This is a genomic window from Corynebacterium sp. ACRPQ, assembly GCF_022347225.1.
Lineage (GTDB): Bacteria > Actinomycetota > Actinomycetes > Mycobacteriales > Mycobacteriaceae > Corynebacterium > Corynebacterium tuberculostearicum_D.
The window spans coordinates 55874-110301 of record NZ_JAKRNF010000006.1 but is presented as its reverse complement, the minus strand read 5'-3'; the positions used below and the strand labels follow the sequence as shown (position 1 = coordinate 110301).

The window sequence follows — 54428 nt, the reverse complement described above, 5'->3', positions numbered from 1 at the left end:
ATCCTCGAGTCCATGGACTTCCCGGATCCGGTTATCAAGGTTTCCATTGAGCCAAAGACCAAGGCTGACCAGGAGAAGCTGGGTAACGCCATTCAGAAGCTTGCTGCTGAGGACCCAACCTTCACCGTTGAACTGGATGAAGAGACCGGCCAGACCGTTATCGGCGGCATGGGTGAGCTCCACCTCGATGTCCTGGTTGACCGCATGAAGCGCGAGTTCAAGGTCGAAGCAAACATCGGTAACCCGCAGGTTGCATACCGTGAGACCATCCGCAAGAAGGTTGAGTCCATGGAATACACCCACAAGAAGCAGACCGGTGGTTCCGGCCAGTTCGCAAAGGTTATCTGCACCATCGAGCCGTACAACCCGGACCCAGAGACCCTGGAAGAGGGCGAGTCCGCAACCTACGCATTCGAGAATGCCGTTACCGGTGGCCGCGTTCCGAAGGAATACATTCCTTCCGTCGACGCTGGTATCCAGGACGCTATGCAGTACGGCTTCCTGGCAGGCTTCCCGATGGTCAACATCAAGGCCACCCTGGAAGACGGCCAGTACCACGACGTCGACTCCTCCGAGATGGCCTTCAAGCTGGCCGGCTCCCAGGTATTCAAGGAAGCTATGGCCAAGGCTAAGCCGGTTCTGCTGGAGCCAATGATGGCCGTTGAGGTCGTTACCCCTGAGGAGTACATGGGTACCGTTAACGGTGACATCTCCTCCCGCCGTGGCCAGGTCTTCGCTATGGAAGACCGCTCCGGTGCGAAGGTCGTTAAGGCTAAGGTGCCGCTGTCCGAGATGTTCGGTTATATCGGTGACCTGCGTTCCTCCACCGCAGGCCGCGCAAACTTCACCATGGTCTTCGATTCCTACGCAGAGGTTCCTTCCTCCGTGGCACAGGAGATCATCGAGGAGCGCACCGGCGGCGCTAACTAAGCGCTAGCCCCGTCTCTTCCGCGGTTTAGTCGGGCTGGTAGTCTTCGCCAGTAGATGCCAGACCCGCCGCGGGGCGGGACAACTGGGCCAGGGTAGCGGCGGGCTGAGTTTGCAGCTTAGGCTCCTAAGTTGTGAATTGAGCCGGCCGTTACCCTCCCAGGATCCTTTTAGAAAGATTCTTGTCGAGGGAAATGGCCGCGATTTTTCGCGGGGTTACCTCCTATAATGGCGGTTTGAAAAAACCGCGACATAAATCTAGGATCGTGTAACTGGCACGTAAAGAAAGCGTCATTAGCGCTTTGCCCCACTGACTGTGGGTCGGGTGCCAATGACAACTGTCAACCACGTGGCTGCGAAGGTCGTAGCCACCATATAGTCCAGGAGGACATACAGTGGCAAAGGAGAAGTTCGAGCGTACGAAGCCGCATGTGAACATCGGCACCATCGGACACGTCGACCACGGCAAGACCACCACCACCGCAGCGATCACCAAGGTTCTGGCTGACCAGTACCCTGAGGAGAACGAGGCATTCGCGTTCGACATGATCGACAAGGCTCCCGAGGAGAAGGAGCGCGGTATTACCATCAACATCTCCCACGTTGAGTACTCCACCCCGAAGCGCCACTACGCACACGTTGACGCTCCGGGCCACGCCGACTACATCAAGAACATGATTACCGGCGCTGCTCAGATGGACGGCGCTATCTTGGTTGTTGCTGCAACCGATGGCCCGATGCCGCAGACCCGCGAGCACGTTCTGCTTGCTCGCCAGGTTGGCGTTCCTTACATCCTCGTTGCGCTGAACAAGTGCGACATGGTTGATGATGAGGAAATCATCGAGCTCGTTGAGATGGAGATCCGTGAGCTGCTCGCAGAGCAGGACTACGATGAGGAAGCTCCTATCACCCACATTTCCGCTTTGAAGGCTCTTGAGGGCGATGAGAAGTGGGTACAGTCCGTTGTTGACCTGATGGAAGCTTGCGACAACTCCATCCCAGATCCGCAGCGCGCTACCGACCAGCCGTTCCTGATGCCTATCGAGGACATCTTCACCATTACCGGCCGCGGTACCGTGGTTACCGGCCGTGTTGAGCGTGGCCGTCTGGAAGTCAACGAGGACGTTGAGATCATCGGTATCCAGGACAAGTCCCAGAACACCACCGTTACCGGTATCGAGATGTTCCGCAAGATGATGGACTACACCGAGGCTGGCGACAACTGTGGTCTGCTTCTGCGTGGTACCAAGCGTGAGGACGTTGAGCGTGGCCAGGTTGTAATCAAGCCGGGCGCTTATACCCCGCACACCAAGTTCGAGGGTTCCGTCTACGTCCTGAAGAAGGACGAGGGCGGCCGCCACACCCCGTTCATGAACAACTACCGTCCGCAGTTCTACTTCCGTACCACTGACGTTACCGGTGTTGTTAACCTGCCAGAGGGCACCGAGATGGTTATGCCTGGCGACAACGTTGAGATGTCCGTTGAGCTCATCCAGCCGGTCGCTATGGACGAGGGCTTGCGCTTCGCTATCCGCGAGGGCTCCCGCACCGTCGGCGCTGGCCGCGTTACCAAGGTTATCGAGTAATCGATAACCCGTAACCGCTCAGTAGAGCTTTAAAGAGTCCGCTCCACCTTCGGGTGGCGCGGATTTTTTGATCTATATTTCACGCTCGCCCCATATGGTGTTGCTGCCGTCCGTACGATTCTTCTGGGCTGCGATGGGCCCGGTAGCTTTGGACCGGTATAGTCTGTAGGGATATGGATGATCCCACCCGCATCGACCCCACCCTCGAGTCCCTCCGCCGCGCCTGGGAGGGCCAACCCGATCTGAGCCTTCCCACTTTCTTTGCCATGCTGGCCAATCAAGGCATTGGCTGGGGCGCCACCGACGCCGAACTCGTTGCGGAATTGGAGCGCCAGGCGGGCGTGCACCCGCCCTTGCTTCCCTTAGAGGGCGGCCGCATTGCGGCGGGGGAATGGCTCGTGCTTGCCGACGCCCCCACCTACCGCATCACCGCCACCCCTACCCGCATCATCGTGCGCCGCCCCGACACCCAGCCCGTGGTGTGGGCCTATGAGTCCATTCGCCCCACGGGCCCTGGCCGCCCATTTACCATTCGGGATACCGAGGGCTTTGAACACCGCTTTGGCGTGGTCTCAAGCCTTATGCGGTTGAGTGCCGAGTGCCCAGACCTTAATGGCCTGAAGCGGCAGGATTTGGGTGATTTCGTCTTTATTCTTCGCTTCGCAGCGGCCATCGGTGTGCTCGATCATGGGCTGCACCTATTTGCTAAGGAAAATCGCCGCGTAACTCGCCAAGACTACTCTTGGCAGCGCATAGAAAAATGCCGCCCCGGCGAGGAACTAGAAATGATCCTCGGGGGCGGCGAGTCGGCCCGCCTTGGGGCCGTTCAGGAGATCTTGGTGGCGGAGACTCCGAACCCGCTATTCGGATAGGTCCTTCATCGGACCTACCTTGCTGAACTGCAGCTTGTAGATGGTGTCCAAATCGGCGTCGGGAAACGCTGCGCGGAAATCGCGCTCATTGGTTTCAACCGCACCGGTAAGGCGCTCCACCGGGGTGTCCGGATTTGCCGTCACCGTGTACTGCAGCGTGGGCCGCGCGCGGTCATAGGCCACGAGGCGCTCTACATGGTCCACGCCTTTGACTCCATCCAAATCTTGGGCCACGGCGCCGGCGATAGCGTTCATCGACGTCGTGATAGAGCCCTTGTCATTGGAAGAAGCGGACTCCACGTTATTGAAGCGGCGGTGGCGCAGATTGGCCACCACAATCCACAGCCCCAGAATAAGTAGCAGTGCGGAGCCGCCGGCTAGCGCCCACACCCACCAATCATTGTCCGCCAGGCTCTTCCACGTATCGTGGTCCACCCACAGGGCTAAGTACTTGGCAAATTCCACATTGAAGTGGATCAAGATAGGCCACACGCCCAAAGCGATGAGGATGATTCCCAGCAGGCCCAGCAGGATACGGTCAAAGGTAGCAAGTTTTCTAGACATTGTTATCCAACTCCGGAATCTTCTCTACAGCTACGGTGACCTGCGGCGGGTTCTTGAGATGAGCCAGGCAGCGCGTTACCGCGGTCTCCACCCGGCCCTGCAACTCTGCATCCTCGGTATCGCCATTGACGGTGACCTTGGCAGCCTTGCTATCCGCGGAGGTCTGTGCGGAGGCCACGCCCGGAACACGGCGAGCAGTGGCCGAAGAGAGGCGAGCGATATCCACCGGCCGCATCCACATGGACGCGGTATCGGAGGCAAGCTGCATGTGCGTGGTGCGGCGCGTCTTCACTGCCGCGAAGAGGAAAATCAGGCCTACGACGATGGAGGCAACGCCGGCCCAGATCATCCAGGTCTGCAGCTCTTCAGTAGCAATGAGATTAAGCACCGGCTGTACCCAGGACTGGGCATCGGAGCCGGAACCCACCAGCCACGTCTCGCGCACGCCGATGACGCCCGCGGCGAGCAGTAGGAGCCCAAGGATTACGGCCCAAGTACGCGCCGCCGGAGACGCCTTCGGCTGCTGCCCAAAGTGTTCAGGCATGTGCTGATCAGCCATTATTGCCTCCTTGTGGGCGATACGGGTTAATGGAAATGGCGCGCAAGGGCTCGGGTCGTGGCGCATCGACGTGCGACGGCCGAGGATTTGCTGGCGTGACCTCAATGCTCTTGAGCGGTTGTGGCCGCGGGGCCTTTACCGTGCGCGCAGGGGCAGACTTGGGGGCCTCGACCCGGCGCGGAGTCCACTCGTGCCGAATTTCAATCTCGCGCAGCGGCTGCGGCCGAGGGACTGCTACCTGAACTTTCCGTGCCAGTGGACGAACCTGCCCACTAGGGATCAACCTGGCTGGGCGAGGCGTAGCCACGCTGTGCACGCGAACCGGCTTGGGTTCCCTAATCGGCCGTACCGTGTGGTCGCTTGGGGACGAAATCTCACGCAGCTGGTGGTCTGGGAGGTCAGTGGAAATGTTGCGTACCTCGGTCTCGCGCGGGGTGTCCACGGACTGCACTGCGACGCCATTAGCCGGCGCAGCGATGGTGCGCACCGGTGCCTCCTGCGGTGTGGCAATGCTGCGTACATTCACCGACTTTGCAGTGACCGGCTGCCATACCGGCGAGGGCGTGATGCGTGGCGCGACGGCAGCAGCGACCTGGCGCTGCTCCACCTCTGCGGAAGTTACTCGATTGCCCGGAACGGAACCGCCGACGGTGACATTGACGCGAGTTGTGGAATAACCGGTGTGTGCCGCGATGGCCTCCGAGATGGCGGCACGAGTATGTTCCGCCACCGTGGTGACCGGCGAAGGCCACACTACGCCAATGGTGGCGTTGACGGCCGCTACCTCGCGCTCCGAGTCCATTTGGACCGAGACCCGTGGAAAACCGCGGCCGCCGATGCCCGCTAGCTTGGCCTCTATAGCCTTGGTGCCGGGCACGCTAGCAATCGCGGCGGTAACGATGCGTTCCATGGTCCGCAGCGAGATACGCGTGTGGCCCTGAGTGGAACTATCTGTCATTAACCTTGGCCTTTCTCCTTACCAATGAGGCCATTCCACACAGAAGTGAGATCGATACGGCCATCAAAGTGTGCTCCCACAATGCCGCCGATTGCGGCAAGGAGTACGGCGAGCAAAGTAGGACCCCAGCCTAGGTACAAAAAGAAGGCAAGAATAAGGCCGGAAATGATGCCCAAAGTGGTGTAATTCTTCATATCTATTCCTTCGATGGAGCAGCGGATAAGCCATCTACGGCGTCAGAAAACTCAACGTCGATGCGCTGCAGTTCGGGACAAGCCCCACGGGCGGCGGACCGAATTTCTTCTGCCAAGGCATACAGGTCCGGCGCGGCGCTGATATCAACGCGAATGTTGATCTGCAGGTGGCGATCACCGCGCGGGTCGGGCCGACGCATGCCGACGATGCGTTCGCCCGGTAGGTACAAACTCACCGAACCGAACGAACCGCCGTCGAGCGCGGCGACGCCGCGTACCTTCTGGACTGCCTCTGCAATAGCGCGGGCGTGGCTTACCTCGAGCTCGAAACGTGCTCGGGGCTCAGGCATTGGGCTTAAGCCTGACCCTGGTTCAAAGCAGCCTGGTCCTCAGCCTCGGACTCTTCCTTCGGCAGCTTAACGTCGTGAACAACAACGTTGACGCGCTCGACGCTCAGGCCGGTCATGCGCTCTACCGCATTCATGATGTTGCGGCGGATGGCCTCGGCAAGCTCGTGGATAGCTACGCCGTACTCAGCGGTGATGGCAATCTCGATGCGAGCGGTGCCGTCCGCTACCTCTACGTCCACACCCTGGCGGACGTCCTCAGAAGCACCGAAGGACTCGCGGATATTGCCGATCATGCGGGCTCCGCCGCCACCCAGGGAATCCACGCCGGAGACCTCGCGGGCAGCGATGCCGGCAATCTTGGAGACCACGACATCATCGATGGTGGTGGTGCCGTACTGGGTTTCCAGGTTGTTATTGACCTCGCGCTCCTCGGAGGCAGGAACCTGATTTTCGGTGTTTTGTGCAGGAGTCTTGTTCTCAGACATGGGCGATTGCGCCTTTCTTTGTAGGATGGTGCATGAACGCGATATTTAGATATCTAGGCAGGACAAATTGTCCGAGGCCATTGCCTCCGAGCTTAGATACTTCTCCGGCAATCGTGGGGTGCGGGACAACAAAATTTTCCAAAACGTGATTTTTGGCACGGTTTCATGTGCGGTTTGAAAAACTGCAGCCCAACGTGCTTAAATACATAGGTTGCTTTAACAGGGCAGCGAGAACCGAGGTTCGGTGATGGCGGCGGACGTCGCCAAGCGTGAGTCTCGGGGAGACGCTGAGCTGGTAAAGCGAACATGACACCTTCGTTGTCGCCATGGTTCAGGGAAACCTGAAGCATTGACTGGAAGGTCATCCAATCGGGCTAGGTCCGCGTTAGAGCAGTGACACCCCGAGAAGATGGACCGGAGAAGGGGCATGGCAAATAAACAGCGGCAGTAGACGAATTGGACACTCTCCACGTGTAATGCGTGAAAACCGTCCTCTTCACAATACTTTGACTACGGGTCTTGTACCCCGTCGAGAGCACTGCGTTCTGGCACTTGCCATGTACCGCAACTCTTGGTCGTCATGACAGTCAGACCACTGGCGTTGTGTCAGGCCCCAAGCCCGGACAACGTTATAGAGAAATCGAGAAGCAATTTCCCACCGCTTCACGCCCCGGAAACGCCGGGAATGTGAAAGTGGGGAAGCGAGGAAGAGGATAAGCGTGGCGGGACAAAAAATCCGCATTCGGCTGAAGGCCTATGACCACGAGGCTATCGACGCTTCTGCAAAGAAGATCGTCGAGACCGTTACCCGTACCGGTGCTCGTGTAGTTGGCCCAGTGCCGCTCCCAACCGAGAAGAACGTATACGCAGTTATTCGTTCTCCGCACAAGTACAAGGACTCTCGCGAGCACTTCGAGATGCGCACTCACAAGCGCCTGATCGACATTCTCGACCCAACCCCGAAGACCGTTGATGCTCTTATGCGCATCGATCTTCCGGCAAGCGTCGACGTGAACATCCAGTAAGCGACTTTGGTGGAGAACAAATAATGAGTGAAAACGAGATCAAGGGCATTCTGGGCAAGAAGCTCGGCATGACCCAGGTCTTCGACGAGGACAACCGCGTTGTGCCGGTTACCGTCGTCGAGGCAGGGCCATGCGTTGTCACCCAGATTCGCACCCCCGAAACCGATGGCTACAGCGCCATCCAGATCGCCTTTGGCGAAATCGACCCACGCAAGGCAAACAAGCCGGTTGGTGGTCACTTCAAGAAGGCTGGCGTAACCCCGCGCCGTCACGTTGCGGAAATCCGCATGGACGACACCTCTGCCTACGAGGTTGGCCAAGAGGTCAAGGTTGACATCTTCGAGGGTATCTCCTTCGTTGACGTCACCGGCAAGACCAAGGGCCACGGTTACGCTGGTGGCATGAAGCGCCACGGCTTTGCAGGCCAGGGCGCAGCTCACGGTAACCAGGCCGCTCACCGCCGCGTTGGCGGCATCGGCGGAGCTGCTACTCCGGGCCGCGTCTTCAAGGGCAAGCGCATGGCTGGCCGTATGGGCCACGACCGCGTGACCACCCAGAACCTGAAGATTCAGAAGATCGATGCCGAGTCCAACCTGCTGCTCATCAAGGGTGCTATCCCTGGTGCGCGCGGCGGCCTCGTCACCGTTAAGACCGCAGTGAAGGGCGGTGCACACGCATGAGCAACCTCAAGCTAGACGTCCACACTTCCGAGGGTAAGACCAACGGCTCTGTAGACCTGCCAGCTGAAATCTTTGACACCGAGGCATCCATTGCTTTGATGCACCAGGTTGTTAACGCTCAGCTTGCTGCTGCACGCCAGGGCACCCACGCAACCAAGACCCGCGGCGACGTCCGCGGTGGTGGTCGCAAGCCTTTCCGTCAGAAGGGCACCGGCCGTGCACGCCAGGGCTCTATCCGCGCACCGCACTACACCGGTGGCGGCACCGTCCATGGCCCACAGCCCCGCGACTACGCACAGCGCACCCCTAAGAAGATGATCAAGGCTGCTCTCTTCGGTGCACTGTCTGACCGTGCTCGCAACGAGCGCATCCACGTCATCGAAGAGCTCGTACCGGGCCAGAAGCCGTCCACCAAGTCGGCCAAGGCCTTCCTCGAGTCCCTGACCGAGCGCAAGAACGTGCTGCTGGTCATCGGCCGCGAGGACATCAATGCTCGTCGTAGCGCTAATAACCTGCCTAACGTCCAGATCCTGGACGCTGGCCAGCTCAACACCTACGACGTTCTCTACTCCGATGACGTTGTGTTCTCCGTTGAGGCGCTACACACCTTCATCAACCGCGCAACCGGCGCGGATAAGGAGGAGAACTAATGGCTAAGATTTCTAACCCACGCGATATCATCATCGCCCCGGTTGTATCCGAGAAGTCCTACGGTCTGATGGAGCAGAACGTCTACACGTTCTACGTCTCCACGGACTCCAACAAGTCCCAGATTAAAGATGCCGTAGAGCAGATCTTTGACGTTAAGGTCGACTCCGTGAACACCGTGAACCGTGCAGGTAAGCGTAAGCGCACCCGCACCGGTTACGGCCAGCGTAAGTCCACCAAGCGTGCATACGTGACGCTCCGTGAAGGCAGCGACTCCATCGACGTCTTCGGCGGCGGCGCTTAAGCGCCACCGGAGAGCCGAAAGGAAAAGGAAGAATTATGGCTATTCGTAAGTACAAGCCGACAACTCCGGGTCGCCGCGCATCCTCCGTTTCTGAGTTTGACGAGATCACTCGTTCTACTCCGGAGAAGTCCCTGCTGCGCCCGCTGAGCAAGACTGGTGGCCGTAACAACTACGGCCGCATCACCACCCGCCACATCGGCGGTGGCCACAAGCGCCGTTACCGTCTGATCGACTTCCGTCGTAACGACAAGGACGGCATTCCGGCAAAGGTCGCTCACATCGAGTACGACCCGAACCGCACCGCAAACATTGCACTGCTTCACTACGTTGATGGCGAGAAGCGCTACATCATCGCCCCGAAGGGCCTGAAGCAGGGCACCATCGTAGAGTCCGGCCCCAACGCAGATATCAAGGTTGGCAACAACCTGCCTCTGCGTAACATCCCGACCGGTTCCATCATCCACGCTGTTGAGCTTAAGCCGGGCGCTGGCGCTAAGCTGGCCCGCTCCGCTGGTGCTTCCATCCAGCTGCTGGGTAAGGAAGGCAAGTACGCAGTTCTGCGTATGCCGTCTTCCGAAATCCGCCGTGTGGACATCCGCTGCCGCGCCACCGTTGGTGAGGTTGGCAACGCCGAGCAGATGAACATCCGCTGGGGCAAGGCCGGCCGTATGCGCTGGAAGGGCGTACGCCCGACCGTCCGCGGTGTCGTTATGAACCCGGTTGACCACCCACACGGTGGTGGTGAGGGTAAGACCTCGGGTGGTCGCCACCCTGTGTCCCCATGGGGCCACAAGGAGGGTCGCACCCGCAACCCGAACCGTTACTCCAACAACATGATCGTGCGCCGTCGTCGCCCGAACAAGAAGCGCTAAGAGGAGGTAAACAATGCCACGCAGCCTTAAGAAGGGCCCGTTCGTCGATGAGCACCTCCTCAACAAGGTGGATGCTCAGAACGATGCAGGCACCAAGCAGGTCATCAAGACCTGGTCTCGCCGCTCGACCATTCTCCCCGATTTCATCGGTCACACCTTCGCCGTCCATGACGGCCGCAAGCACGTGCCGGTTTTCATCGAGGATTCCATGGTCGGCCACAAGCTGGGCGAGTTTGCACCAACCAAGACCTTTAAGGGTCACGTCAAGGATGACAAGAAGGGACGTCGATAAGCGATGAGTGAGACCATCACCTCCGCATCCGCCACGGCCCGCTACGTCCGCGTCACCCCGATGAAGGCACGTCGCGTGCTCGATCTGGTCCGCGGCAAGTCCGTAAGCGAAGCCCTGGCTATCCTGAAGTACGCACCGCAGGGTGCTTCCAAGCCAGTTGCCAAGGTCGTTGCTTCTGCAGCCGCTAACGCTGAGAACAACTTCGGCCTCGACCCACGCACCCTGGTCATCTCCGAGGCTTATGCCAACGAGGGTCCGACCATGCGTCGTTTCCAGCCACGTGCACAGGGTCGTGCATTCATGATTCGTAAGCGCACCAGCCACATCACCGTGGTGGTCGAAAGCCAGCAGGAAGGGGCCAAGTAATGGGCCAGAAGATCCATCCTCACGGCCTACGTTTGGGCATCACTTCCGACTGGAAGACCCACTGGTTCGCCGATAAGGACTACGCGAACTACGTAGCCGAAGACATCAAGATTCGTAACTACCTCAACAAGGGCCTCGAACGCGCCGGCATTGCCGACGTCGTCATCGAGCGCACCCGCGACCGCGTCCGCGTCGACATTCACACCGCCCGCCCGGGCATCGTGATTGGCCGCCGCGGTACTGAGGCTGACCGCATCCGCCGCGAGCTGGAAAAGCTCACCGGCAAGATGGTTGCCCTCAACATCCTCGAGGTCAAGCAGGTAGACGCAAACGCAACCCTGGTTGCTCACTCCATCGCGGAGCAGCTGGTTAACCGTGTCGCATTCCGTCGTGCAATGCGCAAGGCTATCCAGTCCGCTATGCGCCAGCCACAGGTTAAGGGCATCAAGATCCTGCTGTCCGGCCGCCTGGGCGGTGCAGAAATGTCCCGCGTTGAGCGCTACCACGAGGGTCGCGTTCCGCTGCACACTCTTCGCGCCGAAATCGATTACGGCACCGCAGAGGCCCACACCACCTTCGGCCGCATTGGCATCAAGGTGTGGATCTACAAGGGTGACGTCGTCGGTGGCGTACGCGAGTCCGAACTGAACGCTCCGGCACAGGGCCGTGGCCGTGACCGCAATGGTCGCTCCCGCCGCGGTGGCCAGCGCCGCCAGCGTGCACAGCAGAAGCAGGAGGGCTAATCCATGCTGATTCCTAAGCGTGTTAAGTACCGCCGTCAGCACCGCCCGAACCGTCGCGGCGTGTCCAAGGGCGGTAACCGCATCAACTTCGGCGATTACGCAATCCAGGCTCTCGAGCCGGCGTACATCACCAACCGTCAGATTGAGGCCGCACGTATTGCCATCAACCGCCACGTCAAGCGTGGTGGCAAGGTGTGGATCAACATCTTCCCGGACCGTCCGTTGACCCAGAAGCCGCTTGGCGTTCGTATGGGTTCCGGTAAGGGCCCGGTCGAGAAGTGGGTGGCTAACGTTAAGCCAGGCCGCGTACTTTTCGAGATGAGCTACCCAACCGAGGCCGTTGCTATTGAGGCTCTGCGCCGTGCAGGCCAGAAGCTTCCTTGCAAGGTCCGCATCATCAAGAAGGAGGACCAGTTCTAATGGCAACCGGTACCCCCGCCCACGAGTTCCGTGAGCTCGACAACGCTGAGCTGCAGTCCCGCCTGAAGGATGCGAAGGAAGAGCTGTTCAACCTCCGCTTCCAGAAGGCCACTGGCCAGCTGACCAACAACCGCCGCATCGGCACGGTTAAGCGCGACATTGCCCGCATCTACACCGTTCTGCGCGAGCGCGAGCTGGGCCTGTCCGTTGCTCCGGGAGCTGAGGCTTAATCATGAGTGAGGCTAACGTGACTGATTCCAAGAAGGCACCTACTCCGAAGAAGGAGAAGGTCAAGGGCGCTCCTAAGGTTCGCACCGGCTACGTAGTATCCGACAAGATGACCAAGACCATCGTTGTCGAGCTGGAAGACCGCAAGCAGCACGCCCTGTACGGCAAGATCATGCGCTCTAACAAGAAGGTTAAGGCGCACGACGAGGAAGAAACCGCAGGCATCGGCGATCTCGTACGCATCGCTGAGACCCGCCCGCTGTCCAAGGACAAGCACTTCCGTCTCGTTGAGATCATCGAGAAGGCTAAGTAAAACCTAGCCAACACAAAGCCCCCGCTACCGAACCTAGAGTTCGGAGCGGGGGCTTTCGCCGTTTTAGGACTTGGCGGATTCTAGTGGTCGTGGAAACACTTTTATGTTTCGGTTGAGTTTATCAGTGCGGCCATTTTCTCGGCTGGTGTTTGGAAGCCCAGGGTTTTGCGGGGTCGGCGGTTGAGTTGCATGGCGACGAATTCTAGGTCCGCTGCACTGTGAACGCTTAGGTCTGTTCCTTTAGGGAAGTACTGCCTTAGTAGTCCATTGGTGTTTTCATTGGTGCCTCGCTGCCACGGCGAACCAGGATCGCAGAAGAACACGGGACAATTTGTAGCTACAGAAAAGGCCTTATGGAAGGCCATTTCACTTCCCTGATCCCAGGTAAGTGATCCTTTGAGATGATCTGGCAAGGTAGCAATCGCTTTTGTAAGTGCTTCATTTACTTCGGTAGCACTATGCCCATTCGGTAAATGCAGCAAGATGACATAGCGCGTGGTTCGCTCTACTAGCGTTCCAATTGCGGACTTATTACCCGCGCCTAGAATGAGGTCGCCTTCCCAATGACCTGGTACTGCTCGGTCGTCTACTTCTGCTGGCCGGTCGGAAATCATCACCATAGGGTCAACAAACCGCTTGCGGGCACTGCGCGTGCCACGAGGTCGACGTTGGGCGTGACCGCGACGCAGTGCAGCAGCGACTTCCTTTTTCAACTCGCCTTTAGCCTGGAAATACAAAGACTGATAAATCGTTTCAGGACACACGTACATAGTCTCATCACCGGGGTAGCAACTGCGCAACCTCCCAGAAATCTGCTCCGGCGAGTACCTATCTTTCACCATTTCCCAAACCACCGTGCGCAAACGTGGATTGGCATCAATCTTGCGCTTTTTCGGTCTAAACCTACGCAACACCGATTTACGGTGCGCATACGTGGGAAGATACACCCCAAATTCATCCCGGTTGCGTTTAAGCTCCTTGCTGATAGTGCCAGCAGAGCGGGCAAGACGCCGAGCAATCTCACGTACGCCTTTGCCTTGCCGGTCAAGATCAAAGATGAGCTCGCGCTCTTCTACCGATAAGTAGCGCGAAGAAATACGCCTATCGATACGCTGTTGCGGAATAACCTGGACTGGGACTGCTTGGCGACCATCAACGTACTCAATTACCTGCATAAGCCTGTTATACAGCGCCACATCTGGGCCAGCCGGGACAAAAGGCACACGTCCAGTGGAAAGCTTAATGACACCTTTTTCTATATCAGCAGCATTACGCGGATGAATGCCACAGGCTAAAGCGGCATCTTTGCGGCCTAAAGCATTCGCGCGCAATTGCAGATAACTACACCGGCCAGTTGTGGCCGCAGCTTTGCGGCCATGTGGATTGCGCTTCCACAAACCAAGCTCAATACCGATGCGGTACACCGGAGAAGAGCCTATAGAAAGCTGGCGCGCAATATCCATCGGTGCCACACCTTCCAGCCACAGGCGAGCTATTTCCTGACTATCAGCCGAGCTAGTAGTCCTGCGGCGCTTGCGCGGCAAGTCCAACTCACCAGCAAGCCGATACGCCACCGACCGTGCTAAACCAACCACCCCAGCAGCCGTCCGTATTGAACTACCAGCCCGAACCAACGACGCAAACCGCGCCACAACAGCAGGATCCGGAACCCATTTCGACTTCACACAATCACCTAACCCATGTCAGGTGTTTCCACGACCACTAGAAATCAGGCTTCTTTACGGCCGGGCCCTTCCATAAAACCAGTAGGGTACCCACGTGACGTCGGTGGTATCTAGGCCCCATTCATTCACCGCGAGGCCTCGCACGCTTTTTGCTAGCTTCCCCTCGCCGGAAGCCCATACGTACCCTGGCCCCAGCGCACCGGCATATTCCGCTCTCAGGGCGGCAACGACAGCCTCCGCCTCCTCGTGCGCTTGGGTATGAATAATTCGCAGGCTGCGTACGCTCGCCTCCCATCTAGCTGCGAGGCCTGGTTCTACCTCGTCGTTGCTGGTAACCACGGCTATAACGTCGGTGGCCCGAAGCATTTCCGGGTTATGGTCTTCTTGGTAGGCCAAAATGTGCCGCAGCGCGGGCAAGGAGGATGCGTCGGCGACTAGAAGTTGTGGCTTCTCGGTTGGCCGCCACAGGGCGTTGCAGGTGAAGAATCCCGCTGTATCTCCGGCTTGTGCGCGGCGAATCCACCGCGAGCCAGGTCCTGAATCACCGTGTGTCACCACGTCGACATCGACTGTGGCCTCCTCCGAGTGGAGCGCGCGGATGGTGTACCAACGCAGGTCAGGCCGCCTCTCCTCGTCGATCGCGCTCACAGCCGAGCGGAGGTTTATGCCGTCGACGGGGAAGGGTGTAAATTCCTGTTCATCTCGGGGCATGACGAGTCCAAAGAATTCATCGGGACCGGAGAGGGTGTATGTCCGGAAAGCCTCGGCGTAGAACGTGAGCCGGTGCAAGCGCGGACTGATCCGTTTATTGGCGGTCAAAGTAACGGGGATGAGTTCGTGCGCAGACATTGGGGCCGATCGTAAGGAAGGGTTCATGTGTCTAAAAAATTACTAGTTTAGTTTAGCCTTGCCTAATCGAGGCTATGCGTTATAGGGTAAGCAAGGTTATTTTCCTCCTTTATTGAAAGGCTTAACCTCATGAAGATTTTCGGCCGTCGCACCATGGGCGCAGTCGCAATGCTTTCCGCCGGAGCCGTAGCTTTAGGCGGTTGCTCGCGTGGTGATGGTGATGAAACAGCTCAGGCGACCGACGCTGCCAGCGAGCAGCGCGTGGCTAGCCTGGGTCTAGGTGATGCCGACACGCTGCTTGCCCTGGGGATCACTCCCGTAACGGTGGCGCCGTGGGGTGCTGAGGGCGATGGCGACCCTTCTGGCGTCGGCCCCTGGGCAGAGGAAGTTTTGGGTGAGGCAAAGCCTGAGGTGATTTATAATACCGCAACCGGATTTACCGCGGATACCTTTGAGCAGGTCACCGCGGCCGACCCCACCCAGATCATTGCGGTGAACCAGGCAGTGGATGCACGCACGAAGGGACCCCTGGAAGAAATCGCGCCTACCACCGTCAAGCCGAACGGCTATGAAGACTGGCAGGTACCCTGGGAAAAGCAGGTAGAGACCATCGCGGATGCGGTGGGCAAAGAAAACGAAGGCGATAAGCTTATCGATGACACCGAAAAGGCCTTCGAGGAATTCCGCCACAAGCACGCGGAATTGCAGGATAAATCTGCGGCCATCGTCATGCCTTATGACGGCAAAATTGGCCTATACACCGAGGAGGATGGGCGTGGACAATTTATCGAGGACCTTGGCATGGAGATCCCCGATGCATTGCAGGGCGACGGCGGCAGCTTCTTCGTCGACATTGCCCCAGAAAACTACGCGAAGCTTAACCAGGTTGATTACCTCTTTGTCCTGGACTACAACGGCTCCTCAGATGCCTTGAAGAAGGATAAGACCTTCCAAGGCCTCGACATTGTCAAGGAGGGTCGCGTGCGCTACTTGGATACCGATACCGGCAATGCCATGAGTATGCCCAATCCGGTGACCATCCCCTGGGCAGTAGATAAATTTGAAGAGAAGCTGTAATTGTCAGCAACCACGATGGACGGCCAACAAATCCAGGCGGATTCCGCAGCAGATAGTCCTACGACCACCGGCACCCCCGCAACGGTAGTGGCGCGGGCACAGAGTCATAAAGTGCTCCTTGTCGCCTTCATTCTCGCCAGCCTGGTGTTGGCGGTGGCGTCTTTGGCGGTGGGATCCCGCTCGATTCCGCCCGGGGAGGTTATCGCTGCCCTGCACGGGGCAGGGGAGCAGGATATCCGCGATATCGTGTGGAACCTGCGCATGCCGCGCACCTTCTTGGCTTATTTCGCCGGCGCGGCCCTTGCTGTGGCAGGTGTGCTGGCGCAATCGTGGACCAGAAACCCGCTAGCGGATCCAGGATTTATTGGTGTTACCGCGGGCGCGTCCTTCTTCGTTGCCTTAGGCACGGCCATTGGTATTGCTACCTCCACCAGTATGCGGACCGCCCTCGCGCTCGTTGGCGCGGGTATTACTACGCTTTTGGTCTTAGCCGTATCGCGGCGGTTTGAGGATCCCCTGACGCTCATTCTGGTGGGCGCCGGCGTCTCCGCAGCTTTGGGATCGGGCGCGACGATCATCGGTCTATATTCCACGGACGTCCTCGATAGCATGCGGCGGTGGACTATCGGCTCGACCTTTGGCCGCGGCCCAGAAGATGTCGCGATCGCGGGCATAGGGCTAGTTGTTGGCGTAGCGTGCGCGGCGATGGTGGCTAGACCCCTCGACCTTCTGGCAATGGGGGAGGAGTCCTCCCTCACCTTGGGTGGGTCCCCCACTACCGCGCGGGTGGGCGCGGCGCTCAGCGTCGTGGTGTTGGCTGGCAGCGCAACGGCAGCAACGGGTCCTATTGCCTTCGTCGGTTTTGCCATTCCCCACATCGTGCGGCGGGTGGTGGGCCCTAGCGTTGCCACCTTGCTTTTGCCCTCCGCGCTCTTGGGCGGTTGTGCCGTGCTTGCCGCTGATATCACCGGCCGCCTCATTGCGGGTAACTCGGAGCTGGAGATGTCGATCGTCCTCGCGATAGTGGGCGCACCTTTCCTCATTTGGGGTGCTCACCGCGGCGTGGGCAGAGCTTGGGGGCAATAAAGCATGACCGCAATCAGCAATATTTTAAAAGCTCAACAACGCCGCCGGCACGTGCGCGTGCTCGCTTCCACGCTGGCTTTCATCCTCATCGCCCTCAGTGCGTACCTAGTGTTACTGGGGCAAGGTCCCATGGCATTGAGTCCGCGGCAGGTTATCGATGTCCTCACCGGAGGCGGCAGCAAGAACCACATCAGGGTGGTGTGGGACTTGCGCCTGCCGGTTGCCATCGCCACCGTTATCGTGGGGGCAGCCCTCGGCCTGGCCGGTTCTTGGACGCAAACCATGGCTCGTAACCCGCTGGCCTCCCCGGATATTTTAGGCGTTACCGGCGGGGCGTCGGTGCTGGTGGTCTTGGGCACCGTGCATTCGCGCCCCAGTTTCGCCGAGGGTATCCCGGAGTTTTGGTGGCGGGCATGCTTGGCGATGATCGGCGCCCTCCTCGTTGTCATCCTCCTCGCTGTTCTGGGTGGCATCGGTACGAGCAACCGCATCGTCATCATCGGTATTGCGTTATCGCTGATGTTTAACGCCCTCGTCGCGTATTTAATGCGCAGCGCCCAGATCCTGCGCGCTGCGGAGGCGCAGACTTGGCTCGCGGGATCGACTGGATTTGTGCACATGGAGGTCATCCTCCCCCTCCTGGTGGCATTAGCGCCGTTTCTCGCCATAGGCATCTGGTGCGCGCGGGAGCTGCCGCTGCTTGCCCATGATGATTCCTCCGCAACCACCCTGGGCGTGAACATCGTCCGCCAGCGAGCCCTCCTGCTTATTGCGGCAACCGGTATCAGCGCCGTGGTGGTCTCGGTGGTGGGGCCCATTGGGTTTATCGCGCTGTTGGCGCCGCACCTGGCGCGGATGGTGGCGCGCACCCCCACGCCATCGCCGCTGGCATCGGCAGCCGCGGGTGCCGCATTGCTGACCGTGTGTGCTGTGATCGCTGGTGCTGTCCCGGTAAATGCACCGGTGGGTGCGGTTTCCTCGGTCATTGGTGGCTGCGCCTTGGTGATAGTGGTGTGGAATGCGGCCGGGCGCAGCTAAACGTTGTGCCGCGGCACAGCAGGGGAACGGATAAGCACGGCGCCAGATGGTGCTAGACAGTCAGACGTGGATGAAGGAAAAGAAATGAAGGATAATCGGCCTAATCAGCCTAAACAGATCACGAGCCCAAAGCCTCGGTGCAGCCTCCACGCCACCGGCATTCATGCGGGATATAAGGATGGCGAGGATATCCTTGCCGGCGTTGATCTGTACGCCCGCGCCGGCGAAGTCACCACGCTCATTGGGCCGAATGGCTGCGGCAAGTCCACTCTGCTGAAAACTCTCTCGAAAATCCTGGCCCCGCGGCAGGGCAGCGTCATGGTCGGGGAAGTTGACCTACACGCCATGTCCGTGAAAGATGCCGCGCAGCAGGTGGCGCTGTTGCCACAGCACCCCGTGGCTCCCGATGGGCTGCGGGTGGGTGAGTTGGTCTCGCGCGGGCGTCATCCCTATCAGGGGAGGATGCGCGGCCTTTCCGCGACGGACCGGGAGATTATTGCGCAGGCTTGCGAGGCTACCGACATTGTGGACTTCCTCGATCGTGATATCGCTTCGCTATCGGGCGGGCAGCGCCAGCGCGTTTGGCTGGCGTTGGCCCTGGCACAAGATACGCCCGTGCTGCTTCTCGATGAACCCACGACCTTCCTCGACCCTGCCCATGCCATGCGCATGCTGGAGTTGGCCCGCGCACAGGCGCAGGCGGGAAAGACAGTGGTTGTAGTCCTACACGATCTCATGCTGGCGGGCCACTATTCTGATTCCATGGTGGTGATGAAATCCGGCGATATCATCGCTCGTGGGGCACCGAAACAAGCGCTGTCGCCGAAGGTATTGGCGCAGGCCTACGGTATCGAGGCTGAGGCCTGGGAGGATCCGCTTGGCGATGCCCCCATCATCGTTCCCCGCCGCGTCGTAGCGGCGCATTAGTGGAGAGCTGCCAATAGTGGCTGTGTGCTAGACGCTTTACTTGACCTTTCGTTGTACATCTAGAAAAGAAATTGCCACTACAAAAAGATTGAGCACGCTTCCCGCGCCGAGTAAAAAGGTGCCAATGCGGTAGGAACCCGTGCCAACGGCGGCCATATTGCCGTAGATGTAGACCCAGATGCCCCAGCCGATGAGCAGAACGAGGCCGGCAAGGCCAGAGAGCAGGCGGAGGCTACGAGGGGAGGTAGGGGCGAAGAATTTATAGGCGGCGTCGACAAGCGCGCAGGCAGCAATGCCCAAGCTCAAGCCGCCAGTGAGCCATACAGGTAGCAGTGCGGCGGTGCCAAAAACTACAGGCAGGATGAAGGCGAGAAATGCGAGGAGAAAGAGCGCGGCGTGCAGCCACAGCGTGCGCTTGGTATAGGTCATAGCGAAGACTCTACTTCCTCGCGGCGCGGGGGATTGGCACCCTTGCGGGAGACGGTGATGCCAGCGGCGGCCACGGCGAAGGACAAAATGTCTTTCCACTGCGCCGGATCCAGCGCAGCAAGAGCGGCGGCGCCGAGCCCGCGTTCATCAATCTGGGTCAGCAGGGCCGCCATAATGGTGTCGCCGGCGCCGATGGTATCGGTGACCGTGACCCGCGCGGCCGGCACCGTAAGGGACGTATCGCCCGCGCGAACGCTCAGGCCCTCGCCGCCCCGGGTGACCACTACGATGGGAACCTGCGAAATGAGGTCGTCGCCCAAGAACTCCACCTCTTCATCAGAAAGCTTCAACAAAGTCACGTAGGGGAGAAGCTCAGCCAAGAATTCGCGGTGCTCCGCAGTGGCATATAAGGGGCGGATGTTCGGGTCGAGGGCGACCAGGGTTCCCTGCGCGGCAAAGTCCTTGAGCAGCTGCGCATAGCGGGAGGCTCCCGGCTCAAGGGCGAGGGAGACCGTGCCGAAGCATGCGATATCGGCCGGCACCAGCTGTGGCTCGACCAGGCGGTCGGCCGTGCCTTCGATATAGAAGTTATAGGAGGCCGAGCCGTCCTCATGGATAGTGGTAACAGCCAAGGTTGTGGGCTCGTCACCGCGCTGGAGGTGAGTGGTGGTTACCCCCTCTGCCTCAAGGCGACCAACGAGTTCCTGCCCGAAACCATCGGTAGAAAGGCGCGACTGGAACTCTACGTCTGCTCCCAGTCTGGCGGCCGCGATGGCCACGTTAAACGGCCCGCCGCCCAGCGCCGGCGTGTGGTCGTTCAAGCTGCCAGGGGCCACCGGAACGAGGTCCACGAGGCCTTCACCGCACACATGAATAGTCATGTTTCCATAGTATCGGTGATATGAACTACCGTCCCAATTTTCACCTCGCCCCGCCGCAAGGCCGCCTCAATGATCCCAATGGCGTCTTTGTGGATGGCGATACCCTGCACGTGTACTACCAGCACGACCCGGCCTTTCCCCGCAAGCCCAAGCGCACGGGCTGGGGGCATGCGACGGCGAGCGTATCGGCCCCCACGCCGTGGCAGCACCACCCCGATGCCTTGTATCCGGACCTGCCCTATGACAAGGATGGTTGCTACTCGGGCGGTGCGGTGGTCGATGGCACCGACGTCTGGCTGTTCTACACAGGCAACCTGAAAGAGGATGGCCGCCGCATCCCGTCCCAGAATCGCGTGCGCGCCATAGACCCTTCGGGCCCGGAGGGTGGCATCTACCTCCGCGACGAGAATAATCCCCTCATTCCGGACTCCCCGGAGGGCTATACGGGGCACTTCCGGGATCCACAGATCACCCGCGATGGCGATGGCTGGCGGATGGTCATCGGTGCCCAGACCGAAGACGAGCGCGGCACCATTGTGCTGTACCGCTCGCAGGACCTGGCCCGATGGGAATTCCAGGGCGAGATTTCTTTCGACGATCCCTCGCAGCTGCCCGGCGGTTATATGTGGGAGTGCCCCAACCTGCTTACCTTGGGCGATAAGCAGGTCCTCATCTTCTGCCCCCAGGCAGAAACAGACCGCTGCGGCTATATCGTGGGCACGCTCGATGGCCTGGATTTCCATATTGAGCGCGGCTTTACCCTCCTGGATCATGGCACCCAGTTCTATGCGCCCCAGGCCACCGAGGACGGCATCCTCCTGGGATGGATGGGCATGCCCGCCCAGGATGACACCCCAACGGAAGGCTGGGTCCATACCTTGACGCTGCCCCGCCGCATCTGGCTGGAGGACAACTACCTGCACCAAGAGCCGCTGTGGTCCGCCTTGCCGGAGACCCAAGGGCGCGAAGGCTTTGGCTCCACCATCGATATCAAGGGCGAAGGCTCCTTTGCTCTTATCGACGCCGCCGGGGACGAAGCCTTCCGCGTCACCCAGCACGACGGCACCATCGCCTTTAACGGCGGCGATTCCATCGACTGCCCGGATGGCGAGATGCGCTTGATTGCTGATGGCTGCGCCGTCGAGGTATACGCCGGTGGCGGTCGCATCGCCGCGTCCTTCGCTGTGTTTGGCGAGTCCCCCTGGCAGGGGTGGGAGCCGCGCGGGTAGGTGTACCCGAAGCCGGTGAAGTTGCCAACACTCCGCCCGAATGTGTGGACTTAGGCCCGAATTCCGGCTGTAATGGAAATAAGCAGTCACGTCCGGTATTCGGATGTGAGCCATTACACTGAAGGGCTCTTCTATGGACCACAAGGAAGTAGCCGCCCGCACGCTAAAAGCACTGGGCGGCGAAGACAACATCATCGCACTCGCGCACTGCGCCACGCGCCTGCGCATGGTGCTGCAAGATTCTGACAAGGTAGACACTGCCGCGCTGGATAATGACCCCGACCTCAAGGGCACCTTTGAGGCCGGCGGCATGTTCCAGGTCATCGTCGGTCCCGGCGACGTCAATATCGTCTTCCAGGAAATGACCAACCTCATTTCTAAGGACGTGGCAGTATCCACCGACCGCTTGAAAGACATCGCCGCTGAATCCGGCAATTGGTTCAGCCGTGCGGTCAAGGTGCTTGCGGATATCTTCGTTCCGCTCATTCCAATTCTGCTTGGCGGCGGTCTGCTCATGGCGCTCAACAACGTCTTGACGGCCGAGGGGCTCTTTGGTGACCAATCCGTCATCCAGATGTTCCCCGCCTGGGAAGGCTTTGCCGGCCTGGTGAATCTGCTCGCCTCTGCGCCGTTTGCCTTCCTGCCTATCCTCGTCGGCTTTACCGCGACGAAGCGCTTCGGCGGCAACGAGTTCCTCGGTGCCGGTATGGCCATGGCGATGGTCATGCCCGATTTGGTCAGCGGCTACAGCGTGGCCGAGGCGATTGAAAACGGTGAGATGTCCTACTGGAACATCTTCGGCTTCGACGTCGCCCAGGCCGGCTACCAGGGCTCCATCCTGCCCATCCTGGTGATTTCGTGGATTCTCGCCACCTTAGAGAAATTCCTGCACAAGCATCTCAAGGGCACGGTGGACTTCATGCTCACCCCACTGCTCACCTTGCTGATTACTGGCTTCCTGACCTTCATGGGTTTGGGACCCATCCTGCGCACGGCCGGCGAGTGGCTGGGCATGGGCCTGGCCAACCTCTATGACTTTGCCGGTCCCGTCGCCGGCTTCCTCTTCGGCCTCGTCTACTCGCCGATTGTGATTACCGGCCTGCACCAATCCTTCCCGCCGATTGAGACGATGCTGTGGAACGAGGGCGGCTCCTTCGTCTTCCCGATTGCCTCCATGGCCAATATCGCCCAGGGCGGCGTCGCACTCGCCGTGTACTTCCTGGCCCGCTCCGAAAAGCTCAAGGGCCTGGCCGGTGCGTCCGGTATTTCTGCTCTCTTTGGCATTACCGAGCCCGCCATCTTCGGCGTGAACCTCCGCCTGCGCTGGCCGTTCTATATCGGTATGGCAGCATCTGCTATTTCTTCTGCCTTCATCGCCATCTTTGGCGTGCTTGCCGACGCCCTCGGTGCCGCCGGCTTCATCGGCTTCGTCTCCGTCCCCCGCTTCGTCCCGACTTTCCTGTTGTGCGGCGTTATCTCCTTCGTAGTCGCCTTTGTGGGCGCTTACCTCTACGGACGGGTGCTCATTCGCAAGAATGGCTCCATCGACCCGGATGAGGTCAACCCTCCCGCAGCCGAGGCGCAGGCCGCCGCAGGCACCCCGGCTGCGGTAGCTGCCGACGATGCGTGCACCATCTTCTCCCCGCTGGAGGGCACCGCCGTACCACTGTCTCAGGTCAGTGACCCCATGTTTGCTGGCGGCAAGCTGGGCCAAGGTGTAGCAATCGAGCCGACCGTGGGCAAGCTGGTTGCGCCTGCCGACGGCAAAATCACCGTCACCTTCCCCTCCCACCACGCCTACGCCATCCGCGCCAAGGACCCAGCGGTGGGAAATATCGATATCCTCATGCACATTGGTTTCGATACGGTAAACCTCAAGGGCGAACACTTCACCTCCCACGTCACCAAGGGCGATGAAGTCAAGCGAGGCGATGTCCTTGCCGAATTCGATATCGACGCCATCAAGGCCGCCGGCCTTCCGGTAACCACCCCGGTGGTGGTCTCCAACTCTAAGAAGACCGGCCCCGTAATTCCTACCGAGGCCTTCCGCCCCGGCGAGCTCATTGGCTCCGGCACCGATATCTTTACCGTGGACCCCAAGCCCGCCGCAGTACCTGCGCAGACAGCCTCGCCGGCTTCCGAATCCGCGTCTTAATGCGCATCCTTTAAAAGCCAACGGTGGGCTCCCGGGCCCATCGCATTAGGTCCATCCAATCTCATTAGGTCCATAGTGATCAGGCCGATCTGAGGAAAACCACTCCTCAGATCGGCCTTTTCCACCTCAATTCAGCCCGATCAGATCGGCCTTAACTCGGATGGGCCCTTGACTCTGAGTGACCGCATTTTTAGTCAGGCATACAAAAAGCTGTGCCGGCCGGACCGAAGTCCGACCGGCACAGCCAGTCTCAGTTTCAGACCCTACTCAGTAGGGGAGTTCTTCCTTAAGCGAAGAACTTGCGGCGTGCAGCGAAGGCGCCAGCAGCAACCATTGCAGCTACGGCCAGAGCAGCCAGAGCCTGTGCAACGGAGTTGGAGCCGGTCTCAGCGGCCATGCCGCGAACGGAGTCGGTGCCCTCGCCAGCAGCCGGTGCAGCCGGTGCGCCAGCCTGAGCAGCGTCGCCCTCAGCCAGCTTGCCGCCCTGAGCCACAACCTCATCCTTGTTGGCGTTCAGCATCTGCTCGGAAGCAGCCTTCTCCTCAGCGGTCGGCTCCTGGCCCTTGCGTGCCTCGTCCTTGACGTAGGTCTTGCCGTCCTGGGACAGGTACCAGGTGATGCCGCCGATAACCAGCGCTGCCGGAAGTGCCAACCAAGCCAGCTTCTTCTTGTCGAAGCCAGGCTTCGGATCCTCAGATGGGAATGCCTTGGCGTAAGCGTCGCGCATCTCGTCGGTGATCTCTTCGTTTACCTTAGCCGGGTCGTTAACGTAGACAGCCGGATCCTTCAGGCTCTGGTACCACTCATTGCCCTCAGCGTCCTTCTTGGTGGCCGGAGCTGGGATGTCGGTGGTATCTGGGGCGGCGGTTTCGGTTTCTTCCTCGCCCTCAGTTGCAGGGGTGGTGCCCTCTTCGTCCTCGGAACCAGCTGGGTCTTCAGAAGCCGGTGCTTCCTCAGTTTCGGTGGTGTAGTTGTCGGTGCGAGGTGCCAGGTTCTCGTAGAACTTATCCTCGTTCTGGAACTGCTCGGATTCCGTTTCCTGAGCCTGGGCAACAGCTGCGCCGCCGAAGGCGAGAGCGCCGGTCAGTGCTGCAGCGGTCAGAGTCTGTGGCAAACGCTTCATGTGGTTCTCCTTAAGGGAATGTGTTGTTACGCGCATCCGGTGGAGGTACGCGCCAAAAGATATGAGTCGTTCTCGACGCCAATCACGATAGTCACAGAATTCACAGTTGTCACGCCAAAAACATTAGTTAACTGTAATTTTCATGCGTTACAGGTGTAGGAAACCTGGCAAAATGGAACGGGTGTGCGGCTAAAATTGCACTAAGAACCTTTAGGGTGTTGGGCAAATGTGCAGATAATACGGTCAACTTCACCATGTATGCGTGTCATTGCATTCGAAATCAGGGGCCAAGGGGGTAGGCGGGGGTGTTGGCGAAAAAAATTTGGGAAGAGAGGGGGCGTCGGTAAGTGCTAAGCGGTGTTTTGGTATGGGCGCTGGCGTGTGGTTGAATGTATAGGTTGCAAAAGCTGGTCGGCCCGTAGCGGTGCGTTTCCGAACCGCCGGTCCGAGACCCTTCGGCATAGTCCGTTGTCAAGGCTTGAGCATCGCAAGTTTGTAGACCGCGTGCGGCAAGGACGGAAATCTTACCGCACATCAATCCAGGTCAGGAGACCATAGTGATTCAGCAAGAATCGCGTCTGCGCGTCGCCGACAACTCTGGTGCACGTGAACTGCTGTGCATCCGCGTTCTCGGCGGCTCTGTCCGACGCTCCGCTGGCATCGGCGACGTCATCGTCGCGACTGTCAAGGACGCCGTTCCAGGCGGCAACGTCAAGGAAGGCGACGTAGTAAAGGCCGTTATCGTCCGCGCTAAGAAGGAGACCCGTCGTCCGGACGGCTCCTACATTCGCTTCGACGAGAACGCTGCAGTTGTTCTCAAGGGCGATAGCGAGCCCCGTGGTACCCGTATCTTCGGACCGGTTGCTCGCGAACTTCGTGACAAGCGTTTCATGAAGATCGTTTCTCTCGCACCGGAGGTGATCTAGTCTTATGAAGATCCATAAGGGAGATATGGTGATCGTCATTTCGGGCCCAGATAAGGGCGCGAAGGGCAAGGTCATCGAGGCATACCCAAAGCGAGACAAGGTCCTCGTTGAGGGCGTTAACCGCATCAAGAAGCACGTCGCAAACTCTGCTGCCGAGCGTGGCGCCGAGTCCGGCGGAATCGTTACCCAGGAAGCTCCGATCCACGTGTCCAACGTTGCGATCGTTGATTCCGAAGGCAACCCGACCCGCGTGGGCTACCGTTTCGACGAGAACGGCAAGAAGGTCCGTATCGCGCGTAGCAACGGGAAGGACATCTAAAAATGAGCGAGAACTACACCCCGCGTCTGAAGACTCGCTACCGCGAGGAAATCCGCAAGTCCCTGAATGACGAGTTCAAGTACGACAACGTCATGCAGATCCCTGGTGTTACCAAGGTCGTCGTCAACATGGGTGTTGGCGAAGCCGCACGTGACTCCAAGGTCATCAACGGCGCACTCGAGGACCTGACCGCTATTACCGGTCAGAAGCCGCAGCTGCGTCGCGCTAAGAAGTCCATCGCGAACTTCAAGCTTCGTGAGGGCATGCCCATCGGCGCACGCGTTACCCTGCGCGGCGACCGTATGTGGGAGTTCCTGGACCGCCTGCTGACCATCGCGCTGCCACGTATTCGTGACTTCCGCGGTCTGTCTGATCAGCAGTTCGACGGCCACGGCAACTACACCTTCGGCCTGTCCGAGCAGTCCATGTTCTACGAGATCGACATCGACAAGATCGATCGCCCTCGTGGTATGGACATCACCGTCGTTACCACCGCTACTAACGACGACGAGGGCCGCAAGCTCCTGCGCGAGCTCGGCTTCCCGTTCAAGTAAATAGAGCGCTAAAAATCCCAACTCCCCGGAAGGGGCGTTGGGATTTTCTAGTTTTACCGAGCACCTTGAATTCAAAGGTGCGTAGGCGCTGGCGTGCGCGGGCCTGGCTTAAGCGCTTTCGGCCTCTGTGTGAGTGGTGCCCTCATACTGCCAGCCGACGACCGCGTTGCGTACCGCTGGCTCCAACGGATTCGCAGGTTGGATACAACTAATGGTGAGCAGGCGGCCGGGCATGGGCCCATCGCCCCAGATAGAGGTGTCATCAGAAAGGCCTTGCTTATCAGGGTCGTGCAGATCGGTTGCAGTATAGATGAGCCAGTTCTGCCCGGAGTCTTGGGTGCGCACGTAGAGCTTGTCTCCCAGATGGACCTTGTGCTCGTTGGCGGAGCCATCGTAGAGATTGTTGAATACGGCCGGCACGCCCGCCCCGGTATGTCCCGCGATGACGACGATGTCTTGTGCCGTGGTGCCTGGCAGCGAGTAAGGGCGATCATCGGCGGTATAGGTGCAGGCCTTATTCATGGTGTCTGGATTGATAGCGCCATTGACCACGCGGCAGGAACCATCCTCGAACTCCGCGTGTACCTCGATGGCGGGGATGAAGAGCTCTACCGCGGGGGAAGGTTCAATAGCAGGCGCCTCTTGGGCGGTGACCTCGTTGGTCTCCAAACCTTCGGGCGGATTGACCACGCGATTAATGGTGCTGGCGATCGCTACCGTGGCGATGATGCCCACGACGACGCGCAGGATGCCGGAGGACTTCCATACCTTTTTGATCCGCTCCCACATGGTGGGTTTGCGGCGGTGCCGGGGAAGTGAGGTGTCCTCAATGCGGCGCGGCGGGTGGCGGCGCTGTTGTTGGCGGGTGCGCGTTTCGGCCTGGCGCCACTGGCGATCAGCATCTGTGCGGTCGGATCGCGATGGAACGCTGCGGCGCCCATTAGCGGGAAGCCGATTCGGTTCCCGCCGCGGCCGGTAGTGGGAATCCATGCGACCTCCGAAGAGAAAATAAGGGTTATAGGAAAGCTCTAGCTTACAACGCAGGGGTATGCATACCCGGAATTGACGCGGAATCAGGTGGTCACGATAAGATTACAGGGATTTAATTCGCTCTAATTAATGAGGTAGAAGATGTCTCTCAATGATGCCGCTAAGGCGGCGGCCGTCAAGAAGGTCACCTTATTAGATGAATCCTTCTCTCGCTTCGCGGTGCGCTCCACTTTGGCCGGCGTGTACCTGTGCATCGGTACCGCATTTGCTGGTGTGGTTGGCCAAGCCGTCAATGGTGTAGCACCAGGCTTGGGTGCGGTGACCTTTGCTCTATTCTTTGGCCTCGGGCTCTTCGCCATTTTGATTCTGGGCGCGGATCTGGCCACGGGAAACATGATGTATATGGTCTATGCCGCAAGCAATAAGCAGGTTTCGTGGGGCAAAGCCTTCTACCTTTTGCTCATCACGACTCTCTTCAATCTGGTGGGCGCAGTCATCTTTGCGGCCATCATGGGTATGTCCGCAAAATTCGCTGAAATGGATCCTTCGCATCTGTTGGTCACCCTTTCTGAGGGGAAGCTGACCAAGTCCCCGCAGGGAATGCTGGTAGAGGGAATCGCGGCGAACTTTGTGGTCAATATGGGCATCGTCGGCGCCATCTTTGCTAAGGACATTGTCTCTAAGTTCTTCGTCATCATTCCGATTATTGGCGCCTTTGTTGGCCTGGGCCTGGAGCACGTAATTGCGAACTTCTGCCTGTTTAGTCTCACCCTCTTTGGATCCGATCCGTTGCCTGCAACCCTGACTGTGGGCAATGTGGCGCTCAATTGGATCCTGGTGTGGATCGGCAATTTGATTGGCGGCGGTCTGCTGATTGGCGGCGTATACGCTTGGCTCAACCGTGGGCCGGAGGCTTATCGCGATTAGGCGAGCTCGCCGGAATACAGATTAAAGCGGTCGCCGCGGGCGAAGCCGACGAGCGCCATGCCGGTTTCGCGGGCCGTCTCTACGGCCAGGGAGGAGGCGGTGCTGACGGCAACGAGCATGCCGAAGCCGGCCATCGCGGCCTTTTGAACGAGCTCGAAGCTGGCGCGCGAGCTCATCACCAAAATGAGGTCATCTGCGGGGAGTTTGTCCTCTAATAGAAGGTGGCCGATGACCTTATCCGCAGCATTGTGGCGGCCGATATCCTCGCGAATGACTACCGGTTCACCGTCCAAGGTGAAGGCACCGGCGGCGTGAATGCCGCCGGTCTTTTTAAATTGTTTCTGCTCGGCTCGGAGCTTATCTGGCAGCTTGGCGACGACATAGGGGTCCACTGGTATATGCGGAATCGGGTAGCGGGCCTGCTTAGTCAAAGCCTCGATAGAAGAGGTGCCGCATACGCCGCAGGCGGAAGTGGTGGTGGTCAACCGAAGATCGCTCAGATCCAGTACATTCTTCTTCGCCAGATCGATGTCCAGCAGGTTGTAGGTATTCATGCCGTTGACGGTGGCGCCGGCGCAGTAGCGGGCCTCGGTGACGTCGCTAAGCGAAGCAATATGGCCCTCTGAATGCAAGAATCCATGCGCCAGCTCAATGTCATGGCCAGGGGTGCGCATGGTGGTGGTGATGGTCTGGCCACCTGCGCGGATTTCCAAGGGTTCTTCGCCGGCGACGGTATCGGCGCGGGTATCGACCTGCAGGCTATCTCCCAGGCGGACCTTGGTGACGGCAAAGGTGGAGTTCTTGCGGCCGGCCATTACTGCAGCACCTGCTTCAGGACATCGATATTGCTGCGGGCTTCCTCTACGTTGCTGGAGGCTAGACCCACGAGGAAGGCGGTAAGTGGGGCCGCGGGGCGGGAGCGATTGTGCGCGACGTCCTTGGTGAGGTCCAGGATTTCGCGGGTGAGTGCGGTTGCCTCCTGAGGATCGAGGCCGAGATGACGGGCGGCTTCTTCGAGCCACTCGTGTGCGGATTGGATGGGGTCCTCGTGTGTTTGGCTCATCACCATCTCCTTATATACGTTCGTGCTGGTCTCGACTCTAATGAAGGCGCTAGATTATTTGGAAAACCGCAGGTTATGGCGTATCATAGTACCTCGTGCTTGCGCTGAGGCGTTGGCGTGCCTAAGTCATTGCGAATTTTGGTGCGCTGAGCTGCAGAAAGCGCCGAGCCGATGCAAGAACTGAACATCAACTTTGTTGTAGGCCCCTCGCCGTAGATAGCGGACCGTTGTCTGAATCAAAGGGTGGCGAGCGCCTTACGGTATTGACCGTAGGGAGCGTGAGTAGCCCGAAATCACACGGAGAACGCTTTGGTGAGCACGGGAACCGCAACGAGAAAGGTACACGGTCACTCATATGACTATGACTGATCCTATTGCCGACATGCTGTCGCGCGTGCGCAACGCAAGTAATGCGCACCATGACACCGTGTCGATGCCTACCTCCAAGCTGAAGGCAAACATTGCCGACATCTTGAAGCAGGAAGGCTACATCGCTGACTACACCGTCGAGGGCCACACCCTGTCCCTCGAGCTGAAGTACAACAACCGCGAGCGCTCCCTGTCTGGCCTGCGTCGCGTGTCTAAGCCGGGTCTGCGTGTGTACGCAAAGTCCACCGAACTGCCACAGGTCTTGGGCGGCCTGGGCGTGGCTATCATCTCCACGTCCCACGGCGTGCTGACTGACCGTCAGGCTGAGGAGAAGGGCGTAGGCGGAGAAGTTCTCGCCTACGTCTGGTAAAGGGAGGTTTGACACATGTCTCGAGTCGGTCTAGCACCAATCGCCGTACCAAACGGCGTCGAAATCAAGATCAACGGCCAAGACGTTGAGGTTAAGGGCCCTAAGGGCACCCAGAGCGTTAACGTTCCAGAGCCTATCGCCATCAACCTGGAAGACGGCGTCCTGTCCGTCTCCCGCCCTGATGACCACCGCAAGCACCGTGCGCTGCACGGTCTGTCCCGCTCCCTGCTGAACAACGCCGTTGTTGGCGTGACCGAGGGCTACACCATCAAGATGGAAATCTTCGGTGTCGGCTACCGTGTCCAGCAGAAGGGTAAGGACCTGGAATTCAGCCTGGGCTACTCCCACCCGATCCTCATCGAGGCTCCGGAGGGAATTACCTTCGCAGTGGACGGCGCAACCAAGCTGTCCATTACCGGTATTGACAAGCAACTAGTCGGACAGATCGCCGCTAATATCCGTCGTCTGCGTAAGGACGATCCTTACAAGGGCAAGGGTATTCGCTACGAGGGCGAGCAGATCCGTCGCAAGGTCGGAAAGACGGGTAAGTAAGCAATGGCAAACACTGAAAACACCAAGCGCACTCCAGTCGGCAAGGACATTTCCTCTCGTCGTCGCGAAGCACGCGCACGCCGTCACTTCCGTATCCGTAAGACCCTGCGTGGCACCCCTGAGGCACCACGTCTGGTTCTTCACCGCTCCTCCCGTCACATGCACGTGCAGGTCATCGATGACCTGGCAGGCCACACCCTGGTCTCCGCATCCTCCATGGAGGCGGACGTTCGTGCACTCGAGGGCGATAAGAAGGCCAAGGCTGCCAAGGTAGGCGAGCTGGTTGCCGAGCGCGCTAAGGCCGCTGGCATCGAGCACGTCGTATTTGACCGCGCAGGCTACAAGTACCACGGCCGCGTCGCTGCGCTGGCTGACGCCGCACGTGAAGGTGGTCTGAAGTTCTAATGATCATCGTCAACGGAAACATCAACGGAAGGAACGCCTAATGTCGGACCGTGAACAGCGTGACGGCGGACGCTCCGCCGAGAACAACAAGAACAACCGCGGTGGCAACGGCCGCCGCAACGATCGTCGTAACCAGCAGGACAACGAGCGCGATAAGTACATCGAGCGCGTTGTGACCATCAACCGCGTCTCCAAGACCGTTAAGGGTGGCCGCAACATGTCCTTCACCGCCCTCGTCGTTGTCGGTGACGGCCAGGGTCAGGTTGGCGTTGGCTACGGCAAGGCCAAGGAAGTCCCGGCCGCAATCCAGAAGGGCGCTGAAGAGGCTCGCAAGAACTTCTTCCGCGTTCCGATGATTGCCGGCACCATCACCCACCCGGTTGAGGGTCGCGACGCAGCTGGCATCGTCATGATGAAGCCTGCCGCACCTGGTACCGGTGTTATCGCTGGTGGTGCTGCTCGTCCAGTGCTCGAATGCGCTGGCGTGCAGGACATCCTGTCGAAGTCCCTGGGCTCCGACAATGCACTCAACGTCGTCCGCGCTACCGTGGACGGCCTCAAGCAGCTGGTCCGCCCTGAAGAGGTCGCCGCACGTCGTGGCAAGTCCCTCGAAGAGGTCACCCCGGCCCGTATGCTGCGCAAGCGCGCAGGTCAGGAGGCATAAACAATGGCTCTGAAGATTACACAGGTAAAGGGCCTGGTGGGCACCAATCCGAACCACCGCAAGAACATTGAGGCTCTTGGTCTCAAGCGCATCGGTCAGTCCGTAGTTAAGCAGGACACCCCGATCGTTCGCGGTATGGTTCATAAGGTTCGCCACCTGGTCACCGTCGAAGAAGTGGCAGGGGAGTAAACCATGGCTGATATCATCAAGCTGCACGACCTGCGCCCAACCGCAGGAGCAAACAAGCCTAAGACCCGCGTCGGCCGCGGTGAGGCATCCAAGGGTAAGACCGCTGGTCGCGGTACCAAGGGCACCGGTGCTCGTAAGCAGGTTTCCGCTGCTTTCGAGGGTGGCCAGATGCCGATCCACATGCGTCTGCCTAAGTTGAAGGGCTTCAAGAACCCGAACCACGTTGAGTACCAGGTAGTTAACGTTGCTGACCTGGCTGAGAAGTTCGCAGATGGCGGCGACATCACCGTTGCTGACATCGCAGCTGCTGGCCTGGTCCGCGCTAACAAGCCGGTCAAGGTTCTGGGCAACGGCGACATCAACGTTAAGTTGAACGTCACCGCTGACAAGTTCTCCAAGTCTGCTGTAGAGAAGATCGAGGCTGCTGGCGGTTCCGCCAACACCAAGTAATCTCTACTAGGTAGATTTCATCCCCCTCTCCGCACATGCGGGGCAGGGGGATGTTTCCGTTTTGTAGGCATCCTAGTGCCGCTATATAACGTGGCGCCTAGGCTATGCGCGCCATTGGTGCTGAAAATGGTTGACAGGAAACCTTTATTAATAAATAAGGCTCCGGGTATATCGATTTATATTCATGGGTGCTAGAGTCTCCCTTAGTTGAAAATCATCAAAAGTTAAGGAGAATCTTATGTCGTCTGTTTCTTCCCTGCTCGCTACCGCAATTGCTGCCGTCATGCCGTTTGCCGGCTCTACCGGCCCGGTCGATGCTCAAGACCAGCTGTCGCAGCCTGATCCTGCTGAGACCACCCAAACCGCGCCGGCCGAGACTGGCGAGCAGCCCGCTCAGGACCAGCAGCCGGGTACCCACGCTGAAAAGGGCCGCATTACCGGAGATAAGGAAGATGTCATCAACGGTGACGCAGAGGGCACCGAAGAGGTCGATCCAGGGTTCAACGGCGGCAACCTGCAGAGCGGCAAGTTAGCGGTGCAGCGCGAGCTGGCACTTGCTACCCAGGAGGCGGGTCACGAGTTCATGAACATTGAGTTCAAGGACGATCACTCCGCCCACTTGACCTTCCCGGAGACCTATAACCCGGAAAAGGACGAGGCCGCTGTGCAGCGCGTCATGGATGCACTGAAGGTCAACGGCTATGAGAACATCACCGCTGCCTACTAAACGCGAACGTCCTATATTCGGACAAAGGAAGAGGGTGGAACGCCTGGGAAGTGCGTTCCACCCTCTGTGCGTATCAGGCCCTGCGGGGTGGGGGAGGGCTAGGCCTCGTCCACGGTCTTTTCGTATAGGCCGGGGAAGCGGTCATCCGGGTCGGTAACCGCCTTAATAGTCGAAGGAAGGCTGCCACCGTAGAGCTCTTCGAACTTCTCCCGGGAATAGAAGGCCTCGGAGTAGAGGGACTTGTGCCCTCCTAGCTCGTTGACCTTGGATTCGATGACTTTGTTGAACGCGCCATTATTCGGGGCGGACGGGTCGACGTGGTCGCCGTCTACGCCGGACCAGAAGCCGACGTTGACCCAGGTCTGTCCGGGGCGCAGCGGGTAGAGCGGCCATGGGTCGGCGGAGTCAGAGGCGATGTCGCCGGTGCCTACGAGCTCGTCCACGCCATCGCGCAGGCGGATCGGGCACAGCCACACCGGTTGAATATCGGAGGCGTTAAAGAACCAGTGGAGGAATTCCGGCAGGTTCTCCGGTGTGACCTCAATATCCTGCACCACGCGCTCGGCGCGCGGCTTGCCGTGCGGCTTTTTGATGAAGTTATATTCCAGCTCGTACTTGCGGTCGAGGCGGACTAGCTTCCAATAGAAGGAGCTGCGGCGAAGCTCGCGTGGCCACACCTTGCGTACCTTCGGGTTCTGCGCACCAAAAGCGCGCGAGCACCAGAACCAGTCGGTATCCCAGCGCCAGATGTAATCGCGGATGGTGAGACGATCGCGGCGGATGCCAGAGGCGTGCTGAAGGCTGCGGTAGTAAATCTTGTCCCGCGTGTAATCGGAGGTTGGACCCTCCTCATCAGTAAAGCGGGCGAAGACAAGGTAGGCCTCGTCTTCGGAAAAGACCACGCCGTCGAGGCCATGGACGGGCTCGCCGCGGTGGGTGTGGGAAGAGGCGACGTCGGCAAGCACGCGGCTGGCTTCCTCCACGGTGTGGAAACGCTCTTCGCGCAGCTCTACATAGGCGGGCACGGGTTCCAGCTCAATCTTGAGGCGCACCGCGTAGCCCAGCGAGCCATAGGAGTTGGGGAACAGGCGGAAGAGATCAACGTTGGACTCGCGGGAGCAGGTGAGAATTTCGCCGGTGCCGGTAAGGACATCCATCTCCAGCACGGACTCGTGTGGGAGGCCATTGCGGAAGCTGGTGGATTCCACGCCCATGCCAGTAACCGCACCGCCCAAAGTAATGGTCTTAAGCTGCGGGACGACGAAGGGCATCAGGCCATGAGGCAGGGTGGCATCCACGAGGTCTTCGTAGGTGCACATGCCTTGTACATCGGCCGTGCGCGCAACTGGATCGACCTCAATGACGCCGCTAAGGCCGGACACATCGAGGCCCTCCTGCTCCTCGCTGCGGCTACGGAAGAGATTGGAGGTCTTCTTGGCTAGGCGTACGCGCTTTCCGGCCGGGACGGCACGGAAGCTCGCCAGCAGCTTATCGACGCCCTCCTGGTGCGCCTCCCATCCCACCGGCTCAATGGGCATGGCATCCACCGGTCGCGGCTGGGCGGCGGCGAGGCGTTCGCGCAGGTTATCAATGAGAGTCATGGCACCCCTCCTTAAAAGCGGCTATCTTCCCACCAGCGGCGCTCGGGCACGCCGGCGCGGGAGCCGGCCTCGCCCAGCTTGACGCCGAGGAAGTGGTACAGGTTGATGATATTGCGCTCAAAGCCCCATTCGGATCCGGCCATATAAATGCCGTAGAGGCGAGCGGTGGGCAGTCCCACGGTTGCGCAGGCCTCGTCCCAATTGTCCTTCAGGTTCTCGCACCAGTCATGCAGCGTGCGCATGTAGTCAAAGCGAAGGGACTCGGTGTGGATGACTTCGAAGCCATTGTCTTGCATCGCCTTGGTGACATTGCCGGAGCCGGTGAGCTCGCCGTCCGGGAAGATATAGCGGTCAATGAAACCGCCCTTAGGGGTCTTGTGATTATCCGGGTAGGTGATGTTGTGGTTGAGCATCAGGCCGCCGACCTTCAACTTGCCGTGCAGGAACTTGAAGAAGTCGTTGTAGTTCTTAACACCAATGTGCTCGATAATGCCGATGGCGGAGATGGCATCGAAGCCCTCTTCGGTGATATCGCGGTAGTCCATGAAGCGGACCTCCGCCAGATCTTGGAGGCCTTCCTCCTCAATCTTGCGCTGGCCCCACTCGGCCTGTTCCTTGGATAGGGTGACGCCGATGGACTTCACGCCGCGGCGCGCCGCGTAGCGCACCATACCGCCCCAGCCGCAGCCCACATCCAAGTGGCGGTCGCCCTCCTTGAGGCGGAGTTTGTCAAAGATGAGGCGGTACTTATTCTCCTGTGCTTCCTCCAGGGTGGCATCCGGGGAGGGGTAGTAGGCACAGGTATAGGTCATCGAATCGCCCAAGAAGAGCTCGTAGAAATCATTGCCAACGTCATAGTGATCAGAAATGACATCGGCATCGCGCTGCTTCGAGTGCTTGGATAGGCCGTCGTGTAGCTTGCGGCGCAACCAAGAAGCGCGCTCCACCTCAGGGACCGGCTGGATCTGGAAAGCGCCCATGGACGCTAGGGAACGAACAACGCGGGCAAGGGTCTTGGCATCCGGCTTCTGGAATTTGTCATACATGGCATGCAGCGCGTCAAAAATGCCATAGGGGTGGGCCGGGTGATCGCCATGCACCGTGATGCCGTCCGTGACATAAGCTCGCGCAAATCCCACGTCACCGGGATGGGTAGCGATAAAGGAGAGGCCCTCGAGGCTATTAATAGTCACCTTGTACTGGGCGTCTTCTGGTCCGGTCGCGGACCCGTCAAAGGCTTCCCAGCGGAAGGGATTCGGGCTAGGGACAAATACGTCGATGATCTCAGCAACGGTCATCGGCGTGAATTTCTTGCTCATGAGTACTTCTTTCAAAACATTAGGTTCACACCAATAACGGCCTCGAAGCGCATAGTGCTGTGAGGTCGGAGATATTTCAGGAGAATTGCGTGTGTGCAATACCCCTTCATGGTAAACCCCGGATACAAAACGCGCGAGAGGACAAGCAATCATGGTCACACTATTGGGTCTTAATGTGGCTATGCGGGGCGAGGCTGGTAGGGTAATGGGGTCATAAGTGTTCAACCGTCCCTGAAGGAAACCTGAATTTCCCCTAAGCTTTCCGGCTCAGGGGGTGCGGTTTCCTAGGGGTAGATGAGTTTCCACCTCCGTGTATGAACGCGAAACCCTCCCTAGATTTCGCGTTCGGCAGCGGTAGGCCAGGAGGATTTTGTAGTGTCCGCCATTGTCCAGGCTTTTAAGGATGCCGACCTACGTAAGAAGATCATCTTCACCATCGTGATGATCATCGCGTACCGCGTCGGTGCACAGATCCCGTCCCCGGGTGTTGACTATGCGTCTATTGCTGGCCGTTTGCGCCAGTTGACCGAGCAGTCCGGAGACCTTTACTCCGTCATCAACCTCTTCTCGGGTGGTGCGCTGCTGCAGCTGTCGATCTTCGCTATCGGCATCATGCCGTACATTACGGCGTCGATTATCGTGCAGCTGCTGACCGTGGTCATTCCCCGCTTTGAGGAATTGAAGAAGGAAGGCCAGTCCGGTCAGGCCAAGATGACCCAGTACACCCGCTACCTGACCCTCGCGTTGGCGTTGCTGCAATCCTCCGGCATCGTCGCGCTGGCAGACCGCGAGCAGCTGCTGGGCCAGGGCGTACCGGTCTTGGCAGAAGACCGTAACTTCTTCACCCTCATCGTCTTGGTCATCACCATGACCTCCGGCGCTGTGCTGGTGATGTGGATGGGTGAGCTCATCACCGAAAAGGGCATCGGTAACGGCATGTCCCTGCTCATCTTCGCTGGTATCGCAACCCGCCTGCCAACCGATGGTGTAAGCATCCTGCAGAACAATGGTGGACTCGTCTTCGCCATGGTGGTAGCCGGCTTGGTCATCCTAGTTGTTGGCATTACCTTCATCGAACAGGGCCAGCGCCGCATTCCGGTTCAGTACGCAAAGCGCATGGTCGGCCGCCGCCAGTACGGTGGTTCCTCTACCTACCTGCCGCTGAAGGTTAACCAGGCCGGCGTTATCCCGGTCATCTTCGCTTCCTCCCTTATTTACATGCCGGTTCTGATTACCCAGATTGTGAACTCTGGTTCCGCCGGCACCCCGGATAACTGGTGGCAGCGCAATGTCATCGCGCACCTGCAGGCACCTTCTTCCTGGCAGTACATCGTGCTGTACTTCGTCCTGACCATTTTCTTCGCTTACTTCTATGTTTCGGTTCAGTACGATCCGGCAGAGCAGGCGGATAATATGAAGAAGTACGGCGGCTTTATCCCGGGTATTCGCCCGGGCCGTCCGACCGCGGAGTACCTTGGTTATGTGATGAACCGTCTGCTGTGCGTGGGCGCCCTGTACCTGGCACTTATCGCCATCCTGCCGAATATCCTCTTGGACCTCGGCGTAGGCAGCTCCTCCGCCAGCGGCACGTCCGCCTTTGGTGGTACGGCCATCCTGATTATGGTCTCCGTCGCCTTGACCACGGTCAAGCAGATCGAGTCCCAGCTACTGCAATCCAACTACGAAGGACTACTTAAGTAATGCGTCTTGTACTTCTAGGACCTCCCGGTGCCGGCAAGGGCACCCAGGCAGCTATCCTCAGCGAGAAGCTGAACGTTCCGCACATCTCCACCGGCGACCTGTTCCGCGCCAATATCGGCGAGGGCACCCCGCTGGGTGTAGAGGCAAAGTCCTACATCGATGCAGGCAAGCTGGTACCTACCGACGTCACTGCCCGCATGGTCGAGGACCGCCTTAACCAGGATGACGCCAAGAATGGCTTCCTGCTGGACGGCTTCCCACGTACCACCGAGCAAGCAGACATCTTGGAGGAGCTGCTGGCTAAGAAGGGCGAGAAGCTCGACGGAGTTCTCAACTTCGAGGTCTCTGAGGATGTTGTGGTTGAGCGCATGATGGCCCGTGGCCGCGCCGACGATAATGAGGAGACCATCCGCACCCGCCTCAGTGTCTACCGCGAGGAAACCTTCCCGCTTATCGAGCACTACGGCGATGCCATCATCTCCATCAAGGCCGAAGGCACCGTGGAGGAAATCAACGCCCGTGCGATGGAAGCCCTGGGTAAATAAGCATGGCTTTTCGACGCCGCAGTAAGCGCATCCCCGCCCGCACCCCGGGCGAGCTAGACGCCATGCAGGCCGCCGGCGAAATTGTTGGCAAGGCACTGCAGGAAGTCCGCGCTGCTGCGGCGTCTGGTGTATCTACCCTTGAGCTGGATGCGGTGGCTGAGCAGACCATTCGCGATGCCGGAGCTTACCCGACCTTCAAGGGGTACGAGGGTTTCCCGGGCTCCATTTGTGCTTCCGTTAATGACGTCATCGTGCACGGCATTCCGGATAAGGAAACCGTCCTGGCAGAGGGCGACTTGGTGTCCATCGATTGCGGTGCCACGCTGGACGGTTGGGTAGGCGATAGTGCCTGGTCCTTCGCAGTGGGCGAGCTCGATGCTGATGTCGCGGCCCTCAACAAGGCCACCGAGTATGTCCTTATGGAGGGCATGCAGGCTATGGTTCCGGGCAATATGCTTACCGACGTCTCCCATGCCCTAGAGCAAGCCACCCGCCGGGCCGAGCAGAAGTTCGGCGTGGATCTGTTCATCGTGGATGGCTACGGCGGTCACAGCATCGGGCGAACCATGCACGAGGATCCTTACCTGGCCAATGAGGGACGCCCGGGCCGTGGCCCGCTGATCCAAGAAGGCTCTGTGCTGGCCATTGAACCCATGCTAACTTTGGGCACAGAGGATTCCGCCGTGCTAGAGGATGACTGGACGGTCGTTACCCTCGATGGCTCCTTTGCCGCCCACTGGGAGCATACGGTGGCCGCGACCGCCGATGGTCCCCGTATTCTTACCCGCCGCTACTGACATTTATTCCCCAATATTGCCTGTTGCACTAGGCATACGCCCCTGAAAGGTTTATACTCACAGCCATGTCTAAATTTAGCTTCCGCAAAATCCGTGCCACGGTTGCAGCGCCCGCAGTCGCTGGCGTGATGGCCTTGAGCACCACCATTGCGGCTCCTGCCGCTACCGCCCAGGAGATTCCGAACCTGGATCAGCTCAGTTCCAAGGCAAACTCCGACCTCGCTCAGTTCTCTTCCCAGTCCGGACTGGACCAGCTCACCGCTGAGGCAAAGAAGCAGCTGGATAACTTCTACGGCCAGAGCCGCGAGCAGGCCTGGAATACCCGCAACCAGATCTTGGACCAGGCAGAAAAGTTCTCCCCGGAGCTGGCTCCTAGCGTCCAGACCGCTGTGGACGGCGCCGTAGAATTCCTCTTCCCAGGCTTGATTGCACAGAAGAATGAGGAAGCACGCAAGGCCCGCGAGGCCGCTGCTCGCGCCAACGCTGAGCGCGTCGCTGCTGAGAAGGCTCGTTCTGAGGCTGCGGCACGCAAGGCGGAAGCACAGCGCCGCGCCAACCAGTTCGACCGTGGCCCGTGCCCGGCCGATGCGAAGGTTTGTGTCGACCTCAATGGTCGACGCACCTGGCTGCAGGATGGCGGCAAGGTGTCTTACGTGTCCCCGGCAATGTCCGCCGGCATGCGCGGTCAGGAAACCCCACGCGGTACTTTCCATGTGACCCGCAAGGTAGAGCATGAGATTTCCCGCGAGTTCAATAACGCACCGATGCCGTACTCCATCTACTTCACCAATAACGGTCACGCCTTCCACCTGGATGACCCGGCTGTTGATTCCAATGGCTGCGTTCACCTTCCGCCAGACGCTGCCAAGCGCTACTGGGATAATGTACAGGTTGGCGATAAGGTCTTTATCTACTAAGGCCCGCGCTTAAGCGAAAGCCTCATCCCCCGAACCGGCTCCCGAGAAGGAGACCTGGTTCGGGGGATTTTGTTGGCTTAGGGTGAGTTGCGGGCGAGCAAGCGGGGCGTCGCAAAGCGCAGCGGTTTGGAAAACGTGTCGCTGCAGCGTATGCTGTTAAGTCGGTGTATAGCGTCAGCGAGGCTGGCGCGGATACGCCACCGCAGTAGACAACAAACATGCAGGTGACGGCGCACTTGTCCGTCGCCAGAAAAGTAGAGGTTATGGCTAAGGAAGGCGCAATCGAGGTAGAAGGCCGCATTATCGAGCCTTTGCCCAACGCAATGTTCCGTGTCGAGCTCGACAATGGACACAAGGTTCTTGCACACATTTCTGGCAAGATGCGTCAGCACTACATTCGCATCCTCCCAGAGGATCGCGTGGTTGTAGAGCTGTCTCCTTATGACCTGACCCGCGGACGCATCGTCTACCGCTACAAGTAAAGACAGTAAGCCTCCTCACCCAAGGGTGAACCCGTAGGTTCACTCTGTCCACCTCAGGCTACGGTGGCCTGAGCCCGCACTGGTAAGCAACCCAAGGATTCCCGGCACGGTCCGGGCGAAGCGTTGCATGGAGCGGGACGGATGGGGAGAAAACCGCCGTAACAACCCGAAAGGACACGCCATATGGCACGTCTAGCTGGTGTTGACCTTCCCCGCAATAAGCGCATGGAGGTCGCTCTCACCTACATCTACGGCATCGGTCCAACCCGTGCCAAGGAACTGCTAGAAAAGACTGGCATTTCTCCTGACCTGCGCACTGACAACCTGGATGATGACCAGCTGTCGGCGCTCCGTGACGCAATTGAGGCTACCTGGAAGGTTGAGGGTGACCTCCGCCGTCAGGTTCAGGCTGATATCCGCCGCAAGATTGAAATCGGAAGCTACAAGGGTCTGCGCCACCGCCGTGGCCTGCCTGTACGTGGCCAGCGCACCAAGACCAATGCGCGCACTCGTAAGGGTCCGAAGAAGACGATCGCAGGAAAGAAGAAGTAATTCATGCCTCCAAAGACTCGTTCCGGCGCGCGCCGTTCCGGCCGTCGCGTCGTAAAGAAGAATGTGGCCCTCGGCCACGCATACATCAAGTCCACCTTCAATAACACCATCGTCTCGATCACCGATCAGACCGGTGCTGTTATCTCTTGGGCATCCTCCGGCCACGTTGGCTTCAAGGGTTCCCGTAAGTCCACTCCGTTCGCCGCTCAGATGGCAGCCGAGAACGCTGCACGCAAGGCAATGGATCACGGCATGAAGAAGGTTGACGTATTCGTCAAGGGTCCGGGCTCCGGCCGCGAGACCGCCATCCGTTCCCTGCAGGCTGCAGGCCTCGAGGTTTCCTCGATCACGGATGCAACCCCACAGCCGCACAACGGCTGCCGTCCGACCAAGCGCCGCAAGGTTTAAGGGAAAGGAAGAGGTAAGAAAATGGCTCGTTACACTGGCCCCGCTACCCGCGTATCCCGCCGTCTTCGCGTCGACTTGGTCGGCGGCGATATGGCATTCGAGCGCCGCCCGTACCCACCGGGACAGGCTGGCCGCAACCGCATCAAGGAATCTGAGTACCTGCTGCAGCTCCAGGAGAAGCAGAAGGCAAAGTACACCTATGGTGTGCTGGAGCGTCAGTTCCGTCGCTACTACGCAGAGGCTAACCGCCTCCCGGGCAAGACCGGCGATAACTTGGTTATCCTGCTCGAGTCCCGCCTGGACAACGTAGTTTACCGTGCAGGTCTGGCACGCACCCGCCGCCAGGCTCGCCAGCTTGTCTCCCACGGTCACTTCACCGTGAACGGCAAGAACATCAACGTTCCTTCCTACAAGGTCACCCAGTACGACATCATCGATGTCCGTGACCGCTCCAAGAAGATGGAATGGTTCGAAGATGCTCAGGACGCCCTCATCGATGCCAACGTACCGGCATGGCTGCAGGTTGTTCCTGATACCCTGCGCATCCTCGTGCACCAGCTGCCCGAGCGCGCTCAGATCGACATTCCGCTGCAGGAGCAGCTCATCGTCGAGCTTTACTCGAAGTAAACTGTTATACCGCACGGCCTGTAATGGCCTGGCGGATAACCAGGAATCTTCAATCCCGAAGATTTTTACCCCTCTACCGGCGTCAAATAGCGGTCGCCGAAAAGGAGAATTTCAATGCTCATTTCCCAGCGTCCTCAGCTCACCGAGGAATTCATCGACTCGTCTCGTTCCAAGTTCGTCATCGAACCGCTCGAGCCGGGCTTTGGCTACACCCTCGGTAACTCGCTGCGTCGTACCTTGCTGTCCTCCATTCCGGGTGCAGCGGTAACCTCCATCAAGATCGATGGTGTTCTCCACGAGTTCACCACCATCAACGGTGTGAAGGAAGACGTTTCCGAGATCATCTTGAACATCAAGAGCATGGTGCTTTCTTCCGAATCCGATGAGCCGGTTGTTATGTACCTGAGCAAGGAAGGCCCGGGCGATGTCACCGCGGGCGATATCCAGCCGCCGGCTGGTGTGGAGATCCACAACCCGGATCTGCACATCGCTTCCCTGAATGACACCGCCAAGCTGGACATTGAGCTCGTCGTCGAGCGCGGCCGTGGCTATGTCCCAGCCGCTCCTACCTCCGGTGAGATCGGCCGCATCCCGGTCGACCAGATTTACTCCCCGGTTCTCAAGGTCTCCTACAAGGTCGAGGCAACTCGTGTTGAGCAGCGCACCGACTTTGACAAGCTGACCATCGACGTCGAAACCAAGAACTCGATTTCTGCCCGCGATGCCCTGGCTTCCGCCGGCGGCACCCTGGTCGAGCTGTTCGGCCTGGCTCGCGAGCTGAACAATGCTGCCGAAGGCATCGAGATCGGACCCTCCCCGCAGGAGACCGAGTACATCGCTGCTTATGGCATGCCGATCGAGGACCTGAACTTCTCCGTCCGCTCTTATAACTGCCTGAAGCGTCAGGAGATCCACACCGTGGGCGAGCTCGCTGAATGCACCGAGTCCGACCTGCTGGATATCCGCAACTTCGGCCAGAAGTCGATCAATGAGGTAAAGATCAAGCTGGCTAACCTGGGCCTGGCTCTCAAGGACACCCCTGAGGACTTCGACCCGACCCAGCTCGAGGGCTACGACGCAGAAACCGGTGACTTCAAGGATCCGGCTGCCGAGGATTCCGAGTAAAGAACCCCGCTGACTTGCGGCAATAACCTAATTGCCGCGCGCTCAACTTTTACCGCATACGAGGAGTACACAATGCCAACCCCTAAGAAGGGTGCCCGTCTCGGCGGCTCCGCCAAGCAGCAGGCTCACATGCTGAGCAACTTGGCAGCCAGCCTGATCGAGCACGGCGCTATCAAGACCACCGATGCCAAGGCGAAGGTTCTTCGCCCGTACATCGAAAAGATCATCACCAAGGCTAAGTCCGGCACCATTGCTGACCGCCGCGCAGTTCTGAAGCTCATCCCGCGCAAGGATGTTGTTTCTTACCTGTTCGACGAGGTTGCCCCGAAGTTTGAGAACCGTGAGGGTGGCTACACCCGCACCATCAAGCTGGACAACCGCGCCGGTGACAACGCCCCGATGTCCCAGATCTCCCTCGTTCTCGAGGAGACCGTGACCTCTGAGGCTAACCGCGCTACCCGCGCTGCCGCATCCAAGGCCGCTGAGGCTGAGGAAGCTAAGGCAGACGAGGCTGCTGAGACCGAGGCACCTGCCGAGGAGACCGCAGCTGAGGAGTCCGAGGAGAAGTAATTCCCCTTAGGCCCTAGCGCTTCGCCGCCGCCTTTCCCCATTTGTGGGAGGGGCGGCGGCTTTTTCATGTCCGCACCCCAGTAAGGGGGCGTTGCACGGCCGACCCAGCGCCGGTGGGGAGAAGATGCTCCGGTAGCATGAAGCCCACTATGACAGATGCAGCATCGACTTCCCCCGAAGGGCCGGCGGACGGGTTCGTTCGCCTGCGCTTGGACTTGGCTTATGACGGCACGGACTTTCATGGCTGGGCCAAGCAGAAGGGCGGTCTGCGCACGGTGCAAGGCGTGGTGGAAGAGAAACTGGCGATGATTGCGCGCACGGAGGTGCCGCTTACGGTCGCTGGGCGCACGGATGCCGGCGTCCATGCCCGTGGCCAGGTGGCGCATGTGGACGTTCCCACGGAGATGCTGGCGCAGCGCTCGGTGGCGGGGGAGCCGGGGAAGCTGGTGCGTCGGCTAGCAAAGCTTCTGCCAGAAGACGTTCGGGTACATGGGTGCGAGTTCGCACCCGCGGGTTTTGATGCGCGATTTTCGGCGCTGCGGCGCCACTACGTGTACCGGATTACCACCAATCCGCGCGGCGCGCTGCCGACCCGTGCGCGGGATACGGCCGAGTGGATTAAGCCGGTGGATATCGATGCCATGCAAGAAGCCGCGACCGCCCTGGTGGGCCTGCATGATTTTGCGGCTTTTTGTAAGGCCAAGCCGAACGCCACGACCATCCGTGAATTGCAGGAATTTTCCTGGCGCGACGTTTCCACGCCCGAAGAACCCGAGCTTTTTGAGGCCCGCGTGAGCGCCGATGCTTTTTGCTGGTCGATGGTGCGCTCGTTGGTGGGTTGTTGCCTGCGCGTGGGGGAGGGGCGCCGCGATGCCGACTTCGCTGCGGCACTGCTGCAGGAGACGAAGCGCTCTTCCAGCATCCCCGTGGCCCCAGCTAAGGGGCTGTCACTCGTCGCCGTTGATTACCCAGCGGCGGACCAGCTGGCGGCGCGCGCCGAGGTCACCCGCGAAAGGCGCAGCGCCGATTAGCGCCCGGGTGGCAGCGGTCGCCTACCTGGGATAGCCTGTGTGCTGGGTGTACACAGACTTTTCGGGGGAAAATCATGGCACGTCCGCTGCCTACTACCAAGGCCCAGGTATCGGGCCATAAATTCTTGCGCCGTCGCGTCGAGCATGGGCTTGTCTTAGGCGATATCCGCATGATCCACGATCCATTGGCTAGGCGCCGCAAAGCGCTCCTTTTCGGCGGGGTCGGCGTCGCCTTCCTTGCGGTGGGCTCCGGCATGTTGGCATGGCTGCAGCCGAGCCCGCAGCCGGGTGATGCGCCGATTGTGCGCTCGGAGCAGGGCCAGCTCTTTGTGGACGTCAACGACACCTACCACCCGGTATTCAACTTGGCGTCGGCGCGCATTATCGCCGGGCAAGCGGCCGAGGCGCAGACCATCGGGGATGAGCACCTGCAAGAAGCGCTACTGGGCTCACCGGTGGGTATCTCGGACGCCCCGGGGTACCTCGCGGCGGCAGGCGAGACTCCCCAAGAGCGATGGGTAGCGTGTTCGGCCGGCAAGGATGAGGCTCCTGCTACGGAGAATCCCACTAGCATCGGCGGCCACCAAGTAGCGTCGCAGGAGGTTATTGTCCTTGCCGAGCCCGAGCAGAAAAGCCTCGGTGAGGAGCGCGCCGCACTGGTGGAATCCGAGGGCACGCAGTGGCTAATCACCCAGGAGGGCCGCGTGGCGTTGCCAGATCCCTCCAACACCGAAGGGCGCGTCGTGCGTCGGGCGGTGGGCGTGGACGATAGTACCCACACTTGGCCCGTGCCACCCGAGCTGCTCAATGCCTTTGCGGAGCTGCCACCGCTGAACTTTCCGGCCGAACCACCCGAGGTCGTCGATACCGGCCAAGGTTTGTGGGCGCGTACGTCCGAGGGCGTAGCTGAGCTCACGCCTACGCAGGCGGAGATACTCACAGGCGTGGGTGCCAAGGAGACAACAGCCACGCCGCAGGAGATTGCCGCGCTTGCCGACGCCCCCTTAAACCTCAACCTTCCCTCCACGTCCTTCCGCTTCCTAAGCCCGGACGATGGCTGGATGTGTGCTGCTAACGAGGGCGGCGGGGTAGTGGTACCTGCCCAAGCGGGCACTGTCGCCTTGGCAGGTGAGTCGGTGGCCCATCGCTTTGGTGGGCTCAACGCTGGTGGCGTAGGCGTAGACAGCGGCCATGGCTATCACGTGGTCTCACCCACGGGGCAGCGGCACGAGGTCAAGGACAAAGAGACTTTGGAAGCCCTTGGCACCGGAGTGGGCGCGCAGGTGCCGTGGGAGATCCTGCGGTTGCTGCCGGAAGGCTCCGCGCTCAACCGTGAGCAGGCGCTGCAGGTTAGTTCTTAGGCCGCAGCCCGCGCCACACCGCCCACGCAGCAAGCGCCAGCGCTAACCCACCCAGCACCCAGGCACTGCGTGTGGGGGCGCGCGAGTCGACTTCGTCGGCGGGGTGGATGGTCATAGCTCGGGTATCGACGCCCGGGCCCGCTTCCACGTGGGTGAGCACGGTGAGCGGGTCGATGAAGCCGTGTCCTGGCTCCGCGGCGTCCTCCAAGCGTTTGCGGAGGGCGGCCGGGCTATCGTCTGGAAAGCGCTGTGCCAAGAGGGCAGCGGTGCCGCTGACCACCGGCGCGGCAAAGGAGGTGCCATGGAACTGCGCCGTTCCGTCCGTGCCTTCCTTACCATCGGCCCATCCACCCGCGGGGTTGAGCGCTAGCGGAATGAATCCTTGCGCAGCAAGCTGGGGGCCATCGGCCGAATTCAGAGAGTAGTCAGCGAGTTCGTGTGAATCCGCTTGGGCGCTTACTGAGAGCACCGTAGGCGAATCCGCCGGAAAGACGCGGTCACCCATCTCACAGCTGCCAGAGGACGCATTGCCGGATGCTGCAATCACCACGGCGCCGGAGTCTTCCGCATGCGCCAAAGCACGGTCCAATCGGGAAGTATCGACCTGCGCGGCCACATCCGGCGGGACACAGGAGACGACGGAGATGTTGATGACGCGGGCACCGGCAGCGGCGGCGTCATCGATGGCGCGGGCCAAGGTGTCCAGCGAGCCGGTGGTACTGTCCTCCGCTTCCTGGCGATAGTGCGCGCTGGTCTGACGCACAGCGTAAATCTCTGCTCGCGGGGCGATACCGATATCGTGTCCGGCGATGACACCGGCCACGACGGTGCCGTGCAGGTCGCAATCGCGATGCGGCTCTGGTTCCTCCGGCGCGACAAGATCCGCGCCACTGCTGAGATGCCGCAGTTGGTCGTGACGGGCAACGCCAGTATCGATAACGGCTACTTTGACGCCTTCCCCGGTAGCAAAGGAATGTAAACGGGCCCGGTAGTCTAGCTGCTCCTCGCTTGGTTGGGGCGAAAGCGGTGAGGAATGTGCGGCGGCGCATTCGCGGTCCGGTTCGCGCGCGGCCGCGTAGGGAGCAGCAGTCAGTCCTGCAGCGAATGCAACTACTAAAGCGGTCGGTAGCACGCGCATTATCCAAGCCCTCTAATGAGCACGAAGACACCGGCTAGGTGCGCGGCCAGCGGCAAACTAGCGGCAATGGCGAGGGATTCTATGCGTTCAAACCACGCGATGGTGGTGGGCTCGAGCCCGGTCACCTTGGGTGCCCACAGCGGGGCACTCAGCATGGCGAGGAGAACCAGGCAGGCAACAAGTATTGGTGCCCAGGCATCGGCAATCCCGGAATTCGCCACCGCGTGGGTAGCGCACAAGCACGTAGCGAGACAGGCGGTCATCGCCAGCAGCATCAGGGCCCAGCTAGCCAACGCACGACCGTGCCGGGCGGCATGCATAACGACGGCACCCGCGGTGGTCACGCAGAGTGCTTGGACGAAGCCCGCGCCGGTGTGCTCAGCACCAAAGAGCACCGCAACGTACTCGGCGAGAGAATCGGGCGCGCCGCTCGTCGGCGCCAAGGCCGGACCACTGCCCGTCAGCGAGAGGGCGATAAGGGCCGGAATGAGACAGAGCGCCAGCCCACAGCACATTCCCTCATAGGCGCTGCCGGCGCGCCGGGCACGGATATCGACATCCGGCTGGACGGCATCCGAAACCGCGAGGTCTTGGCCGGCCGTGGGCAGCTGCGGGACTTTGAGTCCAGCGGTGGCAACGGTCAGCGCAGGAGCTGCGGCCAACAGGAGAATTCCGGTGATCACCACGCAGGCTGCTGCCGCCGTACCGTGGCTGCCCTGGAGACCCGTCCCTGGTCCGGGTAGCAGGTAGCCCAAAGCCGCGACCAACAACAGCACCGAGACGGTGAGTGCCACGGCGGTAGTGCGAACCGTGCTCAACCCGGTGACGTGGCAGGCAAGCAGCACGATGAGGAGGGCGACGCAGGCGGTGAGTGCGGCAAAGGGGGCTTCGCCAAGCGAGGGCGAAATCACCACCCAGCCACACGCCATGCCGGCTACCAGGCTAAGGTGTACCAGCGATAAGGCCCGGGTCCACAAGGCGAGCAACAGGGCTCCAGCGGTCAACGCCGCCCACGCCGCGAGGGGAAGGGTGCTAACCCACACGAGGGCGAAGGCGGCAAGCATTCCTGCCCATGCCCAGACGGTGGGAAGGGCGGCGGTAGTATCTTCCTCAGCCGCGGCGGCGAGCGATTCCGCCGCATCCCGAATCACCGGTGCAGGCCGGCGCTCGCGCGGACTAATAACCAGGATGGAGCCTTCCGTGAGCGCAGTGGCAGCCAATGGGGCGGTGAGATCGATGGCGCGGCCGGAGGCTGTGCTCGCGCGCCAAGGCTCAGAAATGGTGGGCGCATCCACCAAGTCAGTGATTTCCGCCAAAAGCTCGCCCACGCTGGAGCTTAGCGGTAGCGCCACGTCCGCCTCCTTGTGGAAGGTGCCGGCATGAATGCGAACGGTAAGGCGCAGATGATGCGCCGTTGCAGTAGTCATGATGTCCCCCGAAAAATGTATGGATTGTGGGCGTCCCCCTTGCCCAATGCCACATATTGTGGCTTACTAGTGGCGACGTGTCCACCGCAGCGCGGGGAATCTTGGCAGGGGGCCAAGGGCGCTTGGCGCGTGGCTCGGGGGAGGTTATTTAGGCATGCTTGGGATCGGGGATACCCGCGTCATTGAGCCGTTGACCATGCCATTGCGGGATGCTGCGCCGCCGCTGCCCACCGGCAGCCTCGAGGCCGAGGAGGTCCCAGAGGCGGTGCGTCCACAACCGGTGCCGCTGGTGCGGCTGCTGCTGCCGGTGGTGATGATTGCGGCGATGCTCGGCATGGTCGCCCTCATGGTGTTAGGCGCTGGGGATTCCCGGCAGATTAGCCCGATGGCCTTGATGTTTCCATTGATGATGCTGGCGAGTATGGCCATGATGTTTGGGCCCAATAATAGTGGGCAGGATCCGGATGAAACCCGGCGTACCTACCTGCGCCACATCAAAGCCTTGCGGGAAAAGGCGCTGCGCAATGCGTCGGCGCAGCGTGCACATGAAAGCTATCGCCACCCGGCACCGGTGGAACTTAGCACTCTAGTCGGCTCGCGCCGCATGTGGGAGCGTGGCCCGGATGACTCGGACGCCCTCGAGGTACGCGTGGGAACTGGACCAACGACGTTGTGCACCCCCATCAACGTGCCGGATTCCGGCGCCACTGAAGACCTGGACCCGGTGTGTGCGGTAAGCATGCGCCAGACCATTAAGGCGGTGGGCACCGTTCCCGATATGCCGGTGGTTATCCAACTGCAGGCCTTTCGCTTCTTGTCCGTGTCCGGAATGGCGTCGACTCGGAGCGAAGAGCCCGCAGATCCCTCCCGCGATATGGTGCGCGCAATGGTGCTGCAGATGGCCTTGGCGCATGGCCCGGAAACCTGCGGGATCGAGGCCATCGGTGGCCAGTGGGAGTGGCTGAAGTGGCTGCCCCATGCGCGCACACCGGAAAAGGCGCGCTTTCGCATCCTCATAGTCGATGGCGTGCTGACCACGGGCACCGAGGACTTCTTCCATGATGATTCCTACACCACCATCATTGAGGTCGGTGGGGCGCCGTCTTCGGCGCTGGGGGTACGCGCCGAGCACGAAGGACTAAGCCTCGTGGCAGGGGAGCAGCTGCAGGTGGTCACCGCGGCAGGGGTGGAAGACCTCGGTTCTCCCGATGGAATGAGTGCGGCCGGAGCGACGTTGCTTGCACGCAGTATGGCCTCCTACCGCCGCCCCGATAGCACTTCTGGCAGGCGCGGCAGTGACCTTATGGGCCTTCTGGGCTATCGCGATGTGGAAGAGCTAGCGGCCAGTGGCATGTGGCATGGCCGGGAGGGCTCGGCGCGTCTCATGGTGCCCATCGGCATCGATACGGTGGGCCAGCCCGTCACGGTGGATCTCAAGGAATCCGCCCACGGCGGTATGGGCCCGCACGGCCTGTGCATCGGTGCGACTGGCAGCGGCAAGTCGGAGCTGCTGCGCACCCTTGTCACCGCGCTGGCGGCTACCCATAGTCCGGACGAGCTTAACCTCGTGCTCGTGGATTTCAAGGGCGGCGCGACATTCTTAGGATGCGACCGCCTACCGCATACCTCCGCGGTGATTACCAACCTGGAAGAGGAATCTACGCTGGTAGAGCGCATGTACGATGCCATCTCCGGCGAGATGAACCGACGCCAAGAGCTGCTGCGCACCGCCGGAAACTTTGCCAATGTCAGTGAGTACAACGCTTCTGCCACCGCCGTGCGTGAGCATGGGCCCTTGCCGGCCTTGGTTATCGTCGTCGATGAGTTCTCGGAGCTTTTGGGCCAGCACCCGGACTTCGCGGAACTTTTCGTCGCCGTCGGCCGCTTGGGGCGCAGTCTCCACGTGCACCTGCTTTTGGCCTCCCAAAGGCTCGAAGAAGGCCGCTTGCGGGGGCTAGATTCCCACTTGTCCTACAGGATCGGCCTGAAAACCTTCTCCTCAGCGGAATCCCGCCAGGTATTGGGCGTGACCGATGCCTACCACCTGCCCGGCCAGCCTGGCGCGGGTTACCTCAAATCCGATGCCGAGGCCTTGACCCGCTTCCAAGCTTCTTATGTGTCTGGGCCTCTGCCGCGCCGGACGCTTGCCGACGCCTCCGTGGACCACCCCGCAGCGTCCCGCGGCCGCGTGCAGCTCTTTCATGGCTGGTCCCAGGAAGAGGACAATACTAGCGCTGCGGTGGTTCTCGATGACTCCACCACTGTGCTTACCGAGGTCGTGCGCGCCGCGGCGGAAGAGGCCCACCTGCGCGATCAATCGGCGCACCGCATCTGGCTGCCGCCGCTACCGCCGGTCATTGAGCTATCCGCGTTGCCGGGGCTTTCCGGTGCAGATGACGCGGGTGCAGTCTCGCCCGCAGTGGACCAAGGGTCGCTGCGCGCGCCCATCGGCATTATCGATAGGCCGTACTACCAACGTCAGGACGAGCTGATTATTGATTTCACCCAGCACGGCGGACACATGGCCCTGTGTGGCGGTCCACAGTCCGGTAAATCGAGTGCGCTGCGCACGATCGTCTCTGCGCTAGCTCTACGGCATGATCCGCAGGCGGCACGCTTCTACGTCATCGATCTTGGCGGCGGTCAGCTAGCATCCCTGGAGCGACTGCCCCACGTGGCCGGAGTTGCCGGGCGCGAGGAGGGCGAAAAGGTACGGCGCATCGTCGACGAAGTAGCTGGGTTTATCCGCCGTCCAGAACGGTGCGCAACCTTCCTTGTCATTGATGGCTGGCACCACATCGGTACCTCGAATGCGGAGTTTGAAGACATAGCGGAGAAGGTTACCGAGATCGTCGTCGATGGCGCCTCCGCCCACGTGCACGTCATCATTGCCACTTCGCGGTGGACCACGATGCGCCCCGCTATCCGCGATCTCATTGCCAACCGCCTCGAGCTGCGCCTAGGCGAGGCCTTGGATTCGCTCATCGACCGCAAACTACAGCAAAAGCTTCCCTGCGCGCCGGGCCGCGGGCTCACCTTGACGGGTGAGAATATGCTCTTAGCTCGCACCTCTAACCAGGACATCGCTCACATCTGCCGCGTTCATGCGGAGGCTCAGCCGGTTCCTCAGCTCAAGATGCTGCCCGCCGTGCTTACCCCGGCCGCACTCGCAGCTCAAGGGGATGTTCCCGCCGGTGAGATCGCCTGGGGCATCGGCGGGCGCGACCTCGATACGCTGACCTGGAATCCGTCGCGCGAGCCGCACCTAGTGGCAATCGGGGCGCAGGGGTGTGGCAAGTCCACCTTCCTGGCGCAGGTCATGCGCGGTATTAGCGCTTTTGCGAGGGAAGACGCCCGGCTCGTGGTCATCGACCAGCGCCGAGCCCACCTAGGAACCTTGGACCAGAACATGGTTGCTGCCTACGCCGCGACGCAGTCGAGTGCGCAAGAGACCATTGTCGATACAGTCCGGACCCTGGAATCTCGCCTGCCTGGCCCGGACATTACCCCGGCGCAGCTCGCCGCACGAGATTGGTGGCAGGGCCCAGATATTTACCTAGTCATCGATGATGCGGACCTGCTGAGCGATATTGCCCTCTCGCCACTGCTGGAATTGCTCCCACATGCCCGCGACATTGGCTTGCACCTTGTTATCGCTCGCAAATCCGGCGGCATCGGCCGTGCCCTCTTTGGCCAATTCTTTTCCGCGGTGCGCGATCTGCAGCCGGCGCTGCTGCTTTTCGACGCCGACCGCGACGAAGGAACCATCTTCGGCCTCAAGCCCTGCCACCAACCACCCGGGCGCGGTCAGTGGAGCATCCGCGGTGAAAACCTCGGCGTCGCCCAAGCGGTGTACCTAGAAGGAGAAAAGTAAATGACCACCAATCTCAGCGCGCATACGCCAACCGACACCCCTATCCCTACTGGTGGGGAGACCACCGCCGGCCCCATTACCGTCACCATCCTGGATGCGGCCACAATCTTTGAAGGGCCCGAAACGGTCTATCGCTATGACCTGCCGGGAACCGGCATTGTGGAAGGCTGGGCCTTAGGCCAAGTCATGGATCAGATATCCAAGATGGCGGGACCGTCCTGGCCCGACGTGGAAGCCTGCGTGGTGGCAGACTCTTCCGGCACGGGAATTGCGCAGGAAGCCACCTCTATTATCTGCCGGCAATTGGAAGTCACCGGGGTGCACCTCATCGACCCAGAACCAACCATCTCCCCGCTAGCCGCCCCGGACCCACTCGATCCGCCTCCTCACCCGGTTCCTGAAGCCACTGATTCGGCACCTCCCACTACGGTGATGGAGGCACCTGCTTATGACGAACCGGTAACGCCACGCTGGACCGACCGCCTGCGCGGTTGGCTCGGAGCCATCGATATCTTTCATGTGGCAATTGCCGTGGTCATCATCGCCGTGGCTGGGGCTTCTTGGTGGGCCATCGGTGCCCAAGCTTCAGGTGAAGGCGACGCCGCTCCGGATGCATCGCACCCGCAACCCCGCGCTGCCGAGCCAAGCGGCGATGGTGCGGCGGAGTTCGCGCCGGCCTCGCCGCAACCGGGAATGCCAGGCGCGTCAGATTCCGGCAGCGAGGAATTGAACCCAGGCGAAAAGCGCTTAGACGTGGAAGGAATGTCAGTAGTAGTCCCCAGTGGGTTCCACACCAAGGTAGAAGATGGTCTGGTCACCGCCACCGGGAAAGACCCGAACCTACGCATCCTGCTGGCGGCGGATGAGATGTTTAACGTGCCGGCGGATGCCCTGTTCAAAGAAATTCACGCGCAGGTCGACGAAGATCCGACGCTTCGCGATGCCACCGATGAGGCAGGGCGCCTGACCTATACCGAAGACCCCGGGGACGGCTCCTTGGTGGAATGGACCACTTGGGAAGACCGAGGCCACCAGATGTCCGTGGGGTGCCATACCCGGCATAACTCCAACGCCGTTCAAAAGGCTGCCTGCCGCATGGCCACGGAAAGTCTGGTTAAAAAATAGTCTCAAAAACTTTGCCTCAGCCAGGAACCGTTTGGCGGAAAGTTCAGTCCAATAAAGGTGAGAAAGCACAGATGCGAAGCACAGCTGCTTTTTCGGGGGAAATACACACAATCTCATCCGCCCTAAGGAGGGGCGCACTCTTATGTCTCAGACTTTCAAGACACAAGCCGATGTCATGGTTGCCACCGCTGGCAAAGTCGATAACACCAACGATGAAGTCCAAGGCGAGCTCACCCGCCTGCAGGGCGTCGTCGACTCCGTCCGTGGCAGCTGGGTTGGCCAGGCGCAGGTCTCCTTCGATGACCTGATGCAGCGCTACAACACCTCTGCACAGCAGCTGCGCGAGGCCTTGGCCTCTATCTCTGACAATATCCGCAGCAACGCCCACAACTTCGACAACGTGGAAGCAGAAAACACCCAGGCATTCTCCAACGTGGGCGGCGGCCTCGCCCTCTAAA

64 protein-coding genes (1 of these 64 cut by a window edge) are annotated in these 54428 nt (G+C 60.1%); 46 read left to right on the top strand and 18 right to left on the bottom strand.

Features of this window, described 5'->3' with window-relative positions:
- From fusA to MHY24_RS05490, 3 genes are all read left to right on the top strand, one after another.
- On the top strand, positions 1 to 930 hold the end of the coding sequence (fusA, locus tag MHY24_RS05500) for an elongation factor G (protein ID WP_239194607.1). Its footprint begins 1200 nt before the window's first position; the window shows 930 of its 2130 coding nt (coding positions 1201-2130); its start codon lies beyond the left edge, outside the window; the stop codon is at positions 928 to 930.
- Positions 931 to 1322: 392 nt separating this feature from the next.
- Positions 1323 to 2513, top strand: coding sequence for an elongation factor Tu (gene tuf / locus MHY24_RS05495; protein WP_239228628.1), 1191 nt, complete (start codon positions 1323 to 1325; stop codon positions 2511 to 2513).
- 173 nt (positions 2514 to 2686) lie between these two features.
- Positions 2687 to 3385 (top strand): hypothetical protein, encoded by a 699-nt coding sequence (locus tag MHY24_RS05490; protein WP_239228627.1) that lies wholly within the window; start codon positions 2687 to 2689, stop codon positions 3383 to 3385.
- On the opposite strand, the gene amaP is transcribed toward MHY24_RS05490, so the two are convergent.
- The 6 genes from amaP to MHY24_RS05460 are packed head-to-tail and all read right to left on the bottom strand — an operon-like array spanning position 3374 to position 6495.
- Positions 3374 to 3949, bottom strand: coding sequence for an alkaline shock response membrane anchor protein AmaP (amaP, locus tag MHY24_RS05485; protein ID WP_239228626.1), 576 nt, complete (start codon positions 3947 to 3949; stop codon positions 3374 to 3376). The genes MHY24_RS05490 and amaP overlap by 12 nt on opposite strands.
- Positions 3942 to 4508 (bottom strand): DUF6286 domain-containing protein, encoded by a 567-nt coding sequence (locus MHY24_RS05480; protein WP_239228625.1) that lies wholly within the window; start codon positions 4506 to 4508, stop codon positions 3942 to 3944. The genes amaP and MHY24_RS05480 overlap by 8 nt, the downstream gene beginning before the upstream one ends.
- Positions 4501 to 5466, bottom strand: a complete 966-nt coding sequence (locus MHY24_RS05475; RefSeq protein ID WP_239228624.1) for an Asp23/Gls24 family envelope stress response protein — start codon at positions 5464 to 5466, stop codon at positions 4501 to 4503. The genes MHY24_RS05480 and MHY24_RS05475 overlap by 8 nt, the downstream gene beginning before the upstream one ends.
- On the bottom strand, positions 5466 to 5660 hold the full coding sequence (locus MHY24_RS05470) for a hypothetical protein (RefSeq protein ID WP_005322852.1): 195 nt from the start codon (positions 5658 to 5660) through the stop codon (positions 5466 to 5468). Before MHY24_RS05470 ends, MHY24_RS05475 begins: the two co-directional genes overlap by 1 nt.
- Positions 5661 to 5662: 2 nt before the next feature.
- Entirely contained in the window at positions 5663 to 6010 is a 348-nt protein-coding gene (locus MHY24_RS05465) for a hypothetical protein (protein ID WP_239228623.1), read from the bottom strand.
- Positions 6011 to 6015: 5 nt separating this feature from the next.
- Positions 6016 to 6495 (bottom strand): Asp23/Gls24 family envelope stress response protein, encoded by a 480-nt coding sequence (locus MHY24_RS05460; RefSeq protein WP_239228622.1) that lies wholly within the window; start codon positions 6493 to 6495, stop codon positions 6016 to 6018.
- 719 nt (positions 6496 to 7214) lie between these two features.
- Here MHY24_RS05460 and rpsJ point away from each other — a divergent pair.
- Genes rpsJ through rpsQ form a run of 11 tightly spaced genes read left to right on the top strand, consistent with a single transcriptional unit; the run spans position 7215 to position 12386 of the window.
- Positions 7215 to 7520 carry a 30S ribosomal protein S10 gene (rpsJ, locus tag MHY24_RS05455; RefSeq protein ID WP_003848085.1) on the top strand — a complete coding sequence of 102 codons (306 nt, stop codon included), beginning with the start codon at positions 7215 to 7217 and terminating at the stop codon, positions 7518 to 7520.
- 23 nt (positions 7521 to 7543) lie between these two features.
- Positions 7544 to 8200, top strand: a complete 657-nt coding sequence (gene rplC / locus MHY24_RS05450) for a 50S ribosomal protein L3 (protein WP_204610256.1) — start codon at positions 7544 to 7546, stop codon at positions 8198 to 8200.
- Positions 8197 to 8850: a 50S ribosomal protein L4 gene (gene rplD, locus MHY24_RS05445; RefSeq protein WP_005322847.1), complete on the top strand. Its 654-nt coding sequence runs from the start codon at positions 8197 to 8199 to the stop codon at positions 8848 to 8850. The genes rplC and rplD overlap by 4 nt, the downstream gene beginning before the upstream one ends.
- On the top strand, positions 8850 to 9152 hold the full coding sequence (gene rplW / locus MHY24_RS05440) for a 50S ribosomal protein L23 (protein ID WP_023020550.1): 303 nt from the start codon (positions 8850 to 8852) through the stop codon (positions 9150 to 9152). The genes rplD and rplW overlap by 1 nt, the downstream gene beginning before the upstream one ends.
- A gap of 35 nt (positions 9153 to 9187) precedes the next feature.
- A complete protein-coding gene (rplB, locus tag MHY24_RS05435; protein WP_204610252.1) occupies positions 9188 to 10024 on the top strand; it encodes a 50S ribosomal protein L2 in 837 nt (278 codons plus the stop codon).
- 13 nt (positions 10025 to 10037) lie between these two features.
- A complete protein-coding gene (rpsS, locus tag MHY24_RS05430) occupies positions 10038 to 10316 on the top strand; it encodes a 30S ribosomal protein S19 (protein WP_005276936.1) in 279 nt (92 codons plus the stop codon).
- 3 nt (positions 10317 to 10319) lie between these two features.
- Positions 10320 to 10682 (top strand): 50S ribosomal protein L22, encoded by a 363-nt coding sequence (rplV, locus tag MHY24_RS05425; protein WP_005276938.1) that lies wholly within the window; start codon positions 10320 to 10322, stop codon positions 10680 to 10682.
- On the top strand, positions 10682 to 11425 hold the full coding sequence (rpsC, locus tag MHY24_RS05420; protein WP_204610250.1) for a 30S ribosomal protein S3: 744 nt from the start codon (positions 10682 to 10684) through the stop codon (positions 11423 to 11425). The genes rplV and rpsC overlap by 1 nt, the downstream gene beginning before the upstream one ends.
- Before the next feature lie 3 nt (positions 11426 to 11428).
- On the top strand, positions 11429 to 11845 hold the full coding sequence (gene rplP / locus MHY24_RS05415; protein WP_005322843.1) for a 50S ribosomal protein L16: 417 nt from the start codon (positions 11429 to 11431) through the stop codon (positions 11843 to 11845).
- The gene (rpmC, locus tag MHY24_RS05410; RefSeq protein ID WP_005322842.1) at positions 11845 to 12075 is read left to right on the top strand and encodes a 50S ribosomal protein L29; all 231 of its coding nucleotides are present in this window, start codon (positions 11845 to 11847) and stop codon (positions 12073 to 12075) included. Before rplP ends, rpmC begins: the two co-directional genes overlap by 1 nt.
- Before the next feature lie 2 nt (positions 12076 to 12077).
- On the top strand, positions 12078 to 12386 hold the full coding sequence (gene rpsQ / locus MHY24_RS05405) for a 30S ribosomal protein S17 (protein ID WP_005322841.1): 309 nt from the start codon (positions 12078 to 12080) through the stop codon (positions 12384 to 12386).
- Between the two features lie 101 nt (positions 12387 to 12487).
- Here the strand turns inward: rpsQ and MHY24_RS05400 are convergent, their stop codons facing one another.
- Positions 12488 to 13561: an IS30 family transposase gene (locus MHY24_RS05400; protein WP_239228637.1), complete on the bottom strand. Its 1074-nt coding sequence runs from the start codon at positions 13559 to 13561 to the stop codon at positions 12488 to 12490.
- A 564-nt stretch (positions 13562 to 14125) separates the two neighbouring features.
- Positions 14126 to 14920, bottom strand: a complete 795-nt coding sequence (locus tag MHY24_RS05395) for a siderophore-interacting protein (protein WP_239228621.1) — start codon at positions 14918 to 14920, stop codon at positions 14126 to 14128.
- 129 nt (positions 14921 to 15049) lie between these two features.
- Between MHY24_RS05395 and MHY24_RS05390 the strand changes: the two genes are divergently transcribed.
- The 4 genes from MHY24_RS05390 (at position 15050) to MHY24_RS05375 (ending at position 19048) form a co-directional block, all read left to right on the top strand.
- A complete protein-coding gene (locus tag MHY24_RS05390) occupies positions 15050 to 15997 on the top strand; it encodes an ABC transporter substrate-binding protein (RefSeq protein ID WP_239228620.1) in 948 nt (315 codons plus the stop codon).
- A complete protein-coding gene (locus tag MHY24_RS05385) occupies positions 15998 to 17083 on the top strand; it encodes an iron ABC transporter permease (RefSeq protein ID WP_239228619.1) in 1086 nt (361 codons plus the stop codon).
- 3 nt (positions 17084 to 17086) lie between these two features.
- Positions 17087 to 18121 (top strand): iron chelate uptake ABC transporter family permease subunit, encoded by a 1035-nt coding sequence (locus MHY24_RS05380; protein ID WP_239228618.1) that lies wholly within the window; start codon positions 17087 to 17089, stop codon positions 18119 to 18121.
- 84 nt (positions 18122 to 18205) lie between these two features.
- Positions 18206 to 19048, top strand: a complete 843-nt coding sequence (locus MHY24_RS05375; RefSeq protein WP_239228636.1) for an ABC transporter ATP-binding protein — start codon at positions 18206 to 18208, stop codon at positions 19046 to 19048.
- A 36-nt stretch (positions 19049 to 19084) separates the two neighbouring features.
- Here the strand turns inward: MHY24_RS05375 and MHY24_RS05370 are convergent, their stop codons facing one another.
- On the bottom strand, positions 19085 to 19477 hold the full coding sequence (locus tag MHY24_RS05370; protein ID WP_239228617.1) for a multidrug transporter: 393 nt from the start codon (positions 19475 to 19477) through the stop codon (positions 19085 to 19087).
- Positions 19474 to 20358 carry a carbohydrate kinase gene (locus MHY24_RS05365; RefSeq protein ID WP_239228616.1) on the bottom strand — a complete coding sequence of 295 codons (885 nt, stop codon included), beginning with the start codon at positions 20356 to 20358 and terminating at the stop codon, positions 19474 to 19476. Before MHY24_RS05365 ends, MHY24_RS05370 begins: the two co-directional genes overlap by 4 nt.
- A gap of 20 nt (positions 20359 to 20378) precedes the next feature.
- Here MHY24_RS05365 and MHY24_RS05360 point away from each other — a divergent pair, with 20 nt between their 5' ends.
- The gene (locus MHY24_RS05360) at positions 20379 to 21587 is read left to right on the top strand and encodes a glycoside hydrolase family 32 protein (RefSeq protein ID WP_239228615.1); all 1209 of its coding nucleotides are present in this window, start codon (positions 20379 to 20381) and stop codon (positions 21585 to 21587) included.
- 133 nt (positions 21588 to 21720) lie between these two features.
- Positions 21721 to 23742, top strand: coding sequence for a sucrose-specific PTS transporter subunit IIBC (locus tag MHY24_RS05355; RefSeq protein WP_239228614.1), 2022 nt, complete (start codon positions 21721 to 21723; stop codon positions 23740 to 23742).
- Between the two features lie 286 nt (positions 23743 to 24028).
- On the opposite strand, the gene MHY24_RS05350 is transcribed toward MHY24_RS05355, so the two are convergent.
- Positions 24029 to 24865, bottom strand: coding sequence for a hypothetical protein (locus tag MHY24_RS05350; protein ID WP_239228613.1), 837 nt, complete (start codon positions 24863 to 24865; stop codon positions 24029 to 24031).
- A gap of 557 nt (positions 24866 to 25422) precedes the next feature.
- Here MHY24_RS05350 and rplN point away from each other — a divergent pair.
- From rplN to rplE, 3 genes are read left to right on the top strand one after another with little or no spacing between them, the layout of a single operon-like run.
- A complete protein-coding gene (gene rplN, locus MHY24_RS05345; RefSeq protein ID WP_005322812.1) occupies positions 25423 to 25791 on the top strand; it encodes a 50S ribosomal protein L14 in 369 nt (122 codons plus the stop codon).
- Between the two features lie 4 nt (positions 25792 to 25795).
- Entirely contained in the window at positions 25796 to 26110 is a 315-nt protein-coding gene (gene rplX / locus MHY24_RS05340) for a 50S ribosomal protein L24 (RefSeq protein WP_023027809.1), read from the top strand.
- A 2-nt stretch (positions 26111 to 26112) separates the two neighbouring features.
- On the top strand, positions 26113 to 26664 hold the full coding sequence (gene rplE / locus MHY24_RS05335; protein ID WP_005322808.1) for a 50S ribosomal protein L5: 552 nt from the start codon (positions 26113 to 26115) through the stop codon (positions 26662 to 26664).
- A gap of 108 nt (positions 26665 to 26772) precedes the next feature.
- On the opposite strand, the gene MHY24_RS05330 is transcribed toward rplE, so the two are convergent.
- Positions 26773 to 27654, bottom strand: a complete 882-nt coding sequence (locus MHY24_RS05330; RefSeq protein WP_239228612.1) for a hypothetical protein — start codon at positions 27652 to 27654, stop codon at positions 26773 to 26775.
- Between the two features lie 141 nt (positions 27655 to 27795).
- On the opposite strand from MHY24_RS05330, the gene MHY24_RS05325 reads away from it, so the two are divergent.
- Positions 27796 to 28581 carry a formate/nitrite transporter family protein gene (locus tag MHY24_RS05325; RefSeq protein ID WP_239228611.1) on the top strand — a complete coding sequence of 262 codons (786 nt, stop codon included), beginning with the start codon at positions 27796 to 27798 and terminating at the stop codon, positions 28579 to 28581.
- On the opposite strand, the gene fdhD is transcribed toward MHY24_RS05325, so the two are convergent.
- Both fdhD and MHY24_RS05315 read right to left on the bottom strand, forming a co-directional pair.
- Positions 28578 to 29396, bottom strand: coding sequence for a formate dehydrogenase accessory sulfurtransferase FdhD (fdhD, locus tag MHY24_RS05320; RefSeq protein WP_239228610.1), 819 nt, complete (start codon positions 29394 to 29396; stop codon positions 28578 to 28580). The two genes, MHY24_RS05325 and fdhD, sit on opposite strands and share 4 nt — an antisense overlap.
- Positions 29396 to 29644, bottom strand: a complete 249-nt coding sequence (locus MHY24_RS05315) for a DUF6457 domain-containing protein (protein ID WP_204610232.1) — start codon at positions 29642 to 29644, stop codon at positions 29396 to 29398. Before MHY24_RS05315 ends, fdhD begins: the two co-directional genes overlap by 1 nt.
- Before the next feature lie 355 nt (positions 29645 to 29999).
- Between MHY24_RS05315 and rpsH the strand changes: the two genes are divergently transcribed.
- The 7 genes from rpsH (at position 30000) to MHY24_RS05280 (ending at position 33370) form a co-directional block, all read left to right on the top strand.
- On the top strand, positions 30000 to 30383 hold the full coding sequence (gene rpsH, locus MHY24_RS05310) for a 30S ribosomal protein S8 (protein WP_005322799.1): 384 nt from the start codon (positions 30000 to 30002) through the stop codon (positions 30381 to 30383).
- A 15-nt stretch (positions 30384 to 30398) separates the two neighbouring features.
- Positions 30399 to 30935 carry a 50S ribosomal protein L6 gene (gene rplF / locus MHY24_RS05305; RefSeq protein ID WP_005322792.1) on the top strand — a complete coding sequence of 179 codons (537 nt, stop codon included), beginning with the start codon at positions 30399 to 30401 and terminating at the stop codon, positions 30933 to 30935.
- Between the two features lie 3 nt (positions 30936 to 30938).
- Entirely contained in the window at positions 30939 to 31340 is a 402-nt protein-coding gene (gene rplR / locus MHY24_RS05300) for a 50S ribosomal protein L18 (protein ID WP_005322788.1), read from the top strand.
- 40 nt (positions 31341 to 31380) lie between these two features.
- Positions 31381 to 32004, top strand: coding sequence for a 30S ribosomal protein S5 (gene rpsE, locus MHY24_RS05295; protein WP_204610231.1), 624 nt, complete (start codon positions 31381 to 31383; stop codon positions 32002 to 32004).
- 3 nt (positions 32005 to 32007) lie between these two features.
- On the top strand, positions 32008 to 32193 hold the full coding sequence (gene rpmD / locus MHY24_RS05290) for a 50S ribosomal protein L30 (protein WP_204610229.1): 186 nt from the start codon (positions 32008 to 32010) through the stop codon (positions 32191 to 32193).
- Positions 32194 to 32196: 3 nt separating this feature from the next.
- On the top strand, positions 32197 to 32643 hold the full coding sequence (gene rplO / locus MHY24_RS05285; protein ID WP_005322777.1) for a 50S ribosomal protein L15: 447 nt from the start codon (positions 32197 to 32199) through the stop codon (positions 32641 to 32643).
- A gap of 238 nt (positions 32644 to 32881) precedes the next feature.
- A complete protein-coding gene (locus MHY24_RS05280) occupies positions 32882 to 33370 on the top strand; it encodes a hypothetical protein (protein WP_239228609.1) in 489 nt (162 codons plus the stop codon).
- Positions 33371 to 33468: 98 nt separating this feature from the next.
- Here MHY24_RS05280 and MHY24_RS05275 read toward each other — a convergent pair whose 3' ends face one another.
- Together MHY24_RS05275 and MHY24_RS05270 are read right to left on the bottom strand one after the other, a co-directional pair.
- Positions 33469 to 34971: an FAD-binding oxidoreductase gene (locus MHY24_RS05275; RefSeq protein WP_239228608.1), complete on the bottom strand. Its 1503-nt coding sequence runs from the start codon at positions 34969 to 34971 to the stop codon at positions 33469 to 33471.
- 11 nt (positions 34972 to 34982) lie between these two features.
- A complete protein-coding gene (locus MHY24_RS05270; protein ID WP_204610220.1) occupies positions 34983 to 36290 on the bottom strand; it encodes a class I SAM-dependent methyltransferase in 1308 nt (435 codons plus the stop codon).
- Positions 36291 to 36665: 375 nt separating this feature from the next.
- On the opposite strand from MHY24_RS05270, the gene secY reads away from it, so the two are divergent.
- The 12 genes from secY to eccB all read left to right on the top strand — a co-directional run bounded on the left by secY (position 36666) and on the right by eccB (position 46406).
- The gene (gene secY, locus MHY24_RS05265; protein ID WP_204610218.1) at positions 36666 to 37991 is read left to right on the top strand and encodes a preprotein translocase subunit SecY; all 1326 of its coding nucleotides are present in this window, start codon (positions 36666 to 36668) and stop codon (positions 37989 to 37991) included.
- Positions 37991 to 38536 (top strand): adenylate kinase, encoded by a 546-nt coding sequence (locus tag MHY24_RS05260; protein ID WP_239228607.1) that lies wholly within the window; start codon positions 37991 to 37993, stop codon positions 38534 to 38536. Before secY ends, MHY24_RS05260 begins: the two co-directional genes overlap by 1 nt.
- A 2-nt stretch (positions 38537 to 38538) precedes the next feature.
- Positions 38539 to 39333, top strand: a complete 795-nt coding sequence (gene map / locus MHY24_RS05255; protein ID WP_239228606.1) for a type I methionyl aminopeptidase — start codon at positions 38539 to 38541, stop codon at positions 39331 to 39333.
- Positions 39334 to 39398: 65 nt separating this feature from the next.
- Complete coding sequence (locus MHY24_RS05250) at positions 39399 to 40250, top strand: L,D-transpeptidase (RefSeq protein ID WP_239228605.1); 852 nt, start codon at positions 39399 to 39401, stop codon at positions 40248 to 40250.
- Positions 40251 to 40468: 218 nt separating this feature from the next.
- Positions 40469 to 40732 carry a translation initiation factor IF-1 gene (gene infA, locus MHY24_RS05245; RefSeq protein ID WP_005322766.1) on the top strand — a complete coding sequence of 88 codons (264 nt, stop codon included), beginning with the start codon at positions 40469 to 40471 and terminating at the stop codon, positions 40730 to 40732.
- 183 nt (positions 40733 to 40915) lie between these two features.
- Positions 40916 to 41284 carry a 30S ribosomal protein S13 gene (rpsM, locus tag MHY24_RS05240; protein ID WP_005322765.1) on the top strand — a complete coding sequence of 123 codons (369 nt, stop codon included), beginning with the start codon at positions 40916 to 40918 and terminating at the stop codon, positions 41282 to 41284.
- A gap of 3 nt (positions 41285 to 41287) precedes the next feature.
- The gene (gene rpsK / locus MHY24_RS05235; RefSeq protein ID WP_005322764.1) at positions 41288 to 41692 is read left to right on the top strand and encodes a 30S ribosomal protein S11; all 405 of its coding nucleotides are present in this window, start codon (positions 41288 to 41290) and stop codon (positions 41690 to 41692) included.
- A 21-nt stretch (positions 41693 to 41713) separates the two neighbouring features.
- Positions 41714 to 42319 (top strand): 30S ribosomal protein S4, encoded by a 606-nt coding sequence (gene rpsD / locus MHY24_RS05230; protein ID WP_005322762.1) that lies wholly within the window; start codon positions 41714 to 41716, stop codon positions 42317 to 42319.
- A gap of 114 nt (positions 42320 to 42433) precedes the next feature.
- Positions 42434 to 43444, top strand: a complete 1011-nt coding sequence (locus tag MHY24_RS05225) for a DNA-directed RNA polymerase subunit alpha (protein ID WP_239228604.1) — start codon at positions 42434 to 42436, stop codon at positions 43442 to 43444.
- Positions 43445 to 43516: 72 nt separating this feature from the next.
- Complete coding sequence (gene rplQ / locus MHY24_RS05220) at positions 43517 to 44014, top strand: 50S ribosomal protein L17 (RefSeq protein WP_005322759.1); 498 nt, start codon at positions 43517 to 43519, stop codon at positions 44012 to 44014.
- A 149-nt stretch (positions 44015 to 44163) separates the two neighbouring features.
- On the top strand, positions 44164 to 45045 hold the full coding sequence (gene truA, locus MHY24_RS05215) for a tRNA pseudouridine(38-40) synthase TruA (RefSeq protein WP_239228603.1): 882 nt from the start codon (positions 44164 to 44166) through the stop codon (positions 45043 to 45045).
- 74 nt (positions 45046 to 45119) lie between these two features.
- The gene (gene eccB, locus MHY24_RS05210; protein WP_239228602.1) at positions 45120 to 46406 is read left to right on the top strand and encodes a type VII secretion protein EccB; all 1287 of its coding nucleotides are present in this window, start codon (positions 45120 to 45122) and stop codon (positions 46404 to 46406) included.
- On the opposite strand, the gene MHY24_RS05205 is transcribed toward eccB, so the two are convergent.
- Positions 46396 to 47544 (bottom strand): S8 family serine peptidase, encoded by a 1149-nt coding sequence (locus MHY24_RS05205; protein ID WP_239228601.1) that lies wholly within the window; start codon positions 47542 to 47544, stop codon positions 46396 to 46398. The two genes, eccB and MHY24_RS05205, sit on opposite strands and share 11 nt — an antisense overlap.
- Complete coding sequence (eccD, locus tag MHY24_RS05200) at positions 47544 to 48971, bottom strand: type VII secretion integral membrane protein EccD (protein WP_239228600.1); 1428 nt, start codon at positions 48969 to 48971, stop codon at positions 47544 to 47546. The genes MHY24_RS05205 and eccD overlap by 1 nt, the downstream gene beginning before the upstream one ends.
- Before the next feature lie 154 nt (positions 48972 to 49125).
- On the opposite strand from eccD, the gene eccCa reads away from it, so the two are divergent.
- The 3 genes from eccCa (at position 49126) to MHY24_RS05185 (ending at position 54427) form a co-directional block, all read left to right on the top strand.
- Positions 49126 to 52845 carry a type VII secretion protein EccCa gene (gene eccCa / locus MHY24_RS05195; protein ID WP_239228599.1) on the top strand — a complete coding sequence of 1240 codons (3720 nt, stop codon included), beginning with the start codon at positions 49126 to 49128 and terminating at the stop codon, positions 52843 to 52845.
- Entirely contained in the window at positions 52846 to 53970 is a 1125-nt protein-coding gene (locus MHY24_RS05190) for a type VII secretion-associated protein (RefSeq protein WP_179387395.1), read from the top strand.
- Between the two features lie 142 nt (positions 53971 to 54112).
- Positions 54113 to 54427, top strand: a complete 315-nt coding sequence (locus MHY24_RS05185; protein WP_005328030.1) for a WXG100 family type VII secretion target — start codon at positions 54113 to 54115, stop codon at positions 54425 to 54427.
- Position 54428: the final 1 nt, after the last annotated feature.

Coding starts and splice junctions, on each gene's coding strand:
- MHY24_RS05490 (WP_239228627.1), top strand. CDS start 2,687: ATGGATGATCCCACCCGCATCGACCCCACCCTCGAGTCCCTCCGCCGC.
- amaP (WP_239228626.1), bottom strand. CDS start 3,949: ATGTCTAGAAAACTTGCTACCTTTGACCGTATCCTGCTGGGCCTGCTG.
- MHY24_RS05480 (WP_239228625.1), bottom strand. CDS start 4,508: ATGGCTGATCAGCACATGCCTGAACACTTTGGGCAGCAGCCGAAGGCG.
- MHY24_RS05475 (WP_239228624.1), bottom strand. CDS start 5,466: ATGACAGATAGTTCCACTCAGGGCCACACGCGTATCTCGCTGCGGACC.
- MHY24_RS05470 (WP_005322852.1), bottom strand. CDS start 5,660: ATGAAGAATTACACCACTTTGGGCATCATTTCCGGCCTTATTCTTGCC.
- MHY24_RS05465 (WP_239228623.1), bottom strand. CDS start 6,010: ATGCCTGAGCCCCGAGCACGTTTCGAGCTCGAGGTAAGCCACGCCCGC.
- MHY24_RS05460 (WP_239228622.1), bottom strand. CDS start 6,495: ATGTCTGAGAACAAGACTCCTGCACAAAACACCGAAAATCAGGTTCCT.
- rplC (WP_204610256.1), top strand. CDS start 7,544: ATGAGTGAAAACGAGATCAAGGGCATTCTGGGCAAGAAGCTCGGCATG.
- rplD (WP_005322847.1), top strand. CDS start 8,197: ATGAGCAACCTCAAGCTAGACGTCCACACTTCCGAGGGTAAGACCAAC.
- rplW (WP_023020550.1), top strand. CDS start 8,850: ATGGCTAAGATTTCTAACCCACGCGATATCATCATCGCCCCGGTTGTA.
- rplB (WP_204610252.1), top strand. CDS start 9,188: ATGGCTATTCGTAAGTACAAGCCGACAACTCCGGGTCGCCGCGCATCC.
- rpsS (WP_005276936.1), top strand. CDS start 10,038: ATGCCACGCAGCCTTAAGAAGGGCCCGTTCGTCGATGAGCACCTCCTC.
- rplV (WP_005276938.1), top strand. CDS start 10,320: ATGAGTGAGACCATCACCTCCGCATCCGCCACGGCCCGCTACGTCCGC.
- rpsC (WP_204610250.1), top strand. CDS start 10,682: ATGGGCCAGAAGATCCATCCTCACGGCCTACGTTTGGGCATCACTTCC.
- rplP (WP_005322843.1), top strand. CDS start 11,429: ATGCTGATTCCTAAGCGTGTTAAGTACCGCCGTCAGCACCGCCCGAAC.
- rpmC (WP_005322842.1), top strand. CDS start 11,845: ATGGCAACCGGTACCCCCGCCCACGAGTTCCGTGAGCTCGACAACGCT.
- rpsQ (WP_005322841.1), top strand. CDS start 12,078: ATGAGTGAGGCTAACGTGACTGATTCCAAGAAGGCACCTACTCCGAAG.
- MHY24_RS05400 (WP_239228637.1), bottom strand. CDS start 13,561: ATGCAGGTAATTGAGTACGTTGATGGTCGCCAAGCAGTCCCAGTCCAG.
- MHY24_RS05395 (WP_239228621.1), bottom strand. CDS start 14,920: ATGTCTGCGCACGAACTCATCCCCGTTACTTTGACCGCCAATAAACGG.
- MHY24_RS05390 (WP_239228620.1), top strand. CDS start 15,050: ATGAAGATTTTCGGCCGTCGCACCATGGGCGCAGTCGCAATGCTTTCC.
- MHY24_RS05380 (WP_239228618.1), top strand. CDS start 17,087: ATGACCGCAATCAGCAATATTTTAAAAGCTCAACAACGCCGCCGGCAC.
- MHY24_RS05375 (WP_239228636.1), top strand. CDS start 18,206: ATGAAGGATAATCGGCCTAATCAGCCTAAACAGATCACGAGCCCAAAG.
- MHY24_RS05370 (WP_239228617.1), bottom strand. CDS start 19,477: ATGACCTATACCAAGCGCACGCTGTGGCTGCACGCCGCGCTCTTTCTC.
- MHY24_RS05365 (WP_239228616.1), bottom strand. CDS start 20,358: ATGACTATTCATGTGTGCGGTGAAGGCCTCGTGGACCTCGTTCCGGTG.
- MHY24_RS05360 (WP_239228615.1), top strand. CDS start 20,379: ATGAACTACCGTCCCAATTTTCACCTCGCCCCGCCGCAAGGCCGCCTC.
- MHY24_RS05355 (WP_239228614.1), top strand. CDS start 21,721: ATGGACCACAAGGAAGTAGCCGCCCGCACGCTAAAAGCACTGGGCGGC.
- MHY24_RS05350 (WP_239228613.1), bottom strand. CDS start 24,865: ATGAAGCGTTTGCCACAGACTCTGACCGCTGCAGCACTGACCGGCGCT.
- rplX (WP_023027809.1), top strand. CDS start 25,796: ATGAAGATCCATAAGGGAGATATGGTGATCGTCATTTCGGGCCCAGAT.
- rplE (WP_005322808.1), top strand. CDS start 26,113: ATGAGCGAGAACTACACCCCGCGTCTGAAGACTCGCTACCGCGAGGAA.
- MHY24_RS05330 (WP_239228612.1), bottom strand. CDS start 27,654: ATGGATTCCCACTACCGGCCGCGGCGGGAACCGAATCGGCTTCCCGCT.
- MHY24_RS05325 (WP_239228611.1), top strand. CDS start 27,796: ATGTCTCTCAATGATGCCGCTAAGGCGGCGGCCGTCAAGAAGGTCACC.
- fdhD (WP_239228610.1), bottom strand. CDS start 29,396: ATGGCCGGCCGCAAGAACTCCACCTTTGCCGTCACCAAGGTCCGCCTG.
- MHY24_RS05315 (WP_204610232.1), bottom strand. CDS start 29,644: ATGAGCCAAACACACGAGGACCCCATCCAATCCGCACACGAGTGGCTC.
- rpsH (WP_005322799.1), top strand. CDS start 30,000: ATGACTATGACTGATCCTATTGCCGACATGCTGTCGCGCGTGCGCAAC.
- rplF (WP_005322792.1), top strand. CDS start 30,399: ATGTCTCGAGTCGGTCTAGCACCAATCGCCGTACCAAACGGCGTCGAA.
- rplR (WP_005322788.1), top strand. CDS start 30,939: ATGGCAAACACTGAAAACACCAAGCGCACTCCAGTCGGCAAGGACATT.
- rpsE (WP_204610231.1), top strand. CDS start 31,381: ATGTCGGACCGTGAACAGCGTGACGGCGGACGCTCCGCCGAGAACAAC.
- rpmD (WP_204610229.1), top strand. CDS start 32,008: ATGGCTCTGAAGATTACACAGGTAAAGGGCCTGGTGGGCACCAATCCG.
- rplO (WP_005322777.1), top strand. CDS start 32,197: ATGGCTGATATCATCAAGCTGCACGACCTGCGCCCAACCGCAGGAGCA.
- MHY24_RS05280 (WP_239228609.1), top strand. CDS start 32,882: ATGTCGTCTGTTTCTTCCCTGCTCGCTACCGCAATTGCTGCCGTCATG.
- MHY24_RS05275 (WP_239228608.1), bottom strand. CDS start 34,971: ATGACTCTCATTGATAACCTGCGCGAACGCCTCGCCGCCGCCCAGCCG.
- MHY24_RS05270 (WP_204610220.1), bottom strand. CDS start 36,290: ATGAGCAAGAAATTCACGCCGATGACCGTTGCTGAGATCATCGACGTA.
- MHY24_RS05260 (WP_239228607.1), top strand. CDS start 37,991: ATGCGTCTTGTACTTCTAGGACCTCCCGGTGCCGGCAAGGGCACCCAG.
- map (WP_239228606.1), top strand. CDS start 38,539: ATGGCTTTTCGACGCCGCAGTAAGCGCATCCCCGCCCGCACCCCGGGC.
- MHY24_RS05250 (WP_239228605.1), top strand. CDS start 39,399: ATGTCTAAATTTAGCTTCCGCAAAATCCGTGCCACGGTTGCAGCGCCC.
- infA (WP_005322766.1), top strand. CDS start 40,469: ATGCAGGTGACGGCGCACTTGTCCGTCGCCAGAAAAGTAGAGGTTATG.
- rpsM (WP_005322765.1), top strand. CDS start 40,916: ATGGCACGTCTAGCTGGTGTTGACCTTCCCCGCAATAAGCGCATGGAG.
- rpsK (WP_005322764.1), top strand. CDS start 41,288: ATGCCTCCAAAGACTCGTTCCGGCGCGCGCCGTTCCGGCCGTCGCGTC.
- rpsD (WP_005322762.1), top strand. CDS start 41,714: ATGGCTCGTTACACTGGCCCCGCTACCCGCGTATCCCGCCGTCTTCGC.
- MHY24_RS05225 (WP_239228604.1), top strand. CDS start 42,434: ATGCTCATTTCCCAGCGTCCTCAGCTCACCGAGGAATTCATCGACTCG.
- rplQ (WP_005322759.1), top strand. CDS start 43,517: ATGCCAACCCCTAAGAAGGGTGCCCGTCTCGGCGGCTCCGCCAAGCAG.
- truA (WP_239228603.1), top strand. CDS start 44,164: ATGACAGATGCAGCATCGACTTCCCCCGAAGGGCCGGCGGACGGGTTC.
- eccB (WP_239228602.1), top strand. CDS start 45,120: ATGGCACGTCCGCTGCCTACTACCAAGGCCCAGGTATCGGGCCATAAA.
- MHY24_RS05205 (WP_239228601.1), bottom strand. CDS start 47,544: ATGCGCGTGCTACCGACCGCTTTAGTAGTTGCATTCGCTGCAGGACTG.
- eccD (WP_239228600.1), bottom strand. CDS start 48,971: ATGACTACTGCAACGGCGCATCATCTGCGCCTTACCGTTCGCATTCAT.
- eccCa (WP_239228599.1), top strand. CDS start 49,126: ATGCTTGGGATCGGGGATACCCGCGTCATTGAGCCGTTGACCATGCCA.
- MHY24_RS05190 (WP_179387395.1), top strand. CDS start 52,846: ATGACCACCAATCTCAGCGCGCATACGCCAACCGACACCCCTATCCCT.
- MHY24_RS05185 (WP_005328030.1), top strand. CDS start 54,113: ATGTCTCAGACTTTCAAGACACAAGCCGATGTCATGGTTGCCACCGCT.